The 57,671-nt window shown below is 56.8% G+C and carries 45 protein-coding genes and 1 pseudogene (1 of these 46 running past the window's edge); 23 read left to right on the forward strand and 23 right to left on the reverse strand.

Features of this window, described 5'->3' with window-relative positions; genetic code table 11:
- The 4 genes and pseudogenes from DKW72_RS13175 to DKW72_RS13190 all read left to right on the forward strand — a co-directional run.
- Positions 1–1,275 (forward strand): RHS repeat domain-containing protein (locus DKW72_RS13175; RefSeq protein ID WP_198411353.1); only part of this gene is annotated, 1,275 nt, incomplete at its 5' end.
- A gap of 57 nt (positions 1,276–1,332) precedes the next feature.
- Positions 1,333–1,701 (forward strand): hypothetical protein, encoded by a 369-nt coding sequence (locus DKW72_RS13180; protein ID WP_198411354.1) that lies wholly within the window; start codon positions 1,333–1,335, stop codon positions 1,699–1,701.
- A 761-nt stretch (positions 1,702–2,462) separates the two neighbouring features.
- A pseudogene (locus DKW72_RS16795) lies at positions 2,463–3,569 on the forward strand (RHS repeat-associated core domain-containing protein); the annotation flags it as partial.
- A 53-nt stretch (positions 3,570–3,622) separates the two neighbouring features.
- On the forward strand, positions 3,623–4,030 hold the full coding sequence (locus DKW72_RS13190) for a hypothetical protein (RefSeq protein ID WP_111642851.1): 408 nt from the start codon (positions 3,623–3,625) through the stop codon (positions 4,028–4,030).
- Positions 4,031–4,216: 186 nt separating this feature from the next.
- On the opposite strand, the gene DKW72_RS13195 is transcribed toward DKW72_RS13190, so the two are convergent.
- Positions 4,217–4,945 carry a 16S rRNA (uracil(1498)-N(3))-methyltransferase gene (locus tag DKW72_RS13195; protein ID WP_111642852.1) on the reverse strand — a complete coding sequence of 243 codons (729 nt, stop codon included), beginning with the start codon at positions 4,943–4,945 and terminating at the stop codon, positions 4,217–4,219.
- Positions 4,946–5,063: 118 nt separating this feature from the next.
- Here DKW72_RS13195 and DKW72_RS13200 point away from each other — a divergent pair, with 118 nt between their 5' ends.
- A complete protein-coding gene (locus tag DKW72_RS13200; protein ID WP_157960494.1) occupies positions 5,064–6,077 on the forward strand; it encodes a metal-dependent hydrolase in 1,014 nt (337 codons plus the stop codon).
- Here DKW72_RS13200 and DKW72_RS13205 read toward each other — a convergent pair.
- A complete protein-coding gene (locus tag DKW72_RS13205; RefSeq protein ID WP_111642854.1) occupies positions 6,067–6,945 on the reverse strand; it encodes a LysR substrate-binding domain-containing protein in 879 nt (292 codons plus the stop codon). The genes DKW72_RS13200 and DKW72_RS13205 overlap by 11 nt on opposite strands.
- Positions 6,946–7,063: 118 nt before the next feature.
- On the opposite strand from DKW72_RS13205, the gene DKW72_RS13210 reads away from it, so the two are divergent.
- The 3 genes from DKW72_RS13210 (at position 7,064) to pelA (ending at position 10,941) form a co-directional block, all read left to right on the forward strand.
- Positions 7,064–8,182, forward strand: coding sequence for an S-(hydroxymethyl)glutathione dehydrogenase/class III alcohol dehydrogenase (locus DKW72_RS13210; RefSeq protein WP_111642990.1), 1,119 nt, complete (start codon positions 7,064–7,066; stop codon positions 8,180–8,182).
- 11 nt (positions 8,183–8,193) lie between these two features.
- Positions 8,194–9,033, forward strand: coding sequence for an S-formylglutathione hydrolase (fghA, locus tag DKW72_RS13215; RefSeq protein WP_111642855.1), 840 nt, complete (start codon positions 8,194–8,196; stop codon positions 9,031–9,033).
- 135 nt (positions 9,034–9,168) lie between these two features.
- Positions 9,169–10,941, forward strand: coding sequence for a pectate lyase (gene pelA, locus DKW72_RS13220; RefSeq protein ID WP_198411355.1), 1,773 nt, complete (start codon positions 9,169–9,171; stop codon positions 10,939–10,941).
- On the opposite strand, the gene DKW72_RS13225 is transcribed toward pelA, so the two are convergent.
- Complete coding sequence (locus DKW72_RS13225; protein ID WP_332835794.1) at positions 10,938–11,840, reverse strand: DUF1853 family protein; 903 nt, start codon at positions 11,838–11,840, stop codon at positions 10,938–10,940. The two genes, pelA and DKW72_RS13225, sit on opposite strands and share 4 nt — an antisense overlap.
- 96 nt (positions 11,841–11,936) lie before the next feature.
- Here DKW72_RS13225 and DKW72_RS13230 point away from each other — a divergent pair, with 96 nt between their 5' ends.
- The gene (locus DKW72_RS13230) at positions 11,937–12,821 is read left to right on the forward strand and encodes a helix-turn-helix domain-containing protein (RefSeq protein ID WP_111642857.1); all 885 of its coding nucleotides are present in this window, start codon (positions 11,937–11,939) and stop codon (positions 12,819–12,821) included.
- Between the two features lie 100 nt (positions 12,822–12,921).
- Positions 12,922–14,460: a tetratricopeptide repeat protein gene (locus tag DKW72_RS13235; protein ID WP_111642858.1), complete on the forward strand. Its 1,539-nt coding sequence runs from the start codon at positions 12,922–12,924 to the stop codon at positions 14,458–14,460.
- Here the strand turns inward: DKW72_RS13235 and DKW72_RS13240 are convergent.
- Positions 14,457–16,226, reverse strand: coding sequence for a rhamnogalacturonan acetylesterase (locus DKW72_RS13240; RefSeq protein WP_111642859.1), 1,770 nt, complete (start codon positions 16,224–16,226; stop codon positions 14,457–14,459). The two genes, DKW72_RS13235 and DKW72_RS13240, sit on opposite strands and share 4 nt — an antisense overlap.
- Before the next feature lie 104 nt (positions 16,227–16,330).
- The gene (locus DKW72_RS13245) at positions 16,331–17,290 is read right to left on the reverse strand and encodes a cation transporter (protein ID WP_111642860.1); all 960 of its coding nucleotides are present in this window, start codon (positions 17,288–17,290) and stop codon (positions 16,331–16,333) included.
- Positions 17,291–17,397: 107 nt separating this feature from the next.
- Between DKW72_RS13245 and DKW72_RS13250 the strand changes: the two genes are divergently transcribed.
- Entirely contained in the window at positions 17,398–18,279 is an 882-nt protein-coding gene (locus DKW72_RS13250; protein ID WP_111642861.1) for a LysR family transcriptional regulator, read from the forward strand.
- 106 nt (positions 18,280–18,385) lie between these two features.
- Positions 18,386–19,972, forward strand: coding sequence for a fused MFS/spermidine synthase (locus DKW72_RS13255; RefSeq protein WP_198411356.1), 1,587 nt, complete (start codon positions 18,386–18,388; stop codon positions 19,970–19,972).
- 9 nt (positions 19,973–19,981) lie between these two features.
- Here the strand turns inward: DKW72_RS13255 and gloA are convergent, their stop codons facing one another.
- Positions 19,982–20,509 (reverse strand): lactoylglutathione lyase, encoded by a 528-nt coding sequence (gene gloA, locus DKW72_RS13260; protein WP_111642862.1) that lies wholly within the window; start codon positions 20,507–20,509, stop codon positions 19,982–19,984.
- A gap of 211 nt (positions 20,510–20,720) precedes the next feature.
- Between gloA and DKW72_RS13265 the strand changes: the two genes are divergently transcribed.
- From DKW72_RS13265 to DKW72_RS13275, 3 genes are all read left to right on the forward strand, one after another.
- Positions 20,721–21,584 (forward strand): hypothetical protein, encoded by an 864-nt coding sequence (locus DKW72_RS13265; protein ID WP_111642863.1) that lies wholly within the window; start codon positions 20,721–20,723, stop codon positions 21,582–21,584.
- Positions 21,585–21,876: 292 nt separating this feature from the next.
- Positions 21,877–23,625, forward strand: coding sequence for a beta-alanine-activating enzyme beta-propeller domain-containing protein (locus DKW72_RS13270; RefSeq protein WP_111642864.1), 1,749 nt, complete (start codon positions 21,877–21,879; stop codon positions 23,623–23,625).
- A gap of 83 nt (positions 23,626–23,708) precedes the next feature.
- A complete protein-coding gene (locus tag DKW72_RS13275) occupies positions 23,709–23,945 on the forward strand; it encodes a DUF5062 family protein (RefSeq protein WP_111642865.1) in 237 nt (78 codons plus the stop codon).
- Positions 23,946–23,975: 30 nt separating this feature from the next.
- Here DKW72_RS13275 and DKW72_RS13280 read toward each other — a convergent pair whose 3' ends face one another.
- The 5 genes from DKW72_RS13280 to DKW72_RS13300 form a co-directional block, all read right to left on the reverse strand.
- Complete coding sequence (locus tag DKW72_RS13280; RefSeq protein ID WP_111642866.1) at positions 23,976–24,896, reverse strand: sensor domain-containing diguanylate cyclase; 921 nt, start codon at positions 24,894–24,896, stop codon at positions 23,976–23,978.
- Positions 24,897–24,904: 8 nt separating this feature from the next.
- Positions 24,905–25,711, reverse strand: coding sequence for an alpha/beta fold hydrolase (locus DKW72_RS13285; protein WP_111642867.1), 807 nt, complete (start codon positions 25,709–25,711; stop codon positions 24,905–24,907).
- 54 nt (positions 25,712–25,765) lie between these two features.
- Positions 25,766–28,072 carry a putative bifunctional diguanylate cyclase/phosphodiesterase gene (locus tag DKW72_RS13290; protein ID WP_198411357.1) on the reverse strand — a complete coding sequence of 769 codons (2,307 nt, stop codon included), beginning with the start codon at positions 28,070–28,072 and terminating at the stop codon, positions 25,766–25,768.
- Between the two features lie 330 nt (positions 28,073–28,402).
- Entirely contained in the window at positions 28,403–29,194 is a 792-nt protein-coding gene (locus DKW72_RS13295; RefSeq protein ID WP_111642869.1) for a 3-keto-disaccharide hydrolase, read from the reverse strand.
- Between the two features lie 139 nt (positions 29,195–29,333).
- The gene (locus tag DKW72_RS13300; protein WP_111642870.1) at positions 29,334–32,228 is read right to left on the reverse strand and encodes a TonB-dependent receptor; all 2,895 of its coding nucleotides are present in this window, start codon (positions 32,226–32,228) and stop codon (positions 29,334–29,336) included.
- A 260-nt stretch (positions 32,229–32,488) separates the two neighbouring features.
- Here DKW72_RS13300 and DKW72_RS13305 point away from each other — a divergent pair, with 260 nt between their 5' ends.
- A complete protein-coding gene (locus DKW72_RS13305) occupies positions 32,489–35,050 on the forward strand; it encodes a glycosyl hydrolase 115 family protein (RefSeq protein ID WP_198411358.1) in 2,562 nt (853 codons plus the stop codon).
- Positions 35,051–35,149: 99 nt separating this feature from the next.
- Positions 35,150–36,577, forward strand: coding sequence for a PTS transporter subunit IIC (locus DKW72_RS13310; protein WP_198411359.1), 1,428 nt, complete (start codon positions 35,150–35,152; stop codon positions 36,575–36,577).
- On the opposite strand, the gene DKW72_RS13315 is transcribed toward DKW72_RS13310, so the two are convergent.
- Together DKW72_RS13315 and DKW72_RS13320 are read right to left on the reverse strand one after the other, a co-directional pair.
- Positions 36,570–37,121, reverse strand: coding sequence for a DUF1415 domain-containing protein (locus DKW72_RS13315; protein ID WP_111642872.1), 552 nt, complete (start codon positions 37,119–37,121; stop codon positions 36,570–36,572). The two genes, DKW72_RS13310 and DKW72_RS13315, sit on opposite strands and share 8 nt — an antisense overlap.
- A 76-nt stretch (positions 37,122–37,197) precedes the next feature.
- Positions 37,198–40,110: an Ig-like domain-containing protein gene (locus DKW72_RS13320; RefSeq protein ID WP_111642873.1), complete on the reverse strand. Its 2,913-nt coding sequence runs from the start codon at positions 40,108–40,110 to the stop codon at positions 37,198–37,200.
- Between the two features lie 341 nt (positions 40,111–40,451).
- Here DKW72_RS13320 and DKW72_RS13325 point away from each other — a divergent pair, with 341 nt between their 5' ends.
- Positions 40,452–42,500 (forward strand): bifunctional metallophosphatase/5'-nucleotidase, encoded by a 2,049-nt coding sequence (locus tag DKW72_RS13325; protein WP_111642874.1) that lies wholly within the window; start codon positions 40,452–40,454, stop codon positions 42,498–42,500.
- 46 nt (positions 42,501–42,546) lie between these two features.
- Here the strand turns inward: DKW72_RS13325 and DKW72_RS13330 are convergent, their stop codons facing one another.
- The 6 genes from DKW72_RS13330 to DKW72_RS16420 all read right to left on the reverse strand — a co-directional run bounded on the left by DKW72_RS13330 (position 42,547) and on the right by DKW72_RS16420 (position 48,068).
- Positions 42,547–43,017 (reverse strand): MOSC domain-containing protein, encoded by a 471-nt coding sequence (locus tag DKW72_RS13330; RefSeq protein ID WP_111642875.1) that lies wholly within the window; start codon positions 43,015–43,017, stop codon positions 42,547–42,549.
- A 53-nt stretch (positions 43,018–43,070) separates the two neighbouring features.
- Entirely contained in the window at positions 43,071–43,430 is a 360-nt protein-coding gene (locus DKW72_RS13335) for a VOC family protein (protein WP_111642876.1), read from the reverse strand.
- 52 nt (positions 43,431–43,482) lie between these two features.
- Positions 43,483–44,316: a CvfB family protein gene (locus DKW72_RS13340; RefSeq protein ID WP_111642877.1), complete on the reverse strand. Its 834-nt coding sequence runs from the start codon at positions 44,314–44,316 to the stop codon at positions 43,483–43,485.
- A gap of 66 nt (positions 44,317–44,382) precedes the next feature.
- Positions 44,383–45,096, reverse strand: coding sequence for a YebC/PmpR family DNA-binding transcriptional regulator (locus DKW72_RS13345; protein ID WP_111642878.1), 714 nt, complete (start codon positions 45,094–45,096; stop codon positions 44,383–44,385).
- A 214-nt stretch (positions 45,097–45,310) separates the two neighbouring features.
- On the reverse strand, positions 45,311–47,308 hold the full coding sequence (locus tag DKW72_RS13350) for a hypothetical protein (RefSeq protein WP_111642879.1): 1,998 nt from the start codon (positions 47,306–47,308) through the stop codon (positions 45,311–45,313).
- A gap of 544 nt (positions 47,309–47,852) precedes the next feature.
- The gene (locus DKW72_RS16420) at positions 47,853–48,068 is read right to left on the reverse strand and encodes a hypothetical protein (protein ID WP_157960495.1); all 216 of its coding nucleotides are present in this window, start codon (positions 48,066–48,068) and stop codon (positions 47,853–47,855) included.
- A gap of 256 nt (positions 48,069–48,324) precedes the next feature.
- Between DKW72_RS16420 and DKW72_RS13360 the strand changes: the two genes are divergently transcribed.
- Entirely contained in the window at positions 48,325–49,200 is an 876-nt protein-coding gene (locus DKW72_RS13360; RefSeq protein ID WP_157960496.1) for a coiled-coil domain-containing protein, read from the forward strand.
- 73 nt (positions 49,201–49,273) lie between these two features.
- On the opposite strand, the gene DKW72_RS16425 is transcribed toward DKW72_RS13360, so the two are convergent.
- Positions 49,274–50,920 (reverse strand): hypothetical protein, encoded by a 1,647-nt coding sequence (locus DKW72_RS16425; protein ID WP_157960497.1) that lies wholly within the window; start codon positions 50,918–50,920, stop codon positions 49,274–49,276.
- Positions 50,921–51,275: 355 nt separating this feature from the next.
- Here DKW72_RS16425 and DKW72_RS13375 point away from each other — a divergent pair, with 355 nt between their 5' ends.
- Entirely contained in the window at positions 51,276–51,647 is a 372-nt protein-coding gene (locus tag DKW72_RS13375) for a helix-turn-helix domain-containing protein (RefSeq protein WP_111642884.1), read from the forward strand.
- 267 nt (positions 51,648–51,914) lie between these two features.
- Here DKW72_RS13375 and DKW72_RS13380 read toward each other — a convergent pair whose 3' ends face one another.
- Together DKW72_RS13380 and yrfG are read right to left on the reverse strand one after the other, a co-directional pair.
- Complete coding sequence (locus DKW72_RS13380; RefSeq protein WP_111642994.1) at positions 51,915–52,304, reverse strand: RNA-binding S4 domain-containing protein; 390 nt, start codon at positions 52,302–52,304, stop codon at positions 51,915–51,917.
- An 11-nt stretch (positions 52,305–52,315) separates the two neighbouring features.
- Positions 52,316–52,993, reverse strand: coding sequence for a GMP/IMP nucleotidase (yrfG, locus tag DKW72_RS13385; RefSeq protein WP_111642885.1), 678 nt, complete (start codon positions 52,991–52,993; stop codon positions 52,316–52,318).
- 31 nt (positions 52,994–53,024) lie between these two features.
- On the opposite strand from yrfG, the gene nudE reads away from it, so the two are divergent.
- Both nudE and DKW72_RS13395 read left to right on the forward strand, forming a co-directional pair.
- Positions 53,025–53,600 carry an ADP compounds hydrolase NudE gene (gene nudE, locus DKW72_RS13390; protein WP_111642886.1) on the forward strand — a complete coding sequence of 192 codons (576 nt, stop codon included), beginning with the start codon at positions 53,025–53,027 and terminating at the stop codon, positions 53,598–53,600.
- A 178-nt stretch (positions 53,601–53,778) separates the two neighbouring features.
- Positions 53,779–53,991, forward strand: a complete 213-nt coding sequence (locus tag DKW72_RS13395) for a hypothetical protein (RefSeq protein ID WP_111642887.1) — start codon at positions 53,779–53,781, stop codon at positions 53,989–53,991.
- On the opposite strand, the gene DKW72_RS13400 is transcribed toward DKW72_RS13395, so the two are convergent.
- The gene (locus DKW72_RS13400; RefSeq protein ID WP_198411360.1) at positions 53,966–56,695 is read right to left on the reverse strand and encodes a nitrate reductase; all 2,730 of its coding nucleotides are present in this window, start codon (positions 56,693–56,695) and stop codon (positions 53,966–53,968) included. The genes DKW72_RS13395 and DKW72_RS13400 overlap by 26 nt on opposite strands.
- 411 nt (positions 56,696–57,106) lie before the next feature.
- On the opposite strand from DKW72_RS13400, the gene cobA reads away from it, so the two are divergent.
- Positions 57,107–57,671, forward strand: partial view of a uroporphyrinogen-III C-methyltransferase gene (gene cobA, locus DKW72_RS13405; RefSeq protein WP_111642888.1) — the 5' portion only. The gene runs 284 nt beyond the window's last position; only the first 565 of its 849 coding nucleotides appear in the window; it begins with the start codon at positions 57,107–57,109; its stop codon lies beyond the right edge, outside the window.

Raw genomic sequence — 57,671 nt, forward strand, 5'->3', positions numbered from 1 at the left:
GACCGCCAGCGCTACAAGCGGATAGACCAGGGTACGGGTGGCACCACGACCACCCTGTACATCGGCAGTGTTGAAAAAATCCACTACCCGGACAATACTGTCCACTGGCGCCGACAGATCGGCGGCGTGGCCATTATCAAGGAAGAGCGCACCACGGGCGGTGGTTTGATCAACAGCGAAACCCACTACGTCATTCGCGACCACTTGGGCAGTACCTCGTTATTGACTGACCATACCGGTGCCGTGACCCAGGAGTTCTACTACGACCCCTGGGGCCAGCCGAGAAAGCCGGTCTTTGGCAGCGGCTCTTACTGGCCACAACCGGATCAACCCTTTCGGGTAGTGCTCAAGCCGGATACCACACGGGGCTACACGGATCATGAGCATTTGGATGAAGTAGGCCTGATTCATATGAACGGTCGGGTTTATGACCCCAAACTCGCCCGTTTCGTCCAGGCTGATCCGATTGTGCAGGACCCGAGCACCACCCGGAGCCTGAATCGGTACAGTTATGTGTGGAATAATCCGTTGAATGCGACGGATCCGAGTGGGTTTGTTTGCGATAGTGTGCATTCAGTCGAAGAGTGTGATCCTGGGGCTGAGAAAAGTACGAGGGAGCTCAGAGCGGAACGAAGAGAGGAGGAGAGGCGTGAGGCCAATGAGTCAAGATCTCGAGTACGTGTTGGAGGACCCGCAGGAGCATCGATGAACAGTACAGATAATGGTGCAGGGATTTCAGAAGAGATTGTTGTAAGAGTAAGGGTAGAAAGTAGAGAAGGTGCCCAAAGGGTCGTTAGGTATGAAAATACCGTTAGGTTCATGAGAGCCAGTGAGAGAGAGGTTAATTTGTATGATCACTTTAATCAGATTGACGGCTACTACGACTGGGTCTCTGATACAACTCCTTTGGAGTTTGCTGCTTGGCAGTCCTATGCGACCCAGGTAAGCATAGATATCAGTGATCCGAGCTCGTTGCAGTCGGCATTACATGATTTTTCCGGAGTTGTCGATGACTTTTCGCGGGACTATATGAATTTTGTCAGGAAAGAGTTTTTGGCTGATTATTATTCAGGGGGAGTTCAAGGGGCAGTTCATCAGTCCGTTATGCAGGCTGGGGCTCGCCTAGGCGGCGGTCGAGGTTTAGCTATTTTCACCGGATCAGCGGCGGCTAACGCCAAAAATAATTATCAAACTATCCAGGCTTCGCAGAGGCTTTTCCATGCTAATATTGAATCGCAAAAGATTCGTCTATTTGAACCTCAGGTTTTTAAGTAGATGATAAGGAAGATGATTTTCGTATTTGTTATTTCTTTTTTGGTGTATGGATACCATGTGCTGATAACTGGCAGTTATGTAGATGATGTATTAGCCGTTCATGATGCAAGCGCTGAGGCAAGGCGTCATTATGATACTGTGATGGCGGATTCCCTGAGTAGTGTCTCTTACGAAAGCTATTACGAATATTATGTGAACCTGGAAAACTATGTTAGTTATGTCTTTTCTATCGATATTGATATAGACACATTTAGTTGGGCGTGCGCGGTTCAGCAAGAAGCTGTAAATGTCTATTCATCGTTCCAAGGTAGAAGCGATCAATATACAAGCGAAAATGGCCAATTAATAAATGAAATGCATTATGGAGTTCTGATGAAATTGGAAAATAGTATAGGTGATTGCAAGAGGTGGAGGTCTGCATTGTGAAGTAATTCGCTCTTAAGTTAATTGATATGCTACATATTATTCAGAGCAGAGATTAGTGCTATGAGAACGGATACAATGAAAAGGAATATTGGAAAGAATATGTCGCCATTTTTACTCGTGTGATAATTATTTGGTTTTAGTTCATTAATGAAAATAAGTAATGAGTAGGTTAGACCTGGGAATAGGAATACGTGGTTGATGTACCGGCCGGTGCAGTTTGTTCATATCCAATAATTGATATTGGTAACTGTTAAAAGAGTGTGGAATATTAGAAACGATATTCCAAGAACTCTTATTGATGGATTTTTATCTGTATTCTCTAACGTCCCAGTCCAATATTGGAAGGCAAAGACAGAGAATCCGATTAGCGGAAAAATCCAGAGGTTTAAGAGTGGGTCGTTTATCACTATCGATGTCCGTACTGTGGAATTTTCAAAAATTGTATAAATCTAAGCTCCAAGAGCGCCCATTGCCTATTGAGTCGAAAATGTAGGGCAGGAGTCGAGGGTGACCATGGCGAAATAGTTGTCATCGCGTGCTTCGCAGATTTTTCAAGGGTTGTTAGTAGCCTGTGGGGATGTCGGGACTCCTCTGGAGCGAAGAACCTAAAGGGTTTCGATTAGTGTCGCGCCTGCCCGAATCTCCCGAGTAAGATTAATCTCACTCCCAGTCTGAATCAAGATCGAAGCACAAATCATCGACAAACTCAGAGCCTGGCTTGAGAAAAGCCTGCCTCAGGTGCCGCCGAATACGACCCCTGGGGCCAGCCGAGAAAGCCGGTCTTTGGCAGCGGCTCTTACTGGCCACAACCGGATCAACCCTTTCGGGTAGCGCTCAAGCCGGATACCACGCGGGGCTACACGGATCATGAGCATTTGGATGAAGTAGGCCTGATTCATATGAACGGTCGGGTTTATGACCCCAAACTCGCCCGTTTCATCCAGGCCGACCCGATTGTGCAGGACCGGAGCACCACCCGGAGCCTGAACCGTTACAGTTATGTGTGGAATAACCCACTCAATGCGACGGATCCGAGTGGGTATACCGCGGAGAGTGCGGACGGTAGCAGCAGATCTCCTCGCCGGAACTTTCACGAAACGCGTCCAGCGGACGTTTCCGCGGCAATGATGAGCCCGAGGATGGAGCTCTCAATTGACGGGGCCTCGATAAATTCGTTGAGTGATATGCCAGCGATGGCTCAAACGGCGCATGCGCAGTTCCAGCAAAGCTTCGGTGGGCAGATGGAGATCTATAATGACTTAGTGGACAATTACAATACGTTGATTGGGCGAAGCTACGGTGAGCATATTGGAGATGAGGACACACGGGTAGTCGGCATTCCTCCTGCTCGGCGGTTGAATGGCAACTCTAGGTCTTCTTCGAGTAATAGGCAGGCGGACCGGGTAAACGCCAGAAACCACTTTTCCTGGTGGGAAAGAACGTGGAGCTATGCTGAGTTTAGTGATTACGGTATCGGATATTCTGATTTAAATGAAGCGCTAAATGTAGCAACCCAGACAGTTTTAGAAACTAGAGCGTGTTTCGATAAAAATAGTACTGGATACGGAAATGCTGCTAGTCAGGTGGGGCGACCCATTGGAGTTTACGTATATCATCGAAGCGGGTACTACTGGGTCGGGCGGAGTGTAAATTCCACGGTCGCTGCTGGTGGTTGTGGTTCTTGTCTGGCGTTTAGCGGTTCGAATGTCAGGACAATGCCTCGTAATGTTCATACATTAGTGGCGGTGACTTCAGGCCCAAAAAGGATTCCTGAGGACTCTTACTGGTCGAATATAGGAAGTGTCCTTCCTGGCGGTGCAATAGTATACAGGCCAGCAGATCCTCCGGTTAGGTACCGTTACCCGTAGTGAGAATACTGTTTTGGGTTTTACCGTCAAAGGTTTAGAATTTGGAGGGGTGTATGAGGCTATCAAATAAATTCGTTTTAATTTTCCTTATGATGTTATTTTTTCCCGGCTGTGATTTTTCCAGAACTACTGATAATTTTGTGGAGAGTTTCGAAGATCTTATTGAAAATCAAGAAAGCTTTGAAGGGAAAGTAATAAAAGTAGAGGGTTTTCTAAGGAGAGATTATAAAGTTGAAGACATGTCATTGGTCGGCTATACATTATATTCGGATGCCTCCTCAGTCGACGTGAATAGTCGCATTGGCATCGTATTTAAAGAGGGTATAGATGAAACTGTATTGCGGGATTACGTGGGATCGAAGGTCGTTGTATCTGGATACGTGGTAAGCCGTAAACCTATACCTCCACTCCTGACAAATTCTGAAATAATTGGTTTTTTAGAGTCGGGCGAAGATTCTTAATTTTTTGGATTAAGCTCTGAGGCTCAGCATGATCCCTACCAAAAAAGACTAGAACCTCGACTTGACCGTGTAAATTCTCGATCCAGGATAAACCCCTCGAGTGGGGTGCGCGGGTAATCTGGAGCAGCGCTAGGAGCTTTTTTTGGCTCGGCCTTCACCATGCGCAACCTGGAAGAGAATTTCTGGCTAGCCCCAATCCCCCCACAGATACTGCGCCAGGCTGATGGCAGCCACGGGCGCGGTTTCTGTGCGCAGTACCCGCGGGCCGAGGGTCAGGGCCGAAAACTGCGCGGCGCGCGCCGCGTCTATCTCCCCATCACTCAATCCGCCTTCGGGGCCGATCAATAGGGTGACTGCGCCTGGCCGGGCGTCGGCGGGCAGGCTGCGACTGTCCCGGTGGTGCAGGACAAAACGCAAGTCGCCCTGGGCGTCGGGCAGCCAGTCACCGATTTTGCGCGGCTGTGCCAGTGCCGGCAGCCGGCTGCGCTGACACTGCTCGCAGGCGCTGATGATGACCTGTTGCCAATGGGCCTGTTTTTTGTCGGCGCGCTCGGCGCTCAATTTGACCTCGGTGCGTTCGGTCATCAACGGCTGAATATGGGTGACACCGAGTTCTGTTGCCTTCTGAATCACCCAATCCATGCGCTCCCCGCGCGATACCCCGATCGCCAGCTCCAGGGTCAGGGGCGACTCCCGGTTGTCAGGGACAAAGCTGTCCAGGCGCACCTCCGCGGTTTTCTTGCCAATCTCGGTCAGTACCCCCTGATACTCACCACCGGCCCCGTTGAACACCACCAGCTCACGCCCGGGCTGCATGCGCAGCACCCGGCTCAGGTAGTGTGCGCTGGCGGGCTCCAGGGCCAGATGCTGGCCAACCTGCAAAGGGTGAGGGGTATGGATTCGCGGTATGCGCATTGGGGCTTCCTTGGGCGGACGTGAAAACGCGATTGTAGTAAAGTGTGCCTCCGGGCGACAGCCCGGACACATCGAATCCTTGTCAGTCTGCCACTGTACCGAGCACGGAACCGCGATCATGGATCTAGTCACTCACGGCTTGTTGGGCGCCGTTACCGCCCAGAGTGCCAGCCGCCCCGATGAACAGCGCGCGGCAATGGGCGTGGGTTTTTTTGCCGCCCTGTTGGCGGACCTGGATGTGTTTATCCGCAGCAGCACCGACCCGCTGCTGGTGCTGGAGTATCACCGCCAGTTCAGTCACTCGTTGATTTTTATTCCCGTGGGCGCGCTCATTGCCTCACTCATTGCCTGGCCCTTTGTACGTCGACAGCTGGCACCTTTGCGCCTTTATCTGTTCGCCTTCCTCGCGTATGCCAGCGCCGGGCTGCTCGATGCCTGCACCAGCTATGGCGTACACCTCTTTTGGCCGCTTGTTGATAACCCGGTTGCGCTGAGTCTGATTGCCGTGGTCGATCCGGTGTTCAGCCTGATTCTGCTAAGTGCATTGATGCTCGCCTTTTTCAGGCGCGACAAGCGCTGGGGCATTGGCGGGTTGGTGCTCGCGCTGGGCTATCTCAGTCTGGCGGGCGTGCAACACTATCGGGCCTTGCAGATCACTGAGCAACTGGCTCAGGAGCGGGGCGTGAGTGCTGAGCGCCTATTGGTCAAACCTACCATGGCGAATCTGGTGCTGTGGCGTGCCATGACCGATACCGGCGAGGAAGTGTATTTAGACGCCGTACGTGTCGGACTCGGGAGTTACCGCGTGTACGAGGGTAGTGTGACGGTGTTGATTGATCCGGACCACTGGGGAAATCTGCCCGAGGACTCCCGCGCCTACCGCGACCTCCAGCGCTTCCATCGTTACGCGCACCAGTGGCTCGCGGCAGCGCCGGACCAGCCTCATTACATCGGCGATATCCGCTATGCCATGTTGCCCACCAGCGATATGCCGCTGTGGGGCATCGTCCTCAACCCGGATGATCCCGACGGCCCTATCGATTTTATGACGCGCCGGGATATGTCCCCCGAGATGCGTGAGCGCTGGCTCGACATGCTTCGAGGGCGGGATGTCCCCGCGGCTAGGCCATGACGGGTAACCGCTCCGCCAGAAATTCGATCAACAGTCGTACTTTGGACGACAGGTGGCGGTTGGTGGGGTAGAGCGCCCAGATCCCTTCACTCATGGGGGGATATTGAGTCAGCAGTGGCACCAGCTCGCCCTGTTCAATCGGGCGGCCGACATAGTAATCCGGCAGTTGCACCAGGCCGATGCCCTTGAGTGCGGCATCCACCAGTGCCGGACCGGAGTTACAACGCAGGCTGCCTTTGACCCGGATGGTGCGGGTCTTACCCTTCTCCATAAAGCGCCAGTAATCCAGTGTACCCAGCAGGCAGTTGTGCTGATCCAGCTCCGAGAGCGTGTGCGGCTGGCCGTGACGGGCCAGGTAAGCGGGCGCGGCGCACACGTACTGTGCCCGGCTGGAGAGTTTGCGGGCTACCAGGCGTGAATCTTCGAGTACGCCCAGCCGAATCGCCAAGTCCAGCCCCTCGTCAATCAAATCGAGTTTCTGATTGTTCAGTTTGAGCTCAATGTTCAGCGCCGGATGCTGTTGCGCGAATTCGTTCACCAGCGGTGCGATATAGCGCTCGCCGTAGGACAGGGGCGCAGTCAGGCGCAACTGGCCCACGGGCTGGGTGTGCAGCCGGCTCACGGCGCGCTCGGCTTCCTCCAGGTTCTCCAGCACCTGCCGGCAGTGGCGATGGTAGATCCGGCCCTCCTCTGTGAGTGAAACCCGGCGCGTGGTGCGCTGCAACAGCTTGGCGTCCAGGCGCGCTTCCAGGGTGCTTACCCGGCGGCTGACATTGGCGACCGAGGTGCCCAGGCGCCGCGCCGCCTCGGTAAAACTCCCGGCGTCGGCGACCGCCGCGAATTCGTTGATGCCTTCCCAGTTTGCCATCGGCTGCGCCCTATTGTTACAAAATCGTAAAGATGTATTGTCTAGTAGTGTAATTATTATCGGTATGGAAATAAATATAATGTCGGGCGACGTTGAATGTGCCTATCTGGAGAACATTATGATCAAGTCCAAAGCCGCTGTGGCCTGGGGTCCCGGCCAACCGCTGACTATCGAAGAGGTGGATGTAATGCCGCCCAAGGCCGGTGAAGTGCTGGTGCGTATTGTCGCCACCGGCGTGTGCCACACCGATGCCTTTACCCTGTCCGGAGAGGACCCGGAGGGCAATTGGCCCGCGATTCTGGGGCACGAGGGCGGCGGCATTGTCGAAGCTGTGGGCGAGGGCGTCACCAGCGTCGCCGTGGGAGACCATGTGATTCCGCTCTATACACCGGAATGCGGCGAGTGCAAGTTCTGCACCTCGGGTAAAACCAACCTGTGCCAGAAGATCCGCGCCACGCAAGGCAAGGGCCTGATGCCCGATGGCACCACCCGGTTTTACAAAGACGGTCAGCCCATCTATCACTATATGGGCTGTTCCACCTTTTCCGAATACACGGTACTGCCGGAAATCTCCCTGGCCAAAGTCAATCCCGACGCCGACCTCAAGGAAGTGTGTCTGCTGGGGTGTGGCGTCACCACCGGCATGGGTGCGGTCATGAACACCGCGAAAGTCGAAGAGGGTGCAACCGTGGCGATTTTCGGCCTGGGAGGCATCGGCCTGTCGGCGATCATCGGTGCCACTATGGCCAAGGCGGGGCGAATCATTGCCATCGATATCAACGAGCGCAAATTCGGGTTGGCCCGGGAGCTGGGCGCCACTGACTGCATCAATCCCAAGGATTACGACAAACCGATTCAGGAGGTGATTGTCGAGCTGACCGATGGCGGCGTGGACTACTCCTTTGAGTGCATCGGCAACGTCAATGTCATGCGCTCGGCACTTGAGTGCTGTCACAAGGGCTGGGGCGAGTCGGTGATTATCGGCGTTGCCGGCGCGGGGCAGGAAATCAGCACCCGGCCGTTTCAATTGGTTACCGGCCGGGTCTGGCGCGGCAGCGCCTTCGGTGGCGTCAAAGGGCGGTCGGAGTTGCCGGGCATCGTCGAGCAATACCTGCGGGGCGACTTCAAGCTGGATGACTTTATCACCCACACCATGGGCCTGGAGGACATCAACGAGGCCTTTGAGTTGATGCACAAAGGTGAAAGCATTCGCAGCGTGATTCATTTTACCCCCTGAGGAGGTGCACCATGTCCGCTGAAAACATCAGCAGCAACAAGAGCTTTGGCGGCTGGCACAAGCAGTACAGCCATCACTCGGAGGTGCTCAACTGCACCATGCGTTTTGCCGTCTATCTGCCGCCGCAAGCGGCGACGGGCGCCAAGGTGCCGGTTCTCTATTGGCTGTCGGGCCTGACCTGTACCGACGAAAACTTCATGCAGAAAGCCGGCGCCCAGCGCATTGCCGCCGAGCTGGGCATCGCACTGGTAGCCCCGGATACCAGTCCGCGCGGCGAGGGCGTGCCCGACGATCCGGAGGGGGCCTACGACCTGGGCCTGGGTGCGGGGTTTTATGTCAACGCTACCCAGGCGCCCTGGAATCGCCACTACCGCATGTACGACTATGTGGTGGAGGAGTTGCCTGCGCTGGTGGAGAGCCTGTTTCCGGTGTCCGGCAAACGCGCCATCAGCGGCCACTCCATGGGCGGCCACGGCGCGCTGGTCGCCGCGCTGCGCAATCCCGACCGTTACACGTCGGTGTCTGCGTTCAGCCCCATCAGCAACCCGAGCAACTGCCCTTGGGGGCAGAAGGCCCTGGCTGCTTACCTGGGCGACGATCGCACGGCCTGGCGGGATTATGACGCCAGCGAGTTGCTGGCTCGGGCCAAGCAGGCGCCGCCGATGCGTGTCGATCAGGGTGACGCCGACAATTTTTTACCGGAGCAGCTCAAGCCGGAGGCACTCAGTGCGGCCGCGGAAAAAGCCGGTCTCCCGCTGGAGTTGCATATGCAGCCGGGGTATGACCACAGCTATTACTTTATTGCCAGTTTTATCGAGGCGCACCTGCGCTTTCATGCACAGTATCTGTAGATTTTTTGCCGTGATGGCGCAATCAATAGGGTAAAAGTAGGTAAATTGCCTAGAATCTGAGCATATTGTGAAATAGGGTTGAGAAGGACGGATAAGAGACCTAATAACTCAATCAACCCTATTTCAAGGTGCAACATGTTAATCAAAAGAATAAGTCTGGCGCTGGTAGCGGCCAGCCTCGTAGCCTGTGGGAGCAGTTCAGATAGCGACCCGGCCGATGACGACTCCCAGGATTCCTCACAATCATCCAGTAGCAGCTCACCACCGACTGGCTTCACGGGCCTGCCGTTGATCGAAGACTTCGACCATGTGGTCGATGCTGAAGGGTTTTTCAGCGAAGGCTACAAAGCCCTGGTCAGCAGCAATGACCCCCTCTACTACTCGTTGAGTGGCACCCCGGTTTTCGCCGATGGGCAAATTACTTTGCCGGGCGCACGTTTCAGCATCGGCAACACGCAGCCGGACGTTCAAACCACGGCTACCGATACCGAGGTGCACGGCGAATTCGACCTGACGCGCCCTTACCGCGTGTCTTTTTGCATTCTCGATGCCGAAGTGACGGGCGACAATCACAGCTTGATGGTGTATGTGGATAACAACACCACCAGTGCTGGGGAGTCGATCCACGGCGGTGGCAGTCGATTGATCAGCATACCGGTCGATACCCTCGAAATCGGCCGTCGTGTCTTCGCGGTGAGCGACACCCTGGGCACCGAAAATTCGTTTATCCAAATACGTACCGAGAGCGGCGCTACGGTCACCTTTGATGACCTGTGGATCGGCTATCAGGACGAGTCTGACAGTGAGCCGGGTCTGGGCAGCTGCGGCGACCACGACGATGATGGTCTGTTGTTACCGCAAACCAATAACCCCGCCGCAGGCCAACTGAATCGCTATCGGAGCTGGTTGAGCTCGAGTGGTTCTGACGAAGATCGTCTGGAAGCCGATAAAACCCGTGCCGACAATATGATCACCTGGCAGATGGATCACGGTGGTTTTGATAAGCACAACGTCAGCGTCTACGACGAACCCTGGGACGGTACCAGCTCCCGTTCGGGCTGGACCGGCGCCGGGGGTACCGAGTTGGGTACCATCGATAACGATGCGACCATCACCCATTTGATGTTCCTCGCCGATGTGTATCAGCGCACCGGTGACGAAAAATACCGCGAGGCCGCGCAAGCTGCCCTTGGGTTTATGGTGCGCATGCAGTACGAATCCGGTGGCTGGCCGCAGGTCTACCCCGAGCGTCCTGGCAGCTATTCGAACGAGGTGACTTTCAACGACAACGCCATGACGCAGGTGCTGATTTTGTTCGATCACATTGAACGTCAGGTGGCGCCGCTGGATGGTGACTTGTTTACGGAACCTCAGATCGAAGTGGTCAGCGAAGCCATTGAGAAGGGCATCGACTATATTCTCAACGCGCAGATCGAACAGGACGGCGTAAAAACGGTGTGGGGTCAGCAGCATGATCCGGTGACCTATGAGCCGACCATGGGGCGTGACTATGAGTGGCCGTCGAAAACTGCGAACGAGTCAGTCCTTGTTGTTGGTTTTCTGATGAGTCGCCCGCAAACCCCGGAAATCGAAGCGGCGGTGAAGGCCGCATTGGCCTGGTATCGCGACCCCGAGGTTCAGGTGGCGGATACCGCCTATGTCAATCGCCCCTCCGGCAGCGACGATGACAGCTACAATCCGATTCGGGAGCAGCCGGGCAGCACCATGTGGTATCGCTTCTATGATGTTGACCAGAATGTCGGCTTCTTCAGCGGCCGGCAGCCTCCCGGCGGTGAAGGCAAGCAGTACGACATTATGGATATCGAGCCGGAGCGCCGTTATGGCTATCAGTGGGGCGGCAGCTACGGCAACCGTATCCTGCCTTATGCCGACAGTGTAGGTTACTAACCTCCGGGCCAGTGATCTGGCACCACAAACACCCGCCGCTGTTCATACCAGCGGCGGGTGTTTGCGTTTAGGGCCAGCTGCGCCAGGAGTTTGGGCGGCGCGCCGTCGCGCACGGCAGCCACGGCATTGTTCGCCGTGGTGTGTAAAGGTCTATGCGCCTGTACCCAAGGCCCGAGCCAGTGGGGCTTGTGTAGTTGTACCCAGTCGCCCTTGAGCTCGAGGTCTCGGGCGTATACCCAGTGGCCGCGCTCGTGTCCGGGATCCGCTTGGGTCGGGGATGGCACTGACGTGTGCTCGGGATAGAACAGGTAGCCGGGCATAAAGGTCCGCACGGCAAGCGGTTCATTCAGCCCGAGCTTGTGAAGCACGGCACGGGTTTCAGGGCGTTCGCCCATGGTGCATTGATGGTCCAGCAAGCGCGCGGTTTTAAGGTCCAGTCGGTCCCGGCTGTTGGGGCCATACCAGCGCACAGCCTGCGTGTTGTCGGTGAACCCGAGGTAATACTTCACGGCGATTTCGTGGTGCTCAAGGCCGCCGGAATGGGGGTTGCGGAAGATGAAGTCCAGTTCACCCAGGGTTTGGTTGTTGCCAGGGATTTGCAGATTTTTGGCCAGCAACTCCCAGCCCAGTAACTCGGTCATCAGGCAGGCGTACAACTGCTCGAAGTAAACCCCCAGGCGCTTGGGAAAAGGCTCGTGTAGGGCCGAGGGCGCGAACGCAGGGGTTTTGTCCCACGCGCGCAGAATCTCATAGGCATCGCTGCGCAGCGCACCCGCAACATCAAAGGCGGTTTCACCGCACCACAATTGCGGTGCCGTGCACATCCACGCCAGGTGGCGAACCGGTGCGCACTGGAACAGCGTCGCCCGGGTTGGAGAATTGTGTGCAGAGCTGGACAGGTGGACCCCTCCGTTTTCGACTAGACTCTAGTAATACGTCAGCAATCTTGTCGCGTCAAATCCGTCCGATCACAACAAGCGCGTCACGGGGGAGTGATGGCTACAGCGGTGTCCAGTATTTGTCAGTTGGTGCCGGGCATGTCCAGCGCCGACAGCCACCAGGGGCAGCTCAGTGTACCCGGCCTGGCCCTGCAGATGCTCGAAACGACCGGTGCGCCCGGCGAGGTGCCGGTGCCACCTTTGCCTCAGTTGGTGTTGAGTCAGGCCCTTGGCCACGCCTTTCGCTATCAATGTGACCTGGGTGCGGGTCGCTTCTCGGGTCAGGGGCTGCCGATGGATTTTGTGGTGGTATGCCCCAATAGGTCCACCTGGTGCCGAATTGACGACCCACACTCCCTGCGTTTTCTCGGGATCCCCTTACCCTTGGCTCGGCGCTTCCTGGCACGCGACACGGGCGATCCGCTGGACTTTGGGGTCTTGCATACCCGTCACAACCGGGATCCTTATATCGCCCACACCCTGGAGGCCTTGTGGCAGGAGCTGGCCCTTGGCGATCAGGCGTCGGCACTGTTTGCGGAAACGGCGGTGGCGAGCCTGGTTATCCGCCTGCAGCGGCTGTCGGGCCAGGTCGAACACCCGATGCTTACGCGCGGGGGGCTTGCCGCCTGGCAGTCTGATCGGGTCATCAGCTATATGCGTGAGCACCTTGATCGGCCCGTCTCCCTCTCCGAGTTGGCCGCCCTGGTTGATCTTTCCCCGTGGCACTTTGCCCGGGCCTTTCGCGAGAGTCACGGGCAGCCGCCGCATCGCTTCTTTGTTCAGTTGCGCCTGGAGAAAGCGCGCGAGCTCTTGGCGCACAGCCGGCTGCCGGTCACGGATATTGCCTTGCGCACAGGCTACTCGTCCCAACATCTGGCGCGCCACTTTCGTCATTGCTGGGGCTGTACGCCCAGCGATTATCGGCGCCAGCGTCAGCACTGAGCCAGGCGCAAATTCGGTTCATTTTCCACAAGATTGGGCACGCAGCCCCTGGCCGCTGTCTCTACACTGAGCGGTGTCGCACGACTCAGGGAGGCACACCATGCGTATCCGATACCCGTTTTTGCTGCTTTTACTGCTCTTTCCTTTGGCGTTTGGGGCTGCTGGCAGCCCTGACCAACACGGCCATGACCACCCGGTACCATCGGGCGAGGCGTTGGGTGCGGTCAACTTTCAACCGGCTTGTGCTGCCGAGGCGGCAGCGGAGTTTGACCGGGCTCTGGCCCTGAAACACCACATGATGTACCAGCAGGCGCGCTCGCGCTTTCGCGCACTCACCGAGCAGGCCCCCGGCTGCGCCATGGCCCACTGGGGTGTGGCTGCCACCTATTTTCAACCTTTGTGGCCCTCGCGTCCGGATGCGGAGGTTTTGGCCGAAGGGCGCGCCGCCATCGCCCAGGCCCGACGGGCGGGCACCGACGTAGCGCGGGAAACGGCTCTGATTGACGCGGTGGACGCCTTTTTTCAGACGGACGCGTCAAGTTACCGGGAGCGTATCGTCGCCTGGGCCGAGGGTATGGCCGAAGCCTATGCTCAACACCCGAAGGATCTGGACATTGCGGCACTCTATGGGCTCTCCCGCCTGGCGTTGGCGATGGGGGCCGATGGCGAGACCCGGCATGCACTGCACGATGAGGGCGAAGCGGTGTTGAGGGCGGTATGGGAATCCGAGCGCACCCACCCGGGGGCTATTCACTACAGCATCCACGCCACCGATGTGGACGGCCGGGCCGAGAATGCCATCGATATGGTGGCGGTGTATGGCGATATTGCACCTCGTGTTCCCCACGCCCTGCACATGCCTTCGCACATTTATGTGCGCCTCGGGGCATGGGATGAGGTCATCGAATGGAACCGGCGTTCCGCGGATGCCGCCAAGGGGCACGCTGTCAATGGCGCTGTCTCTTTCCACTACATTCACGCGCTCGACTATCTGGTGTACGGCTACCTGCAGCAAAACGCGGTCGAGCAGGCGCAGGCGGCGTGGGCGGAAGCCAAGGCGGTCGAGCGTCATCAGCCGGTCTTTGTCTCGGCATTTCACGTGGCCGCCATGCCCGCGCGCATTGCGGTGGAGCAGCGGGACTGGGCGGCGGCGCGAACACTGCCGGTGCGTGAGCCGGATTACCTGCCCTGGGAGGACAGCCACTGGCCCGAGGGTCTGAGCTGGTATGCCCGAGGCCTGGGCGCGGTGCACGAGGGCGACCTGACGGAGGCGCGACGGGCTGAGCAGCGATTGGAGTCGCTGCGCGATGCCGCTGTGAGGGCGGGAGAAGAGCAGTTTTCGACCTACCTGGAGGTGGATCGGCAGATCCTGTCCGGCTGGATAGCGCATGCCGACGGCGACCCGGATGGGGCCATTGCCCTGATGCACGCTGCTGCTGAGCTGGAAGCTACCGTAGAGAAGAGCCCGGTAAGTCCGGGTGCGCTCTATCCACCTTACGAGGCTCTGGGTGACCTGTTGTTAGCGTTAGAGCGCCCGGACGAAGCCCTGAGCGCTTATCAATCCGGTGAAGCCATCTGGCCCGGCCGGCGAAATACGCAGCGCGGCATGGCCGAGGCTCGGGCGCTGGCCGTTAATTAGTCTTCGGCGAGCCCGGAGATCTGCACATCGTACACGGCCAGGAACTTGCCGTCGTTGTCGGCCGCATTCCAGGTGTAGATACGCAGGTAGAGACTGGCGTTCGCGGACAGTTGCTCAATCACCTGAAACTCCACCTTGGTCATGGTGTTGGCGGTGAAGAACAATGGATCCTCGTTGAGCTTGATCGGGTTGGAGAAATCGCTGGTTAACGAATACTCCATATCAGCACGCACGGTCGAGCCGCCGCTGCTGGTCAGGTAGGCGGAGATGGTATCGATAGCGAAGCTACCGTTGGCTGCGCTGGCCTCGAACAGCAGGTACTCGTCGGCCGGGCGTCCGGTGTGGTTGTTCGCCACATAGCGGGCGATGGTTTTGTCGGTGGTAAGGTCGCTGCCTTCCTCCTGAATGGAGAAAACTCTGTTGCTGTGCTTGACCAGGTTGACGGCAACGGCGTCGGTCGCATTGACCGGACCGTCGGTTTCCGGTGCCAGGCTATCGGGGTCGGTAAACCAGCTGACATGGGATGCCAGGCCGGTACCCGCGCCAACGCCTTCACCCATCAGGGCGACGCTGGCGACCTGTTCACCCAAGAGGCTGAGGATCAGCGTCTCGGAGTAGACCTTTTCTTCCTCTGGGTTAAACGACACATTCACCGTGTGCATGAAGTCGCCGTTCTGGTAGTCGATGCTCAGCTCGGATTGCCAGTCTTGCTGGTCGTGGGAAACCTGAAACCCCTCCGGTGCCGTGACGATGACACTGCCGGAGGCCGGATCCAGATCGAACGCGGAAACAGTCAGGGTGCGATTGGTGGACGTGCCGGTATAGCGCTTGACCCAATCGATCTCGGTGGGGCTGGTAATGACCGAACTGACCTCTACGGTATAGTCTGCCAGGACATTCAGGGCACTCAGGCCGCCGACCGCACGCTTGGCAATCAGGGTCGCAAAAAGCTCGGTGGGGTGAGTGCTGTCGGCTGCGATATACAGGTATTCGGTGGCCGCGGTGTTCCCATAACTCTCGACGATGATCCGGGTTTCCTCGGTCACGTCGACCAGGGGGACGTCATAGGTTTCTGCCACGGCTTTCATCGCAGCGGTGTAGCTGCCACGGGGAAAGGTTTCGCCTGAGTTGATACTGGTCAGGTTATGCTGCCCGGTTTCGTTGATGCTGGTGCCACTGAAGTACTTGCGCACCATCGGCGTCATCAGGATGGGGGTTGCACCCTGTTCGCGGGCCTCCATGACGTATTTTTTCAGGAACTGGTAATAGGAGTGCTCGGTGTCAGCGCAACCTTCACCGTCGGTGCTGCCATCGCTGCAGAACGCATAGGTGCCGAATTCGTCGTAGTCACCGCCGCGCTTCTGGTCATTGTGCCCAAACTGGATAATGACATAGTCGCCTTCCGCGAGGGCGGCTTTGGTGGCGGGCCAACGTCCGGTCTCATAGTAGAAACTGCGCGAGCTGCGCCCGCCCCGAGCCCAGTTCACCACGGTGACGTCATCGTTGTAGAACATGTGAACCATTTCGCCCCAGCCCGCCTGGGGGCGGCGATCCGGGTACTCGGTCATCGTGGAGTCACCAATCATGTGAATGGTGACGGGGTCGAGTGCGGCTGCGCTGCTGGAACTGGCATCGGAGCTGGAGCTGACGTCTGAACTGGAGCTACCGCTGGTGTCTTGGTCTGTTGTTTCGGTATTGGAGCTGCCACACGCGGTGAGCAGTACGCCCAACAGGATGGACGCTGCCAAATGTGCAAAGGTTTTCATGGTCTCTCGATCTCTCTGGGGTGAAAAATTACTATTTATAATATTTATGTTAAACCCTGGTAACCAGGGCAACCTGTCAATGATACGATTACTGATTGACTGGGTCAATTCACCGACTTGAGCAGATATTCACTGACTATAGGTTCAGCCGCGTTGGGCAGCGGCCGATGCGGCGCTGTTGCGTTCGATACCGGTCCGTCAGTCACCGGGTTAAAGAACAGTACCGGGCGCCAGGGGCAGTCCGCCAGTGCCCGGTACAGGCGTCGGCGCAGGCCATTGTAATCAGCGTGGCGTTCCGCGCTGATGTCCACGTCCAGTATCAGGTAGGGGCCGAGTTTGATCACGCGTGTGTATTCCCGCCCCAGGCCGGCGACCTGCAGTGCGTTGCGGGCAATGTGCTCTACCTTCGGGTCCGGGGCGGCCATCACCAGCTCGCGCACGGCGCCGCGTACCATGCGTACCGGCACCGATAAAAAATAGCCGGACACCGCGAGCACCAGGAGCGGATCCACATACACGGCCCATTCGGCCCAGGCGCTGCGTTCCATCAGCCAGGCCCCGGCAAAGCCCAGTGCCACGACCCCGCTCAGCAAGGTGTCCATCTGCCATTGACTGCGCTCCGCACTCATCAGGTCAGACTCGCCGATTGGGTCACGCAGCCGCAGGTAGGCCCACACCGCCGCACACGCCACCAGGCTCAGCAGTGCAAAGCCCAGCGCCAGGTCGGCACTGACCAGTCGTCCGCCGGAGAGCAGGGATTGCAGTGCTGCCAACGCCGAGACGATGCACACCAGCGCAATGGCGAGTCCTTTGATGGCGATAACGAGGGGCTGAATGGCCGCCTGGCCGAACGGAAAGCGCCGGCTGGCCGGTTGATACACCGCTTGGGCGGCGTAAACGGAGAGGAGTGACAGGCACAGGCTGATCAGCGAGTAGGCACCGTCAAACAGAATCATCAGCGAGCCGATCCACAAACCCCAGATCAGGCCAAAAAAGGCAAACAAGCCCGCTATCAGCGCTGACAGTTTCAGCGCCGTTTTTTCCCTCGAATAAGCCGAGGACATAACCACCTCCAATAAGTATTGAAGCCACTATAACGGAGGTATAGGCTAAGTGGTGAGTCACTCATCGACGGAAAATGCGTCGCTGAAAACCTTTCTGAGGTCCTGCTATGCGCCTGCCACAAGTCGAAGCCTTTCTCGCGATCGTTGAAGAGGGCGGTATCGCCGCCGCATCGCGCCGTCTGCGCATGAGCCGCACGACGCTCAGTACCGCCCTGGCGGCACTCGAAGATGAGTTGGGGGTGGTGCTGTTTGAGCGCAGCGGCAATCAACTGACGTTGACCCCCATCGGTACTGCGCTGGTGACCGACAGTCGCCGCCTGGTGCAGATCGGTCACCAGATTCACGCCCGCTGCCAACAGCACCTGAAGGGTGCCGAGTCCGCATTGCGGATTGCTCGGGACGACAGCTTGCCCGAGGCCCAGTGGCGCAGTCTGCTCAAACGCCTGAAGGCGGAATTCCCTCAAACCAGCCTGTCGATCTACCTGGCGCCACCGCGCGAGCTGGAAGAACTGGTGAGCGAGCAGATTGTCGATGTGGCCTACGGGTTGATGCCGGAAATTCTGAGCGAGGGCTATCACACGCTGCGGGACCTGGCCGATGTGCGCATGATGACCGTGGCCGCCCCCGATCACCCGCTGGCGCAGTTGGAGCGGGTGACCCAGGACGATCTGGTTCTCCATCAGGAAATCACCCTCGCCTATATCAAGGACGGCTCGCTTGTGGCGGAGTCACCGGAGACCGCCAACTACCTGGCCTTTACGCAATATGAGTTGATTCGCGATGCCGTGATTGAGGGCATTGGCTGGGCCGATCTGCCATTTCCGATGATTGCCGAGGCGCTGCGCGCCAACAAACTGAAGGTGATCCGTCATCACAACGCCCAATGGTGGAAGGTGTTTACGGCCCTGGAGTCCGAACAGGCCCAGGGTGGCGCGGTGGTGACCTGGCTGGCGCGGGAGCTGAAGGCCTTTCTGGCGCCGCTGACTTAGGCGCCAAAGTGTGACGCTGTGATCCGTGTCTAGGACTTGTTAGGTTAACGCCACTAGGCTCGGGGGGGTTGTCGCCGTCATACCTCACCCCAATAAGGATAAGCCCATGACCCGCGTGCAAGCCCCTTCCGGCGCCAGTGCTGCCCAGCACCCGCCGCTGACCCGCGCCGATCGCTGTCTGTTTTACGTGACCGCTTCCATCACGGGTGCCACGGTTATGATGATTGAGCTTTTGGGCACCCGCATCATCGGGCCATACTACGGTGTCAGCATGATTGTCTGGTCGTCGCTGCTGTCCACCGCACTGCTGGCGTTGGCCATCGGATATCTGGTGGGTGGCCGTCTGGCGGATACCGCGCCCTGGCTGCGCCTCTCCCATATCCTGCTGGCCACCGGGGTGTTGATCGGCATCATCCCTCTCATCAGCCAGCCGGTGCAGCTCACCACCAATGCCCTTGGGCTGCGTTGGGGGGCCCTCAGCAGTGCCTTTGTTCTGTTTACCCCCTGCTTGATCATGCTGGGAATGGTGGGGCCTTACGTTATCAAAATGGCCACCAGTGGGCTCGAACGGCTGGGGCGGACCGCCGGTACCGTCTATGCCATCAGTACCCTTGGCAGCGTCGCCGGCACCCTCCTGCTCGGCTTCTATCTGCTGCCGTTGTTCGGTACCCAGCGTATCGTCGTCACCCTCAGCGTGCTCATGTTCGTGATGGCGTTTATCCTGGCGCTGTACGAGAACCGGCGCCTGCGCGCTGGCAACTCCCTCCCCCTGTGGGGGGCGACCACCGCTGGCCTGGCGGCTTTCGTGCTGGTGGGGGTGGCCGGTTACATGGGCCAGCGAGAAACCCCAGGCTCCGTGGTGGTGTTTGAGGCGGAAAGCCCCTATGCCTGGGTGCGGGTGGTGGACCAGCCCGAGCGGGGCATCCGTTGGTTGATGTCCGGCGGCTCCACTATTGGTGCGGAGCACCTGGCCTCAGGCCAGGGGGTCTTGGGGTATCAGGCGGTGGTGGGGCAGCTGCCACTGTTCAACAGGCTAGGGCGCGACGCGTTGCTGGTGGGGCTGGGCAGCGGCCATCTGGTCAACACCTATGCCCAGAGCGGCATTGCCACCGATGCCATGGAAATTGACCCGGTAGTCGCGCAACTGGCGAGTGAGTACTTCAGCTTTGTGCCCACGGGCGATGTGATTGTCGGGGACGCCCGCTACCAGATTCAACAGATGAGCAAGCAGTATGACTTTATTGTTCACGATTGCTTTACCGGGGGCGCCGAGCCTATTCACCTGCTGAGCCTGGAGATGTTTCAAAAGCTCAAAGCGCGTCTCAAGCCCGGCGGCATTCTCGCGCTCAACTTCGTCGGGCTGACGGCCGAGGGGGAGCAGGAGCCGGTGGAGGCGGTCGCGAAGACTCTGGATCAAGTGTTCCCCCATCGGCGTACCTTTGTCTCGGCGCCCGATGCAGAATTCAATGACTATGTCTTTTTTGTCTCGAATGAGCCCCTGGTGTTGACCCGGAGCCCCGACCAGCGTGCGCAGGTGACCTGGCTGGAACGGTTGGAAGTCGACGTTCGGGGTGAAAGCGATTTTATCATCACCGATGATTACAACCCGCTCGAGACCCTGCATATTGCCAAGGCGGAATACTACCGTGACATGTTGGTCGAGCGGGTTGGTGAGTCGCTGCTCTTTTATTGAGTTCGCTGTTCAATCAGCCATGCGGGTGGCCTGGACAATCTCTATCCAGTAGCCATCCGGGTCCTTGATAAAGGCGATATGCTTCATCTTGCCGTCTTCCGGTCGCTTGACATACTGAACGTCGTTGGCATCAAACCAGGCCACGGCTTTTTCCAGGTTGGGCACCGCAAAACAGATGTGACCAAAGCCCTGGGGTTCCTTGTTGCCATCGTGGTAGGCGAAGTCGGCGTCGTCTTCGGTACCCCAGTTGTGGGTCAGCTCCAGGATCCCGCGTTGGCTGAACGTCCAGCGGGCGCGTTCGGCCTGGTCTTCGGGTATGGTTTCGTCGTTATCCGGCTTGGCCAGAAAGTACAATGAAAATTTCATCTCTTCAAAGTCCAGTCGCCGCAGCACACGCATGCCCAGTACGTGGGAATAAAACGCCAGCGAGCGCTCGGGGTCTTTCACCCGCAGCATGGTGTGATTGAAGCGAAAACCTTGGGTCTCTGCCGGCGCCTCTTGCGCGACACCTGGGTAGTTCTCAGTGTTGAAGCTCATGCTTACCTCCGGTTGTAAAATTCTGGGTGTCAAAATTTGGATCAGTCTGGTCTTCGGTAAAGGTCGAGTATAGGTATTCGTCAGTAGTTCGCCGCCTGCTTTTGGTCGGGTTTACTTGCGAAACCCTGTGTGACAATATGCGCCAACATCATCGCTGGCCGTTAAGGCTGCCAAGCTGTCCGTTATCCTCAATGACTTATCCTATAACATTATGACGAAAATCATCGAGCCCACCAGCAGTCTTTACGAAGTTATCGACCAGAATGTTCACCGCTATTCCACCACCAGTGTTTCGGGGGGCGGCAGCGATATGCATGGCAACATTCAAAACATTCAGTCGTCTGTGACTCGTCACAGTGAACAGGAGCTTTGGGTCAAGAACGTCGATAGCGGCAAGGAGCGAAAGCTGGAGTTTAACAGTTTCAACGTCGACGCTCGCCCCGGGCACAAGCTCCTGCTTATCTGGGATGCCGCGCGCGACAATCTAGAGCGTGTCATTAATCTGGATACGGAGATCAAGTATCACGCGGGCGGCGCTTACAATGACTGGGATACGAATCACCATTTCCTGCGCAGCAAAGTGGGGCGTGTACTCAATGCGGTATTTATCAGCGCCTGTCTTCTGATTCCTTTTCTGGGATGGTTTATCGGTGTTCTACTGGGGCTGGGATCAATACTGTCCGGCAGCCTCTATGGTCACCGTTCGCTGTACCGGGCGGGCATAAACCGCCTGCATGCTGCGTTCGGTATTCTGATTATTGCAGCCCATATGATGGTTACATTTCCAGACCTCTGGTATTCGATCGTCGTGGGTAGTGGACTGTGGTGGATCGACTATGGGCTGAACGGGTTTATGATCCTGGGCCACCAGATTCACATGCAGGTAGCGGAGTTCATGGGCTACACCTCCTCCTGGATTCGCTGGGGCTCACTCACGGCGGGTTTGTACACTTATCTGGTGGTTGTGACCTGGTGGGTCAATCGCGTCAACGGCAAACGGATTCTCTCGGGCAGCGCGGCTATCGATGCACATTCCAAAGACGTGAAGAGTACCCATCCGGCGCTACAACACTAAAAGCCTCCTTTTATGCGCGGCGACCGTTTGAGTTGCCGTGCGCCTCGCCAAACCTTTCTGCGTAGTGCATTTGCAGGATAGCAAGTCGTTGCGTGATCCTTATGACCGATATTTTTCCGCCATTTTTGTGAGGCGCGTCATATTTTCCGGTGTGACAGGAGCGTTGTTAGGGATTTGTAAGGTTGTGTTAGTAGGATGATTCGAGCCTGCTTGAACGGCAGGAACGAACTGCGTCAACCATGCCAGATGCTTGTTGATGTATGCGAGAGATAGAACAAAAGGGAGCCTTGCTATGACAATTTTTATCACGCTACTCAAACAATTCATACGTACCGGCCGCACGATTTTACTACTCCTGGCCGCAATGGTTTTAATCGGCTGCGGCTCTGGCTCTGATGGTACAGCCGGAGCCGACGGGACAGATGGAGCCGATGGTACGGACGGAGCAGACGGTGAGCCAGCGGGCCCGATCATATCGGCGGTTTCCACCATCGGTGCGCCAGTGTATCCCAATGGGCAGGTGCAGCTATTCGCGTCGGCGACGAGTGCGGAAGGTTTACCTCTTAGCTACAGTTGGAGTTTGCCGGACGGTTGGACAGCTGATGATACTGAAAACGACGTGCTAGTGCTGACTGCTCCGGATGAGCAGGCCGTGCAGGGCCGCGTAGAATTGGAAGTCAGCGATGGTGTTCGCACGCGCTCGGCGTATGTTCAACTGGCAACGCAAGGGCCGACCATTGAGGACTGGTCCTTGGCGCTGTCCGGCGATGAGCCGCTCGAAAACGGAGAAACCCTGGAAGTGTCAGTTAACGCTTACAGCTACGACGGTGCGCCTTTGGCGTATAGCCATTCGATCGGCGGCTTACCTGTCGAGCGCACGGGTGCCGACTGGAACTGGACGCCTGTATTGGCCATGGGTGGCCGCTATCAAGTAGAAACGGTAGTTGAGGGCGGAGCCGGGCTTACCAGTCGCGCGGGTTCAGAGGTGGCTATGAAGAGTGCGTCGGTTTGGCCCGGTCTGGGTGGAGACCGCCAGCGCACCGGTCGTAGTCAGAGTCCGGGTGCTCATGGTGCGGTGGGGAATATGATCTGGCGGTTTGAGACTTCAGGCGATGTGCGCTCGTCGCCGGCGATTGACGCAGAGGGGAATATCTATTTTGGCTCCTTCGATAACCATGTGTATGCGCTGAATCCTGATGGCACCGAGCGCTGGTCATTTGAAACAGGGGGGGATGTGTTCTCTTCTCCCACCCTGTCACCCGACGGTACGCTCTACGTAGGGACGAACCACAGTTATGTCTATGCGATTAATCCCGACGGTAGCGAGCGTTGGTCGTTTGACACGGACGGCGTCGTATCATCTTCTCCAATGCTGGCGATTGATGGCACCGTCTATATTGCGTCATGGGACAATCATCTTTACGCATTCGACGCCGATGGCAGCGAGAAGTGGTCGTTCGATACGGGTGCGGGGGACTCCGTGATCAGTTCACCGGCACTAAGCGTCGACGGTACTATTCACATTACGACAAACGAAGGCTATATCTTTGCGATTGATCCGGACGGTGAAGAGCGTTGGTCATTGGACATCGGAGGGGGGCTTTTTTCTTCGCTTGCGTTGGGCGACGACGGAATGATTTATGTCGGCTCAATAGACAACCATATCTATGCCATCAGTGCCTATGGTGAAGAATACTGGTCGTTTGAGACAGGAGGTGACGTGCATTTTTCTCCGGCCGTTGCAAGAGACGGTACCATCTATGTCGGTTCAAGTGATAATCACCTCTATGCGATTAATCCTGACGGCAGCCAGAAGTGGTCGTTTGAAACGGGTGGAGACGTCACTGGTGCGCCCGTCCTGGGTTCCGATGGCACTATCTATTTTGGATCAACCGATAATCATGTTTATGCTCTCGACTCTAACGGAACCGAACTTTGGTCGTTTGAAACTGGGGGCAGCGTGGTAGGGTCTCCCGCTTTGGGTTCGGATGGTACTGTGTATATCGGTTCGATGGACAACTATCTGTATGCCATTCGGTAGTTACCTCCGGCGGCACTTGCATTGTGTGACGGTTCCTGATGAACTGGAGACAGAATGATCCCGGCATCTCAGGAACCACCACAATGAAGAAACTGAAAGACGAAAAAGAAATGGCCAGAAAGGCGTTGACCATGGGCATGGCCTACGCCGAAAAGCGGGGCGCCGCGGTGTTTGAACCCACCGACTCAGCGGCTGAGCGGTATTTGTTTATCTATCGGTTGTTCGTGAAAGACGGCATTATTCAGCCGCTGCCCGAAGATCAGGTCTCACAAAAGTCGATTCAGCACAAGCTGGCCATCTGGGCCTCCAAACAGTCGTAGCGAGCGGAGCGCTCATGTACTCGTGAAACATCAAGGTCGGGCCACCAACGTTCGGTTGCGCCCGGTCGTTTTTGCCTCGTACATCGCGCGATCGGCCAATTCGAACAGCGTTTCATAGGTATTAACGCCATGTTCCAGCTGTTCCGAAGACACGACCCCGATGCTGATGGTGAGCGGCTGTCCGCCCACCTGTATGGTGCCGACCAGTTTGTGCAATCGACGGGCGAACAACAGGGCTTCGGATTCGCTGGTGTCCGGCAGCACAAAGGAAAATTCCTCGCCACCGTAACGGCCAACCACGTCTGACTCCCGCGCGTGATCCCGCAACACACTGGCCAGACGTTTCAGGATCTCGTCACCGGCCAGATGTCCCTCTGTATCATTCACCTGCTTGAACCTGTCAATATCAAGGACGACGACGGAGACCGGGCTTTTGCTGCGCCGTGCCTGAGCGAGTAATTGTTCCGCCCGACGTTTCAGTTGTCGGCGGTTGACCAGACCGGTCAGCTCGTCCGTAACGGACAGCTGATAGAGCTTCTCGCTGTGTGCTTCCAATTGTCGGCGGGCCAGGATAAGCTCCTGATCCAATTGATTGCGGCGTGTGGCGTTGAATAGACTCCAGCAGATATGTCCCGCTTGCGTGTTGCTAAGGGCCGCATTGGCAATCACAGGGATTACCCGGTCTCCGGCGCCGCGGACGTCCAGCATGACTTCGTGACACTCGCCTTCGTGCAGCAGCAAAGGGAGCAAGTAGGTATCGAGCATGATGGTTGAGGCTGGCGTAAACAGATCCGTCAGCGAGCACCCGACCAGTGTCTCTCGGGCTACGCCGAGCAGCTTTTCCGCATAGGCGTTGGCATACAGCAACTCCCGGCCACCCTCTTGGTTTGGACCGGCTGTTACCAGGCAGGCGCAGGGGAAGTGATCCGGTCCCCAGTTCTGTTGCGACATAACAAGTCCTACCGTGACAGGAAGGCAAGCACTTCGGCGCTCACCTTCTCCGGATAAGTCATGTGAAAACAATGACCTTCTGTATTCAGGTTTACCAGCTTGCTCCCGGGCATGTGCTGGTGCATATACTCACCCACTGACGGATTGGCCAGCACATCGGACTGCCCTTGCAACAGAAGGGTTGGGTGGCGAGTCTCGGGCAGAATGTGGCGATAGTCGGAAAAGAAGGTGGCGTTCGCAAAGGTTTTGGCGACCAGCGGGTCGGTTGAGCAGAAACTCCCTGAAAGCTCACCGGTCAGCTCATCCGGGGCGTTCTGGCCCATGGCCATGGGTGCCAAATAGTTCGCCCAGCCGATATAGTTCTTGTCCATCAGGTCGAGCAACTGCTCGAGATCCTCCCGCGAAAAACCGCCCCGGTAATCCGGCGGCATGTTCAGGTAGCAGGGGGACGGGCCGAGCAACACCAGGTCACGGAATCGATTCGGTTGTCTCTGGGCGGCCAGCAGGCCCACCATGCCACTGACTGAGTGGCCTACAAAACTGACATCCTGAAGATCAAAGGCCTCGCAGATATCCAGTACGTCCTGGGCATAGCCTTCCAGCCGGCTGTAGCGATCAACACTGAAGGCGCTCAGCCAGGAGTGGCCGCTTCCGACATAATCAAACAACAGTATCCGATAGGATGCGCTGAGCGCGGGTATCATAAACCGCCACACGTTCTGGTCGCAACCGAAGCCGTGTGCCAGCATAAGCACCCGTTCGCCGTCGCCGATCAACCGCACATTGTTACGATCGGCAATACCCTTCTGATCCATACTGCATTCTCCGTGGCTCCGTGGCCTTGCTGGACGGTACGCACCCTGACGGAGTCAGGACTGCCCTGTGGGTTCGTGAGCTGCTATGCCAAAAGCGCAAAGTAGCTCTTCCATGGGGCAGGGGCGGTGTATGCCATAGCCCTGCACCCATTGAATTCCGAGTTCGGCGATGCCGTCGCGGATTGCATCGGTTTCGACACTCTCCGCCACCGTGCTTTTACCCATAAGCGAGACGATCTCGCCAATGGACTTTACGATGGCGCGATGGATATCGTTGGTGAGGGCGTCACGCACAAACGTCCCATCGATCTTGACGACATCGACCGGCAAGCTCGTCAGATAACCGAATGATGACAGGCCGCTACCGAAGTCGTCCAGTGCGAATGTGCAGCCGCGCTGGTGGAGCATCGTAAAGAAATGCCGGGCATCGGCGAGATTCGAGATGGCGGCTGTTTCAGTAATCTCGAAACACAGTTTGCTGGGGTCAACGGGCGATTGATCCAGTGCCCGACCGAGGAAGGTCAAAAAGTCTTCGCGTCCGATGGACTGCCCGGACAGGTTGATGTGGCACGCACCCAGGTGGGCTAGCGGCTGTGGGTGTCTGGCCAGGGTATCCAGGGTCGCTTGGACCACCCAGCGGTCGATGTCCGCTGCCATGTGGTAGTGCTCCGCAGCGGGAAGGAACTGATTCGGCGGCACCGTATTGCCTTGCGAATCCAGCATCCGCACCAATACCTCACAGCGCGGTTTCTCATGCGCTGACAGCGAACGTATTTCCTGGGCATACAAGACAAAGCGGTCGTTCGCCAAAGCAGTGCGAATCTGTGTCAGGACTTCCATTTCTGTATGACGCGATTGCAGAGCCTGATCGTCCTCTGAATACAGAACCACGCGATTCCTGCCGTAATCCTTGGCCATATAGCAGGCTGTGTCAGCCACTTTCAACAGGCTGGCAGGGTCGAGTGTGGATTCCTTGATAGCGACACAGCCGATGCTCGCGCCAAGCCGCAACAGGGTGTCACCCGACTGGAACACGTATCCTTCGATGACCTCACGCAGCTTTTCTGCCACTTCCACGGCGGCTGTTTCATCGCAATCCCGCAGCACCACACCGAACTCGTCGCCGCCGAGTCGGGCAAGCACGTCGGTCTGACGGAGTTCGCGTCGCAACAGCCGGGTGATTTCCTGCAGGACTTCGTCGCCAGCCAGGTGGCCTGCAGTATCGTTGACTACTTTGAACTGGTCCAGATCAATAAAACAAAAGGCGTGCTGGGCTCCGTTCGCCCGGGCGTGGTGAATGGCAACGGCCAGTTGCTCCTCAAACTCATAACGGTTGATGGTTCCGGTGAGCGCATCGTGACTCGCCTGATAGTGCAGCTTGTGCATCAGGTCGCGGGCTTCGGTGACGTCCTGGACGCCGAGAATCATGTGGTGTCGACCCTTCCAGGCGTCGTCGACACGAGAAAGCGAGAACCGGCACCAAATAGCTGTACCTTCCCGGGTCATGAGTTTGTGTTCCTGTGATCTCGATGCTTCGCGGAGGGTGAGCAGCTGGTGAAAACTGTCACGGTCCTGGTCGGGGTGCAGTAGTTCCGCCAGTGACCCGCCAATCAGATCTTGTCTCGAATATCCCAGAAGTTCGCACAGGGCATGATTGACAGCCACGAGGGTGCCATCTGGCCGCATCTGAGCCATGCCCATCGCGGCCTGCTCAAAGGTATCGCGGAACTGTTGCTCTGAATCGGCGATCCTGACAGTGGCCCATCGAAAGACCAAAGCGATAGCGAGTGCCAGAGCGCCGAATGCGAAGGCGAGCGAGCTTTTGAGCCAGAAGTTGAGAGACCGGGACGCTGTCCCCAGGGAATCGGAGAATGCGCTCTGCATGGGGCGCAGTGTCTGTGCAATCAGGCTGATTTCCTCGCGCAGCTCGCCGAGGGCATCGGTGTCCATGCGACCGGCCTCGATGTGTGCTTCCATTTCCACCAGGATTGCCTGAAGCCGCAGAATATAGGGGTCGGTTTCCCGCCAGTAGGCCACAGAGTCGCGAATATGGGGCGCGTCACGAAAATACCGGAACAGCCACGCCATTCTGACGGAGTCGCCGGGATGATTTCCGGCGTCAATAAAATGCTGAACAGCGGCGTCTTGATCCGGTGGGTGCTGCTCCATTGCGAGCCGTGCCTGGAGGTCGCTCAGAGGCACTTGCAGCGCCTCTCGGGCCTGCATCAACCAGAGGCCTTCGCCGGTGTCGGCGGCGCGATCCAGCCAGTAAACGACCTCCTTCTGGGATTTCGACCATTCGCTTTCGCCCGCGACATAGGCGCGCGCGGCCGACTGGATTTCCAGCGCAAGTGTTACCATCCCGAAACCGGCGAGCGCCAGAAGCAGGATAGCAAAATAGGCTCGACCTGCGGTCGATGGAAGCCGGCGTGGACCCGCCAGCGCAGGGACGTTGGCAGCAGCCCTGTTTTGGGTTAACTGGCGGTTCTTCCCCATTCATATTGTCCGTTATGGGTAAGGGCATTGAGACGGGGAATGTATCGGCACCGAGCCGGGTGCTTCGGCTTGAATCCCCCCTACAACGAATAGCCGCAAGGGGGGATGTTGTCAATGGGGGGGCTCCCCATATCCATAAAACGTTACAATAAAAGCCTTTCTTATAATTAATGGCTTATGTACGCGCCGGGCAGATCACTCCAGGGTCTTGATTTTTATGTTTCTGAACTCAATTCCCTGGCCTTCGCCTTGCAGGGCAATATAGCCTTCGGTCAGAAGCTTGCCGTCGACTTTGATCTCGGGGTCATAGCCGTTCACGACACCGCCCCCGATCTGAGGCTGGGTATACTCCAGGACGACTTCGCCATTTACTTTGTGAATGACCCGTGAACTGCCATAAACGATAAGTTCACCTTTAACCCATTCGTCCCAGGCATGGCCGCCATCGGAAGAATTGATACAGTGTCGGTCATCGATCTTTCCTTCATAGGCGACATCGGTTCCGGGGGAGCACATGTTCCCCGTGGGCCTGGGGTTCCCGTCGCGGTTATCTGACAGGATTTGATACTCTACAGAGATTGGCCAATCCTGATCTTTCAGTATGGTGTGGGGGTCTTGTGAGTGAAACATAACCCCACTGTTGAGGTAGGTGTAGCTCGGGGCGTCCTCGAGCCACTGATCCCTGAAGCGGTATTCAAACTTCAGGTGGTAGGATGAAAAAGGCTCTTTGTAGAAAAGGTGCGCAAACCGGTCTCCAAACTCATCATAGTTGTCGTAGTTGACCTGAATGACGCCGTCGACTACCCGAAACGTATCGCCATAATTATCCCCGACTTCATGGCGGTGCAATTTTACAATCCAGTCATCCAGGTCTTTTCCGTTGAAGAGTGATTTCCACTCTCCATCTTTAGTGCTCCGCTCTGTGTCAGCACATGAGAATAGAAAGACAGAAATGAACAGCAGTACGATGTGGTGGGTGAATCTCATAATAAACTCGCCTTGTCTTCGAGAGGTGGGGGCTTTGCGTTCTTCTGCATGTTGACCGACGGTAGGGTTTGACTGTAATCGCGGCCAAAAAAAAGCTGCCGGCGGGGCCGGCAGCAAAGCAGCATGGAGACAACTGACGTTAAAATGTGGCGCTGATGCCCACGGTGAATGTCCGGCCAATCTCCGTTTCAAAAAGAGGATCCTGGCGTTGACTGTCTATGTACAGGGTGTTTCTTTCGTTGGTCAGGTTCTGAGCTTCCACGATGAGCTTCAGTGAGTCGGTCATATGATAGGACGCCGAGGCATCCACAAAGAACGTGGACTTGTTGCCCAGTACATCACTGTCGTTGCCGCCGGAGGGAACAGAGCGGAGATAGCCCGAGCGGTAACTGCCGGTTGTACGAACACTGAATGCACTGTTCTCATAGTACAGGGTTGTACTCGCGGAATTTTTTGACAAACCAATCAGGTCGTTTGTGGTGGTGAGGGTGGGAACCCCTTCTTCGCTCTGGAGGACATAGTCAATTTTGGAGGTGACGTGCGTGTAATTGGCCAGTACCCCGAAGTCCCGCCACATGTCGGGCAGAAAGGTCAGAGGCAGCTGCAGGTTCAGCTCGACACCGTTGAGACGGCCACCGTCGGTGTTGGTGGAGCGATTGACGGTAAACAGGTCGTCCGGGGACGCTGTGCTTCCCTCCAGTAAGGTCTCGGGCAGGCCCAGTTCAGAGTAGGGCACCAGGCTGGAAATGGACTGGATATAGGTGCTGATGTCCTTCTCAAAGTACGCGACGGATGCCAGCGCGCCTTCATCAAAGTACCATTCCAGTGCGGCGTCGTAAGTGTTGGCGCGAATGGGTTCCAGGAACGGGTTGCCAACCGAGGCGGTGTGGGTAACCGCGTTCATGGAGCCACTGGGCACCAGCAGCCCCAGTTCAGGCCTGGACATCACCTCGGCGACCGAAAACCGCGCCAGCAGCGAGGACGTCAAGTCGACGACGACGTTAGCCGACGGTAACAAGTCGTCATAAGTGCGACTGGCATCCGCGCGTTGGGCGACGGTCGAGTAGGGCGAGTCCTCCGGTGCGGCGGTGGGGACGAAGCCTACACTGTGCTGCCGGGTATCCACATAGCGAACGCCCAGGTCCCCGCGTACCGGAAAGCGCAGGTCGTCAAATGTAAACTCGACCATGGCATAAGCGCTGCTGATTTTTTCATTCACTGCCGGCGATTGGGCGCCGCACTCTGCACCACACAGGGTGAAGTCATCATAGCCTACCGCTTGCTTCCAGCGTTCATGGTCGACACCCAGGTAATCCCCCATGGTGCCATCACCCAGGACATTTCGTACGCCTTGTACGGTGCGCGTAAAGTCACTGATGCTGGTACCTTCGGGAAGCTCAGGCGTACCCCGGAATTCATCGGCGATCGCCAGGGAGTGAGTGCTGTAGTCGCTCTCGCGTTCCTGCAGCCCGAACTTGAAGGTAAACTCATGGGAAAAGTCCCACACCAGGTCCACTTCTGCGGTGGTGTTGACGGTAGTGCGAGTCAGGTTGCGGGTATTGTAGTTGCCCATTTCCGGCCCGCCGTCCTGGCGCGGCTCGTGGTTGAAGTGTGTCGGGTCGTTGACATCGATGCCGTAGCTCATGGCCGGAATGTTACCGCCCCCCCGGAAATCGATGACGTAGTTACTGGTGTTCGGTGAATCCAGGTTGACGGTTAACCGTTCCGGGTTGGCAAATTCCGACTCCGAGCGGCCCAGAAAGGCGTTGACCTCCCAGTCATCGTTGAACCTGTGGGAGATGCTGAGATTGGTTTGCTGAAACGTTGAGGTGAACCGATCGACAAGGCTTTCCGAGCGCAGATTGACACCGTCGAACACCCCGTAAATCAACGAGCCGTTGTCATCGACTTCGAGCTCCCGCACCGACACCATCGGTTGGCCGTGGACGTTGATGTTGCGTGCGAATGACAGGGCGTTGATGTAGTTGTCCCGGCGCACAACGTCGTACCGGGAGTAGAGGTTGTCCAGGGCGACATTGGTGTGTTCAGTGGGCTGCCACTCGAATGTCAGGGTGCCGCCGGTACGTTCGGCGTTCTGCTCCGAGTTCAGGTAACGGGGGATGCGGGGGAAGAATACGCCACCGCCGGGGTTCCCCGACACACCGGTACGCGATTGAATCAGCTCGTAGGCTTCTGTGCTGCCGGTACGGGGGTTGCCGGTGCTGCAGTTCACCGCATTGGTGCCCCTGTCCAGATTGGTTTCCGGGTTTTGCGGCGTATACCCAAGGGGTGAACAGAAACCGCCATTGACGTAGGCGGGCAGAATGTTAACCGCCGAGTAGCCGACTTCGCGGATATTGCGTTCTGAATGGGCCACCGAAGCCAGAACGCCGAAAGTATCGTCAGCGAACTTTTTGGCAATCAGACCGGAAAATCGCGGATCGACCGAATCACCTACTTCGTTGTAGACCCCGCGCAGGGTGCCGGTCAGGGTGAGATCGCCTTCGGTGGACAGGGGTCTGGGTGCTCTCAGGTCGACGGTGGCGCCCAGCGATCCCTCCTCGACATTGGCGCTTGGGGTTTTACGCACCGTCAGTTCCGAGAAAATCTCGGTGGGAAACACGTTGAAGTCAAAGCTGCGCCCGGCGTTGCCGGCGCCGTAGATATCGGAAGAGCCGGTCTGTGAGGTGCCCTCCATACCGTTGATCCTGACGCGGGTGAACTCCGGGCCCAGACCCCGTACGGAAATGTTTTTGCCCTCACCGCCATCACCGCGGGCGAGTGCAACCCCGGGGATGCGCTGCATGGATTCGGCCAGGTTTGAATCGGGGAATTTACCGATGTCTTCGGAGACGATGCTGTCTACGGCGGCGGTACTCTCGCGCTTCTGGTTAAGGGCGGTGTTCAGGGACGCCCTGAAGCCGGTGACTTGAATTTCATCAACCTGGGTCGGCTGAGCGTGAGCGGCGCTGGTGATCGCCAAGGTGGCGATGAGCGCCGACAGCGGTTTATGGTGGAATGCTGAGCGTCTCATAATGTACCCCGTTATTAGAATTCGGTTGCATTAAAGGTTCAGGGGGCGGGTCGGCCCGACGGACAATGTAAGACGGACTAAACTTCATTGTCAATCATTATAAATCATATATCGTCTGTATCATTCATAGGTATGCCTAATTATGACGGGTTTGCAGTGGATTTAGGCGTCAGGCGTTGATTTTTGAAAACAGATGATTGATTATGATTGAAAATTGGCCTTGCCACCAGTCCGGCGTATCATCAAAGGGTATCCATCATATGATCCTACGCATCCTGCTCCTATGCCTTCTGCTTCCGTTGACCGCGCAGGCAGCTGAGATCCAGCCTCTCCCTGAAAATACCAGCGCACAGGCGCGGTCGGCCGCCTTTGCCTTGGTTGCCCGCGATCGTGCCGCACCTCTGGTGGTGGCGGATGATGCGCCCAAGGTTATCCAGATTGCCGTTCGCGATTTCGCTGAGGATGTCGAGCGCGTGACGGGGGTTCGCCCGGCAATTCGCAACCGGGCACCCGAGAACGCCCCGTATGTTCAGGTGGGCATAGACCCCGGTATGGAAGGGCACTGGGAGGCATTCCGGCTTTCCGCCAACCCGCAGGTCGTGTCTGTGGCGGGGGCCGACCCGCGCGGTGTGGTCTACGGCATTTATGAGCTGTCGCGCCGCATCGGCGTCTCGCCCTGGTATTGGTGGGCCGACGTGCCTGTGGTGCGGCGGGAGCAACTCTATCTGACCACCGCCCGGGAACCGGTCGATGCACCGGCTGTGCGCTACCGCGGGATCTTTATCAATGATGAATGCTGGGGCTTGGGCGCCTGGGCCGATAAAACCTTCGACCCGGAGGTCGGAACCCTGGGGCCGAAAGTGTATGAGCGGGTTTTCGAACTGCTGCTGCGACTGCGCGCCAACGCCATCTGGCCCGGTATGCACCCCTGCACAACACCTTTCCATCAGGTGGAAGGCAACAGCGACCTGGTGGACGATTACGCCATCGTGGTCGGCTCAAGTCACGCCGAACCCATGCTGCGCAACAACGTGGGGGAATGGACCGATCCCGGCGATCAATACAACTACCTGACGCATCGCGCCAAGGTTGTGAACTACTGGGAGGCGCGAGTAAAGGAGCGTCGCTCCGGGGAAAGCCTGTGGACCCTGGGTATGCGCGGGATCCATGACAGCGGTATTGTGGGTCCCCAGTCACAAGAGGAGCGCATCGGTGTTCTGGAAGACATCTTCGAAACCCAGCGCCAGCTGTTGGCGAAACACATCGGGGAGGGCGACCCCACCAAAGCGGCGCAAATCTTTGTGCCCTATAAAGAAGTGCTGGAGGACTACAACGCCGGCCTGGAGGTGCCAGAGGATGCGATTATCGTCTGGCCGGACGACAACTTCGGCTATATGCGTCGTTACGCCACGCCGGAGGAGCGCGAGCGGCCCGGTGGCTTGGGCGTCTACTATCACGTTTCTTATCTGGGCTCGCCTTTGTCCTGGCTCTGGTTCGACTCCCAGCCCGTCTCCCTCATCTGGTCGGAAATGACCCGGGCCTACGAGCAGGGCGCGGGTTCCTTCTGGATCAATAATGTGGGTGACATCAAGGCCAACGAACAGACCACGGAATTCTTTCTCGACCTTGCCTGGAACGCAGACCGGACGACCCCGGAAGCACCCATGGCGTTTCTGCATACGATGGCCGCGCGCGATTTTGGCTCCGAGCACGCCGACGCCATTGCCGCGATCTGGAAGCGTCATCAGCACCTGGCTTTCGCGCGCAAGCCGGAACACTTGCAGTGGCACTTGTCGATGCAGCCCTACCGGCCCACCGAACTGAATGAAGCGGAAATTCACCGCCGCCTGGAGAACTACCGGGATTTGGTTGCCGATATGGCTCTGGTCGCGGAAAAGATACCGGAAGCTGCGCAGGATGCCTTCTACCAGCTGGTTGAATACCCCGTCCGGGCGGCGGCGGCCGCAAACGAACGCTACTTTCTGGTGGAGTTGGCGCGCTTAGAATACGCACGTGGTGAAGATGAAGCCAAAGCCACTTATGCCCGGTCCGAGCAGGCGGAGCAACGTATCCAGGCGTTGACGCGGCATTACAACGACACTGTCGCGGGTGGTAAATGGCGGCACATTATGACCGCCCGCGGATTAGACCCCGATATGTGGCTGCGCTTTCAGCCGGAACCCATCCCGCCTCTGGGGGAGCACAATGAGCGGGTGCTCGAAAAGCTCAAATCAGAGTCAGCAACCAGGTCCGGCAGGGGCGAAGTGCCGGCCGATGCCCGGCCGGGTGATTTCTATGAAGTCGGTGGGGTGGTTTCTATCAATGCCGGGCACTTTACCGGTCGCGAGGAGCACGCCGACGGCGGCTGGCGTTCAATCGAAGGCCTGGGCCGCACCGGTTCGGCGGTGACTGTACTGCCGTCCACGTTGGATATCGACCCGGATGCCGCGCCACGACTGAGCTATCGTTTCCATGTGGCGAACGGCGGCAAGGCTCGGATCCATGTCCGCCTGCTGCCGACCCATCCGATCGTGCCTGGCAAGGGTTTACGTTTGGCCGTGGCATTGGATGATGGCGAGCCGCTTCCGGTTGCCGTGACAGAGGGCTTTGATACCACCAGTGATGCGTGGCGGGAGCGGGTACTCGCCAACGCGACCGAGGTCACCCTGGCGCTGCCCGAAGCGTTATCACCTGGCTGGCATACACTGCACCTGGTGGCAGTGGATGCCGGCGTCGTGGTGGACAAGATGGTGATTGACCTTGGAGGGCTTCAGCCGTCCTATGATGGCCCACTGGAGACCCGGGTAGAGGCACGGCCGTAAAAGCGGGAGGGGCACGGCAAAAACATTATATAGTCAAATTGACTAATATTTGCCAAGTCGCTAAAGTGCCCGCTTCTTCTGCTTATCAGGATTCCCTCCGTGGATGCCATCGAACAGTTGCTCAATGCCTTTTTCAGCTTTAAAGCCTATGTGATGTTGCCGGCGATCATCTTTGTGATCGCCTTGGCGGTGCGGCTGCCGTTCAAGAAGGCGGTGTTGAGCACGGTTGAGCTGGCGGTGGGCTTTGCCGGGGTGTTTATCGCCTTCGATTTCTTTGTCGCCAATATCAAACCGGCGGTGGAGCAACTGATGTTGGTTCGGGGGCTCGAATACAATGTCCTCGATGTGGGCTGGCCGCCGCTCGCGGCCATTACCTGGTCATCGCCTTTGGCGGCTTTGTCGATACCGCTGATTCTGTCTTTGAATATTTTCATGTTGGCCGTGGGCTGGACCCGCACGGTCTACATTGATCTGTGGAACTATTGGCATTTTGCGCTGATTGGCGCGTTGGTGATGGCGACCAGTGGCAGCCTGTTGTTGGGGTTGTCCGCCACTATGCTGTTGGCCGTTTATTGCTTCAAAATGACCGAGTGGACCGCGCCGGACGTGGAGCGTGAGCTTGGTCTTAAAGGCGTGTCGGCGTCGCCGGTATCGGTCAACGGCATTGTGCCTTATACCGTGTGCATGAATTGGCTGTTCGACCGCATTCCGGGTTTCAATCGCTTATCTTACAATCCAGAAAAAGCTGCGCTGACTCACGACACCCCTGGTGCGAGCGTCGACGATGAGGGCGCTGACGAATCCGAACCATCCTCTGGCCAATCAATGACCTGGCTTTCTTTTTTCAGTGAGCCCATGGTCATCGGTATACTGATTGGCCTGATGCTGGCATTGGCGGCCGGGTATGACTTGAAGGCGACGCTGGAGTTGGCGGTACACATTGCCGCGGTGATGTTCCTGTTGCCCAAGAGTGCCGGTTTGATCGGCGAGGCCATGATGCCCATTACCCATGCCTTGCGCGCGCAGGTTGAACGCCGCTTTCCCAGCCGAAAAAACCTTGTGGTGGCGCTCGATACCGGCTTTCTGATGAGTCACAAGTCGGTCATCGTCACAGGGTTGATTCTTATGGTGATCGCCGTCGGCATTGCGCTGATTTTGCCAGGTAACCGGGTACTGCCCTTGGGTGATCTGCCCAACCTGATTTCGGTCATGTCGATCTCGGTTCTGATGTTTCGCGGCAACGTATTGCGGGCCGTGCTCGCAGGTATACCAGTAGTGATCACCTTTCTGCTGATCGCCACTCACCTGGCCCCTTTGTATACAGACCTGGCCAATCAGACCAGCGGCTTTGATGCCGCCGGCCTGGGCACCATTACCGCCTTTACCGATGGCGGTCATCAGGTGCGTTACCTGCTGTTTCAACTGTACCAGGGTAACCTCTGGGCAATCGGTGGGGTAGTGGCGTTACTGCTTATGATGTTTGCCACCTGGAAGCGTTGGAAACGCTTATCGAGCGCGTCTACTTGACGAAGCAGGTCGCCAACAACGCTTTCAATTTATCGACGCCCATCTCGTTCATCAAAGCGATATTGCGCTCGGGAATCAAACCGGTGTCCGGGTAGTGGTTGATTGCCTGCTCAAGGCTTGCCTCACGCAATAAGTGCAGCACAGGGTAGGGTGCACGGTTGGTATAATTTTCGGGATCTTCGGGCGCCGTGCCACCGAATTGATAATCCGGATGAAAGGATGCCACCTGAAAGATGCCGTCATAGCCCAGATGTTCCAACAAGATGTCGACTTCATCCAGAAAATTATTGTAGTCATAAAAGTCGGTCAGCACCTGAGGGTGAATCAGCAGGGTCGTTTCGATGCTCGTATCGCTGTCCAGGCGCTGCAACTCACGTTGCAGATCTTCCAGCAATGTCGCGCGGTCGAGTGCTTCGGATACCGAAAAACGCACGCGGCCGTTTACCAGCTCCCGCTTGGCGAAGGGGCAGAGGTTCAGGTCAATGACAACTCGCTCTACCCAGTGGCGAGTACTTTCAATAATCACGTCGTTCTTGTCAGGCATGTTGTTCCACGTTAAATGACTATGTCGTATAAACGCGGCCCGCCACAGGTTCCGAGGCGAGCCGTTGGCTGCGGCGTTAAAAATCAGGATCACAATTCAACGCGGGACCGGCGGTTGCGATTCGGTAAATGCCGTTAAACTGAATATTCAGCTGAGCGGGTACGGGTTCCTCGGGTGGCGTCTGAAGGACGTTGACTCCCCCGTGGATGTGGCCTGCCAGGAAAACTGAACCCGTGGGGCCATTATCAACCGGGCTTCGCTCGGTAATGTCCACCGTCAAGGCGGGCAACTGCCCGTCCGGCCCAAACAGAACGAAAGCATGCCCTCCCACAAAGCCGCTTGAGCGTGTCGTGGTCGTGGTTGGCCCGCTCGATCCAAGGAGGAGTGGGGGATCAAGGTCCAGCATCATCATTGTCGTACTCGCTGCCGAACCCTCGTGACCAAAGAATCGAAGATCGGTATGGGCAGTACTGTCCCGTCCCAGGGACAAGTAGCTAAAGCCGGCACGCGAGACGCTCGCATGGCCGCTTAGCGAGGCGTCAAAGTAGCAACTGCAGTCTCCCACAGTGGCGCGCCCCACGCCGGGACCACCGGCACCCGCTCTGGCCACGATTATCGCATTGTCATTGGCGGCTGTGTAGGCGCCGTTGCCACTGATGCTCCCGGAATCGACCGACCATTCTACCTCGTCTACCGCCTCTCCGGTATCCCGGGACAGGGCACGAAACTGAACTGTTTCGCCTGGCAATATACAGACGCTGGCGGGCTCCACCATCACATCGATAGCATCCGAACTGATGAACATCACTCCCGTGCGCGGGGGTGGATCATTCTCCGGTGCCCTGAGGTTGTGAGTGGGCAGAGAGTTGGATATGGACTCAGTCCGCACTTCGACGACAACGCCCTCGGGAAATTCATCCGGCACATCGTATTCAAAGTTGTGGGTGCCTCTTGGATTCTCATCCACGTAGAAGATGTCGCCCACGGCGGGCTCGGGCTCCAGAATCAGGTCAATAAATGGTTCGTCCTGCGCATGCAGTGCGGAATTATTCACCGTGACGGAGAACGGAATGGTGGTGCCGAGCTCGTCGTCCGAGATGCGAATTCGTTCGGGTGAAAACGTGATCTCAATATGATTGAGATCGACCGTCGATGTGTGGATCGCTCGCGCTGAGGCCAGGGTTTCGTGATTGGTGGAAAAACGAAGCTGGGAAGACTGAATTTCAAATGCGCGGGGAACGCTCAACTGAAACTCGAAGCGATCGTTCGACGTCACCGTCTGGAAAAGAAACGGCTCGCCACCCGAGCCAAACGTATCCGTTTCGACTTCCAGCCATTTCTGCGCCTCCTCCCCCATGAGGTCAATCCCGTTCCAGACAAATACAACTTTTTGCCCCTGAGGGAACTGGTCGATGATGCTTTTGGTGACGTCAGACAGAACGAAGTTGGCCACGTTGCCGGCGGCACCATTCGAATCGGGGTAGATGTCGTTAAAAAACGCCCCAATAGAGCGAGAAGACAGCTCCGCCGTTAAAGAGGATAAGACCTCTCGGGTCACATCCACGCCAATGCTCTCGGCCCGGCCGGTAGCGCTCGCCAGACGAACCTGGGGAATGCTCGCATCTTCATTCAGAATCTGTCCGCCTGCCGGGTTCAGGGTAGTGGTCATATCCGTAATGCAGCAGGGCAGAAACCATTGGGCCACTTCATTCAGGCGGGAGAACCCGGTAATTGCGTTGCCAACGAGTCCCAGTGTTTTGGCACGAGCGGTGTTGGTGACTGCTGCCCCGCTACCGGCGGTACTGACACCGGCGGCAACGGTGGCAACCAGGCCAAGCCCCTTTACATAGCTGCCAACAGTGTCGTCGAACAGCTCGGCGCTTTGCTGGCGATGGCGAAAATCTCTGTGTAAAGCCAACAAGGGCGCCAGTGCTTCCGCGTTGGGGAGCGTTGGAACACCCGTTGCCTCGCGCGCCGACAAATCTTGGGTTGTTACAGTGCCTGACGGGTGAGCCCGCTGAAACTGACGGCTATCCTGCCACTCAATACTGTTGGTCATGACGATGTCGAGCTCGGCGGCATGGTTCAGGGGCGAGTCACCACTGGCCAGGATCTCCGTCTGTTCTCTGATGGCCGCAGGCAGATCGTCTGTTGCCAGAATGCGCTCGAGCAAGGCCAGAACCTCCGGCTCAAGCCCTTCTTCAAGTTGGCGCGCGATGGAGCTCTCATTTTCCATATCCATGACGCCGTGCCAGGTCAGCATGATCGGCAGCAAATACTCCGGCATCTGGTTCAGGCCACTATTGCGCCATTGCTCCCATTCATCGGGGTAGGTTCGTCCGAGCGTCTCGGTGGCGACCCGCAGCAGATTGTCAATTTCATCGACAAGTTCGTGGAATGCATTCTGTCTCGGTGCCGGTAAGGGATTCAGGTTCAACTGTATCGCCGCACTTCGGCTCAGGCCGTCGGTGATCACGACCACCAGTGATGAGCCCTCGTCTTCGTCAATCAGGGGCGTGGGCAGGTAGATGCCTGTGTCGCTTTCCTCATCCGAGAAATCCTTCTTGAGACTGAAGGCTGGCAGAAAGCCGTGGTCGGCGTAGTCTGCGGGTGCCAATGCGGAGATCACATAATACTCGGCATGGATGCTATCCGGGTCCACGTCGTCGGGGAGCCCCAGAAGTTCGACCCGATACAGGGAGCGAACCGTGTCGGACGCCACGGTGACCTCCGACAGATCGGCGCCCTCGGGATGAGTCTCCGGGGGCGACCCCACCACAGGGGCGTCAGAATCGTTATCGCTACTGGAACTGCTGCTTTGGCTGGAGGCGGCGCCCCCATTGCCGTTCCCGTTCGTAGCGCCACCGCCATTTGAGTCGCCACTGCCACCGCCACAGCCGGCGAGGACAGCGAGAATGGCACAAGTGGCCAATGCCTTCAGGGTGCGGGTATGATGCCCGCTGAGAACGCTTGCGCTAAATGGTTTCATTTGATGCCCACCTTGGTGTGAGTACGTGACCGTAGCTCTTCGCGCGCGGTAGGGCGTGCGACTGCAAGGGCTCGTCAACGTGCGTGACGAGATTGACTTCTGCGACTGAAGCAGAATGTTGACAGGCCATTTCAAGGTGGTGCGGATGAAGAGAGGTGAAGAAGGAGCCAAGGGGAAACAGCCGTTTATAGAAGATAGCACAATTTTAGCGACAGAGGCGTCCGACGTCAGATCAGCGATGCTCACTTCCTAAAGCCAAACTGTCAGGAAGTATTCATCACCAGGTCACACAACGATCCCAAGATATCCCTCTCTGGATTCCCGCAAAAAGAGGACAACCCATGCACACTGTACTGTACCGCAGCGCCTTGATTTTGTGCGCCCTGGCCCTCTCGGCCTGTGGCAGCTCAAGTTCTGACGACCCGACACCCGAAGAACCCGGCTCAACCTTTACCCTGCAACTGCTGCATTTTGCCGATGTCGACGGCGGCGGCACAGCGGCCATGTTCAATGTGGACCATTTTTCGGCGCTGGTGGAACACTTCCGCAGTGATATGCCTGACAATACTCTACTGGTCAGCGCTGGCGACAACTATATTCCCGGTCCGATCTTTCAGGCCAGCGCTGATGAGCGCATGAATGCTGTCGTTGGCGTTGCCGGAGAAGGGCGCGGCGAGACTCAGATTCAAAACCGGATGGGCCTACAGGTCTCAGTCGTGGGTAATCACGATCTGGATACCGGCCCGGCCGGCTTTGCCGGCATTATCAAACCCGACGGCGACTACCCTGGCGCGCTCTATCCCTATTTGGCCGCCAATATCGATTTCAGCACTGACAGTGCTACCGCTGACATCTTGGTCGATGGCGGACAAGAGGCCGGTAGCATTCCCGGCAAGGTCGCGCCCTCGACGGTCATCACCGTTAACGGCGAGCGCATTGGTCTGGTGGGGGCGGTAACCCCGACGTTGCCGTCAATCACTTCGGTGGGCAACCTTACGATCTTGCCACAGGACTTTGCCATCAACAGCGAAAGCAGTCTGGATGATCTGGCGGCCGTGATTCAGGCGGAAGTCGATCTATTGCTTGAGGACGACATCAACAAAATCATTCTCCTCTCGCATATGCAGGTGCTCAGCGTAGAGCGGGGCCTGGCGACGCGCCTGGAAGGCGTGGACATTATTGTGGGTGGTGGCTCCAACACCATTCTGGCAAACAATGGCGACGTTCTGCGCGAGGGCGACAGCGCGAGCGATGACTATCCGCTGATCTTCACCAGCCCAACGAATGAACCCGTGCTGTTGGTAAACACCGACGCCGATTACAAGTATCTGGGCCGATTGCTGATTGAGTTCGATGCCGACGGTGTGATCATCACCGACAGCATCGACAACAGTGAAAGCGGGGCCTGGGCCAGCATCGAGAGCGTGGTCGACCCTCTTGAGACTGCCCCCATTGCCGGGGTGACCGAAGTCGCCGGTGTGATCCGTGAAATCTTGGGCGAGCTGGACGGCAATGCCTATGGTGTCACCGAGGTATTCCTGGACGGTCGTAGAGAGTTTGTTCGCAGCCGTGAAACCAACCTTGGCAACCTGTCGGCTGACGCCAACCTCTGGTATGCCGCGCAAATGACCCCTGACAACCCACCCTTGGTGTCGGTTAAAAACGGTGGCGGTATTCGCGCCCCCATCGGCCGCATTGTCAGCCCGGCCGGTTCTACCTCCGCCGAAGACATTCTGCTGCTACCGCCGGCCGCCAATGATTTCGGCAAACCTGAAGGTGGCATTTCCCAGCTGGATATTCAAACGGCCTTCGCCTTCAATAACGGCTTGGCTCTGGTGAGCATGACGGCGGCTGAACTGCACGACCTGACCGAAGAGATGATCAAGGGTAATTTCACCCACACTGCAGGTCTGCGCTTGAACTTCGATCCTACAGCTACCGCCCGCTCTGATGGTGATACCAACCTCGGGCTGCTCACCGATGGTCAGAGGGTCATCGATCTGGACGTGCTGGTCGACCCGAGCGCTACAGATGAGTCCGCACGCTGGGATCGCATTGTGGAGGACGGTGAGGTTATCGGCGACCCCAACCGCCGCTTCCGCGTTGTGGCCCTGGATTTTCTCGCCAACTGTGCCGCGCCAGAAGATTCACCCTTCGCGACTGCCAACTGCGGCAGCGCCTGGCCCTTCAAAGGCTTGGCCAATGCTGAACATAAATCCTTGTTGGAAGAGGATGTGGCCGCTAACGATCCTGGCCTTGCAAGCTTCTCCAGCACCGGTGGTGAGCAGGATGCCCTGGCCGAATACCTGCTGGAGTTTCACGCCGATAGCGAGAGCGCTTACAACGTGCCCTACGACGTCAATGAGCGTCTGATACCGGCGACTCAATAAAAGATAAAGAAAACGGCTTTATTGTGTGACCCCGGCTTGCCGGGGTTTACCTTTGATCCAAGCTGACAGTATCGCCCACTTTGAGCGTGCCGCTTGTGAGCACTGCCGCGCGCAAGCCGGCGCGATTCATCATATCCGGAAGTACAGCCTTATGCACCGTTTTCGCCAGGTGCGTGCAAGGCTCGCAAGTCTCTATACCTTCAAACACTACTCCTGCGATGGAAAACTGCTTGCCGACAAGCGCGTTCAAATCGATATCAATGGTAATCACGTTTCTGCGAAGATCGCCATAGTCAAGATCACTCCCTTGGATGCGATTGAACCGATCAACCTCTTCCGCCGCGATAAAGGTGATCTCACTCTTTCGATCTCCCGCGAGCTTCTCCGAGAAGGTGCCTTCCCCCGCAAAGTAGCGGTCGCCCACAATCCCTTTTCCTGCGATGACCTCAGCCAGATCACGCAACTCGGGCTTGTCACCTTTACAGGCTGTATATATTCCAATCACTCGTCCGGGCATGATGTCTCCTTATTATGTCGTGAAAATCAGTCGGTGCGGCCAGTAATTCCTACCTATGCATCAACATCAGACCAGACCGCAAACTCATTTCCGGTGGGATCTGAGAAGTGAAACCTGCGGCCGCCCGGGAAGGAGAAAATGTCCTGGATCACGGTTCCCCCGGCCGATTTGACACTTTCTACCGTGGCTTCCAGTTTCGCGCTGTAAAGGACAACCAGCACGCTTCCATTATCGGTGGAGGCCACTTTGTCAGATTTGAAAAAGCCACCATCGATACCGGCATTCTCTATGGCGACATAGTCGGGGCCGTAGTCGACAAAAGACCACTCAAATGCCGCACTGAAAAATGCTTTCGTCGCTTCAATATCCCGCGAGGGCATCTCGATGTAATTGATCTTTCCGGTTTCTTTCATGGCGTTCCCCTGTGTTCCTGGCTTTCCGTAGCGGTGGTGGTCCTGCCAGATGTCACGATAGCGTGATTCGGTCCTTCTCGATAGTAATCTTGCGCTGCTTGTAAAGCCGTCCCAGCGCACTCTTGTAATTGCCTTTGCTGACATTGAATTCCCGGTAGATATCCTCAGGCTTACTCTTGTCGGTGAGTTTACTGACACCGCTATTGGCTTCAAGGTAGGCGAGGATTTTCTCTTCCAGGGTGTCCTGTGCTTTCCGGTTACCGGCGGGGAGTTGCAGGCTCAGATCAATCTTTCCGTCCTGGCGAATGGCTTTGATGTAGCCGGTAGTCTGGTCGCCGTAGCGAAGGGCTTTGAACGCAAAGTCGCGGAATATCAGGCCGAGGTGGGTATGGTTGATCACCGCCTTGTAGCCCATCTCGGTGCGGCCCCATATCAGCAGGTCAACTTTCTGATTCTGGGTAAACCCGGTACCATTTTCGTCCAGGTGCAGGCTCAGTTTGCTGGAGGCGCTGATGCGCTCGGTGTTGTCGACGAAAACGGTCACCACGTAAGACCGGCCCTCTTCCATGGGCTTGTGCTGTTCGTTGTAAGGCACCAACAGATCCTTAGGCAGGCCCCAGTCGAGAAAGGCACCGACCTTGTTGACTTCTTTTACTTTGAGCAGTGCGCACTCACCAACCTGCGCCTTGGGTTTCAGGGTGGTGGCGATAATGTCATCGTCGGAGTCGAAGTAAATGAAGACGTCGAGCTGATCCCCTATAGCGGTGCCCTCGGGCACGTAGCGGCGCGGCAGTAAAATATTGCCGTAGTCGCCGCCGTCCAGAAACACGCCGAAATCGACCTGCTTGATGACCTTCAGGTTGTTGGTTCTACCAATGTGAATCATGACTTCGCGGTTTCTCTCGTGGGCGGCGGCGCGGAAAACGTTATGGGTGCGATAGAGCCAAGCCGATCACTGGACATTGTGATAGACGTTTTGCACATCGTCCAGGTCTTCCAGCAGGGCCACCAACTTTTCAAAGGTGGCAGCATCATCGTCGCTCAACTCGGTCATGGTTTGCGCGACAAACTGAATTTCATCTACATCAAAATCCAGGCCGTCAAAGGCTTCGGTAAGTGCATCCCGTGCCTTGGCATACTCGGTGTGAGGGGTAAACACGGTGACCGTGCCGTCTTCACATTCAATATCGGTCACATCCACATCGGCCATGATCAAGGCTTCAAGCACAGCTTCTTCGTCATCGCCGGAAAAGCGAAAAATGGCGCTGTGATCAAACATATGGCTCACCGTGCCCGATGTGCCCAATTTGCTCTTGGTCTTATTAAAGCAGGTGCGCACATCGCCAATGGTGCGGTTGGGGTTGTCCGTCAAACAATCCACAATCAGCATACTGCTGCCGGGACCAAAACCTTCGTAGCGGGCGGCGGAAAAGTCTTCTCCGGCGCCACCTGTGACCTTATCCAGCGCCTTTTCAATCACATGATTCGGCACCTGGTCTTTCTTGGCCCGGTCAATCAGGCTGCGCAGGGACAAGTTGCCCGCAGGATCGACGCCGCCGGATTTGGCGCATACGTAGATCTCGCGGCCATATTTACTGTAGACCTTGGTCTTAACCGCGGCTGTCTTGGCCATGGAGTCTTTGCGGTTCTGGAAAGCTCTGCCCATCAGTGCCTCTCACTTATCGAAAAGCACTGATTCTACCGCTATTACGGCCCGTTGGGAATGCCACAGGCCGCACCGGTATGACCCTCATTAGGGCATTATTATCGCTGATCGACAGAGAGCTGGAGCGACGCGGCCGAAAGGTTGCTGTGACCCGTCAAACCTATAGGTCTGACGGGTTGCACTCACCAGCCTGTAGAGGAATCAGTTGTCATCCCTAATCATCATCAATACAACCGGTGACTTCTTCGGAAAAGTCGCTTGCATCATGAGTTTCAGTGACATCATCAATAGTGATAGTGACGCTCTGTCCGGAAAAAGACACCGCCGCTGGGGCTCCGTCAGTGGTCATCTGTAAGCTGCCACTCGAGGGCAGATTATCGTCGCCACTGTAGCTCAGCGCATCGTTGACCACGACGTCAAAGCTGCCGTTTGCGGCGCAGGTCCAATCGACAAAGCCTTCCTCCTCGTCGTCACGCTCAGCGGAAACCGCCAGGGCGAGGTTGCCGGTGAGCAATCGGCGTGCATCGTCGAGGGTAATTGCGTAGCCGTTCGCGCCGTCTGCGCCGGACATGGTGATACTCGTGTCCTTGCGTAGGCGCTCGCCAGTCCAGGCTTTCATATCCAAGCCAAACGAACCGCTCTCCTCCCCGTTGTTATGCACAACATCAACATAGAGCTCGCCTCTATCCCGAAAACGCTGGCTCTCGTCACCGCTAATTTCTTCGCCGGCAAAGCTGAAGCGGTTACTGCTATCCAAACCCTGCTGGAAGCCCCAGATTGCCGGTAGCCCTTGATCAAGGACCGGGAGGCCGTGATCAAAATCGTGTTGTTCATCGTTGTCAAGAACAAGCGCTATCGAGCCGTTAAACTGTTCCTGAAAATCGCCGTGGTAAACCAGGGTGCAATCGTTAAAGTCCATCGATGCCCGGTGATAAGACGTATCCTCGATACCCAAAAGATCATCGCTAATCTCTTCTTCGATATGAATGGAGTAGACGCCGCCTGCCGGGCAGCCGCCCTCGCTCGGGTTCTGTTCGTTCGGAACCAGGTCGCCGACGACAACTGTCAGATCTTCTACAGTATACTGAATGCTCACTTCCAGAGCTTGCAGTGCCGAGTTAATCAGGTGCAGGCGTTTCATGACGCTGTCATGAGCGAGCTCGCTGGGGGGAGGGCTGCTGCTTCCGCGGCTCTGAATACTTATAACTTCAGTGAACGTAGTACCTTCAACGGCCTTTATGTATGTTAACTCGTTTGTTTGGCGATCGAACTCGAATGTTGATGTGAACTCTCTTAAATCCTCGTCAACGCCTTCAAGGGTTTTGTTCAAGTCGTCCCACGTGCAAACTGGATATGAGGCGCAGTTAAAGGGAATGTCAAACTCACTTTCGAGCTCGGTCATAGTGAGAGTAAAAGTTTCGCTCGACCCCGTTGTGCATTCCGGAGTTTGCCAGCTGTCTGCGCCTGTTAAGGTCATTGATTCGTCTGTAAAAGTGTAATTCCATCCCAGCGGGGCATCGGGACAGCTTGAAAAAACGATATGGCCGTTGGCAACTTTTTCGGTCAAGTCTATGGAGAAGTTGCTGTTGAGCGTTCTTTCAAAATGCTGTATTGCCGCTTCAGTGCTAATCAATGATTCGACCGGGGAATCTTGACCCGCGTTCACGATCAAGTTCATAACCGCCGAGGAATCCGCAAAGTCTTCTGTACTCAAGCTGAAATCTACCTGAGTGGCGCTCGTTCTCGCCACGTCAGTGATCTCAATGCCATTCTCGGGGTCTCCGTCCCGATCGAGGGTTTGCAGCAAGCGAATAATGTTTACAACAACGGGGTCATTTATATCTTGCGTATTTGCAAGATCCAGCGGTGTTATCACGCTGGCCGCCGGTGCTTCGGGAAATTCGAGGTCGCCGATGAAAAATATCACGGATTCACCGGGCAGGTATTCGTACTCTCCGAGTGAGTTGGTGTCGCCGCTCTGGGTTTCTGTTCTATAGCCGACATTGATTACCGGGCTATCAATAAATATGCCAATTTCGGGCTCGGGATCGCCAGGAGAGCTGCTGCTGGATGAGCTGTCGCTGCTATCACCGCTGCCAGAGCCATCGCCACCGCTGTCGTCGTCACTGCTACTGCCGCCACAGGCCGTGAAAAGTGTGCCGGCAAGCATCAGTAACATAAGTAGCCAGGGCTTGGAGATCACATTATTCATGGTGTTTCCTCGTATCTGGGAAGGTCTGGGGACGCTGAGATTTATGGTTGCCTATACCCTAGGATTCGCAAATGAAGGAGGCCTGCCTGAGGGTAGGGAAGAGCTCTCTGGCTGGCCATACCTCAAATGCGGTAAAAACGCTCTGATTGAGGAATGAGTGCACGTGCTATAATTCTCTGGATATGAAGCGGTGTATGCTGCTGAGGTTTTTTACTCTTTCGGACGAGTTTGCAACCTTGTTATGCTCTTGAGCGCAGGAGTCCAGCAACTTCTTAGAATAGTATGTAAGGTGGCGCTGACCGCTTGTGTGCGCAAGATGGTGACGATTCTTAATGCCATGGTTCGTGATGATCGCCTATGGAAAGAGGCTAAAGTTTTTAGCTTGCAGGGATTAACCTGGAATCTTTACCGCCTTGTCAGTCATGTTCCCGGCCAGCCAACTCCTGACCAATGGGGCACCGGTGAAGAGACTCAACCAGCGCTCTGCCACCTCCTCAGCAGTCCAATTCAGGGCCTTATCAATATCGATCCTCAGCACCAGATGCTAGTGTTTGGGTATCACCGCATAGGCGCAGATATCAATGGCGAAGGCGTCACCCAGCTCCGCCAGACGATCCACCACCCAGCCCTTACTGTACTCGTAGGGTCGACCACTGAACTGATCCTCTCCGCACAGGAAGGCACGCCGTACACAGCAGCTGATGCAGTGGTAGTTCGGCGTCGACTCAAGAGAAACCTGCTGGCTGAGAGGTAATGGCATGGCGAGCGGTTCTTGTCGATCAAACCTGATGGCAGCACACCTGTTTTTGGAGAGCCGGGGAATCAACGACGTCGAAAAATCGTATCAGTTATTTACCAATGCGTGGTTGTCTCCAACCTCACGCTATGCTAACGTCGAGATTGGTTGGCTAAAATTTTTGGTTAAGCTGTGACGTTGTAGACGATCCGTTAATAACCGCCAACGCTGGCAAACCCCGAACGGCTCAACTCCGCGCCCCGATCAGGTATGCCTCTCTGTGGCTAATTACGCTGGCTATACATTATTACTTTTTATAGGGAGCAAGGGAGATAAGCTAGTGAATTTCAATAAAGTTCTTGTAGCGGCAACCGTTCTTCTTCTCACCCCAAGCCTGCTATTTGCACAGAGTCTCGAGGATTATGAAACTGAAATAGAGGCAGCGAATTCTCGAATAGAGGCAGCGAACTCTCAGTTGCGAGACTTGCAACGTCAGTTGCGAAATATTGACGGAAGGATGGAGAGTTTACAATCAGATTTGTCTCGCTTGCGAGATGCGGCCCGCGGTAGAGATTTTGAAGAGTCGGCAAATTATTGGCACTCACGCCATCAGCGATGCCAACGTGTAAGCTTTGCACGGCGTGAAGAATGCCGGCAGGACATACAGCGCGACCAAGCACGAGAAAGTCGTGATCAAGAACGCGCGGAGAGAAATTCAAATAGAGTAGCTGAGCAACTCGATGAGCTATATCAGCAACGACAACGCTATCGGGATAGAGTCGCCGAATCTGAAATGCAACTTGTTAGTTTGCAAAACTTTCGTGATAACGCGCTCCAAGCTCGTGATAACGCCAAGATCGAAGCACAACAACGCGCTCCTGCTATCGAAAGTAGAATCCAGGAGATTGGAAGCGAACTTGACCGTATGAACCCCATTGCAGGCGATGAAGCTAGCCGGGCGCGCATGGAATTACTGGTGGAGCGCGCTGAGTTACGTGTCACCCGAATGGGGTGGGACAGGACAGGTGAGCAGAAACGAACTGATAGTCAAAAAGCTGCGCAAGATTACGGGGATGCGGCTGAATTGGCTGGCGACCTTGGGGATCTAGATGCAATGTTCCGCTTTTTAGAAATTCAGGTTGAGCTGAAACAGTGAGGGGTTACTTGTGCTTCGCCCGTGTGGGCGGTGCACTTAAGTTCTTAAATTAACAGATACTTTACCCCTCTCATCAATGTTTTGGAAAGTGTTCTCTTGTAGGCGGCTTCACGTCGACGGGGCGATAATCGTCAAGCTCCCGGATCAAGGCGCGCGCCTCTTCGGCGCCCTCGAAGACGTGCACCTTGAATCGCGATACAGTTCTCCAATCGTCTCGCTCGATCACGTGTCCTCCAAACTCTTCCCTGGCCCAAGATTCAAGGAGTGGGAGCTCCAGGCCTTGAGTCGTTTCACTAAACGCCACGTCATCGGGCACCCAAACCCGGAGCATTTCGGATCGGACCCAACCACGGCGGAGTTCGGTGTTCCGCCGATCGTCTAACTCCGCACGCCGCCGCTGTTCCTCGGCCCGCCGCTCATTCGATCGCTGCTGCGCACGCCGCCGCTGCTCTTCAGTTGAACTACTAGTACCAAAGACAATCCCTGCGCTTCTAAGTGGCGTTTCTACCCTGCTTGATCCCGTTGCCACGATCCAGATCATTCTTCCCGACCCCAGGCCCATCACTACATCTTGCAGGTTAGTAATTTGAGACCTGATCGGGTCATTGGCTTGTAACCCTGCAACATCTGCAAGTTCAGATAGCTGTTGGATACGCGTCTTAAGAGCTTCTCGCCAATCGGGAGCTTGGTCACTAGGTGTGTTGGAGATGACCGCCTGTACCATATTCCCCACTTGCCTGACATCTGATGACAATCGATTGCGGTCAGCTCCAGCACCTAATGAATCCAGGTGATCTATAAGTTCAGGGCTGACGTCGCTTCCAAGCCTTTGAAGCGCACTTTTTACGGTTTGGACCTGCTCTCTGTAGGCCCTCGAATCCCGTGGCTGATCGGAGCGTTCCAGTGCGGAAACCATTGCAAGCGCCTGACTGTCGCGTGGACGCGAATAATAATGTTCCAATGCTTCCGGTGTGACTCTGCGGATTTCTCTTATGACCGGCCAGAGATCCATCTTTACGTCCCACAGACCACGTGGTCTAAGGACATTTTCTTTACCCCGGTGCTCGATATAAACTTCTCTTGCCTCTTCGCCACTTAACCAGGCCTGTTCGGGAATATCGCTTGTATAATAGTCATTCGTCCAAGGTGCTAAAAACATTTTGTCCCATGTTGGGCTACCCGGAACGTCCCAGCCCCATTCTCCGTGAGCACCGGTAATACCTGGGTTCTGGCGAGATATAATATACCTGCCAATATTTGCTGAAAATCGAAATGATGTGACTCTAATTTTTTCATACACTTCACTCGGAACAGTAACAGTATACAGGTGACTATCCTGGCCATTTCGATGGGCTTCTATGCTTCTTGAATCTGTTGGGCTAAGAATCTCTAATACTCTTCTATCATCTCTATACACATAAATTCCATTCGGCAATTTATACTTAGCTACGAAACTCCATACAGGCTCGCCAAGTAGAGTCCATGTATTATATGAAATCTCGAACTCGGGGCTATCCGAAATTTCAAAACCGATATAATTGCCGCTACCTTCAGCATAATTCGCACGAAGCTGTACATTGCCGCTATGACCAATTGCTTTCCCGAAAGACATATCGCCTTGAATAGTCCCGCTATCTTGAGCGTGAAGATCTTGTAATCCACTAAACAGAAGAAGTATGGATAGCAATAGAACTTTTATACCGGTTTGTGATAGGTCCATCGTTGGTCTCACTGATACTTCAATTGGAGTTTCGAGATAGCGCGACATCCCATAAAATTCGCAAAGATCAGACGCATATTAGTCCGCTATGTATGCAGTCTAAAGACATTCGTTTTGCCTGATTTACTGTTTGTGTCAAGGTTTTCGAGCTGTTGGTTGGTTGCAAGCCGGGTGCGTTGAATCGTATTGTGATCTCGTTCAACTTCTCTGCGGCAATCCAGTTATTTTTTGCATACGATCTTCAGGGCAGATTGAGCCGTGGCGACGCCGTCGGGCTCTCCCACTCTGTCAGCCTAGTTGTCCAGCTGGCGGTTTCGCCTAAACCCAATCCAGAGTGGGCAGTATGAGAGTAAACATGCCACGTTATCCCGAAGAGCGCAAGGTGGCGGTTCTGAGCAAGCTGCCTCCGCCGACCAACCGGACCGTCGTCTCGGTTTCGTCCGAAGAAGGCATTTCCGAGGGGACCCTGTACAATTGGCTCGAACTCTGCAGAAATCGAGGTATGCTCGTGCCGGGTCACCGCAGAACCGGAGATGACTGGTCTCCCGACGCCAAATTGGCTGTAGTGATTGAAACAGCCCCGGTGTCCGAGATCGAGCTGCCCACCTACTGCCGAGAGAAAGGCCTGCATGTGGAGCGGGTCCAGAAGCAGCACAAACACAGCCAGGAAAGGATCAAGCAGCTCTTAGCCTTGCACGGGAGCGACCAGGACAACGAGAATAGCTGACCTTCCTGGAACACCGTACAAGGCTGTTGCAGTACTTTGACGAAGCGGGGCGTCGCGCTACAAAGCCGCCCGGCTCATGGGTTTGAATTTGCGCACGCTTCAGCGCTGGCGTGCACAGCGGAGCTCGTCGATAGAAGAGAACTCTATCTCCTCTACGTCCAGAGGCAAGTAAATAAAATCTCTTTTCATCTTCCGACACAAACTTACTCTTCAAATATAGCAATATTATTAGAAGGACATTTTCCGTTGTTGGATGTAATACGGAAATCACTCCATCCCCTGCCGCTTAAACCGATGAATCAGACGCCGGTCTTTTTTGTTCGGCTTATGGTCGCTGATAATCTGCGCGCCCAATCCACCGGCCTTACGCTCGGCGGCGCGCTTTTCGCGCTCGGCGATGCTGGCTTCGGTTTCCTGGTACAGCAGGGCGGCTTCCGGGGCGCCTCGGCGTCGGTCGGAGAGGGCGGTGACTTCCACGATTCGGTCGTCAAAGCCTTGGCGAATTTTCAGGGTCAGGCCGACGGTGATTTCGCGGCTGGCTTTGACTTTCTGGCCGTCGCAGTGGACTTTGCCGCCTTCCAGCGCCTGTTTCGCCAGGCTGCGGGTTTTGTAAAAGCGGGCGGCCCACAACCATTTGTCGATGCGGACTTTGTTCAGTGTGTCGTCGCTCATGAGATCGGGGTGGTGACTCCTTTGGGGGCGGGCATCACTTCGTCAAAGTGGTGGATCGCGGGGTAGCCCTCCAGGCGGCGTTCGACCTGGCTGTCCGGTTGGTGGATGCCCAGCAGGTGGCGGATGCCGTAGGTTTTGGCAGATTCGAGCACGGTGGCGGTGTCGTCCACAAACAGGGTGCGCTCGCGCTGGAAGGGGCGGGCGCTCTGCAGGGCGTGCCAGAAGGCCTGATCTTCTTTGGGGTGCTGAAAGTCGTGGGACGAGAAAATTTCGTCCAGGTATTGGTCGATACCGGTGATCTCCAGTTTCAGACTCAGCACCTTGCGGTGGGCGTTGGTCACCAGCAGCAGTTGTTTGTCGTGCTCACGCAGGCGCGCGAGCCAGTTCTCGACGTGGGGGCGAATGGCGATTTTGTGCTGCACTTCTTCCTTCAGGCTGCGGATGTCCAGGGCGAGTTTGTCGCTCCAGTAGTCCAGGCAGTACCACTGCAGCGTACCCCTATGCTCATCGATCACGGCATGCAGTTTGGCCGTGGCCTCGTCCGGTTCGAGCTTGTGAATTTCCGCATAGCGCCGGGGGAGGTAGTGCAGCCAAAAATAGTTGTCATAATGGAGGTCCAGCAAGGTACCATCCATATCGAGCATGACGGTGTCGATGTTGTGCCAATCAATCATAGTCGAGTTACCTGTGAGTTCTGGAAACAGTATGCCCAACAAACCGACGATATTAAAGCGCCTGACCGTCGCCCGCAGCCGCCTGTTCCGGGCCGATGAGGTGCATTTACGCTTCAGTAACGGCGAGGAGCGCATCTACGAGAAGCTGTGTGGCAGCGGCGGCCCCGGTGCGGTGATCGTGGTGCCGGTCACGGCCGAGGGCCAGGTGTTGATGATCCGCGAATACGCCGTGGGTATCGAGGATTACCATCTGGCGCTGCCCAAGGGCGCCATCGACCGGGGTGAAACGGTGCTGGAGGCCGCCAACCGCGAGCTCAAGGAGGAGGTGGGCCAAGGCGCACGCAGTCTGCACTTGCTCAAGCGGGTCAGCCTGTCGCCGGGCTATATGGAGCACGGCATCAATATTGTGGTGGCCCGGGACCTCTATCCGGAGCGTCTGCCCGGCGATGAGCCGGAGCCCATTGAGGTGGTGCCCTGCGCCTTTGATGCCTTGTACGAGCTGGTGATGCGCCCGGACGTGTGCGAGGGGCGGACCATCAGCGCGCTGTTTCTGGCCCGGGAGTGGCTGGCGCGCGAGGGCGACCCGCCGGCGGCGGGGTCTACATAATCATCCGGCCTCAAAAGCGCACAAGTTAGAGCAAATCCGTCTAGCCTGGGCGAGGGTTTATGGTCATTTTTACGCTATCCTAGAGCCCAAGGTGCAGAAAACGGCAGTCGCACTGAAAAATGGCCCCCGGATGAGGGCACTAATAACAAGCGCAGGACGAGACTAAAGGAGATTTACCGTGAGTAAGCACCAACGTGCCCATCACCTTCAGGCAAACATGAACCCCACAGGCCGACTGCGCGAGCAGCTCACCGCCCAGATGACCCGCTACGAGCGCGAGCTCGAACACCTCAAGCAAGCCGAAGACATCGATTTCAGCCTGATGCAGACTTACCGCGAATTGATTCACGCGCGCAAGGATATGCTCAGGCAGCTGCCCCCGACTTTTTAACCGCTTCGCCGCTTCCTTCCGCCTCCCGGGCCAGCAGTTGTGCCAGTTCGGGCAGGCAGGAGCCACAACCGGTGCCCGCCGTTGTGGCCGCACACACCGCTTCCACTGTTTTCAATCCCTGCGCGCGAATGGCGTTGCACAAGGTTTTCTCGCCCACCTGTTTACACGCGCACACGGTTTTACCGGCCGCCAGTGCCGCACTCGGTTCGCCTTTAAACAGTGAGCGGGTGATGTCGCTACCAAAGGGCAGGCCAAACAATTGGCCGAGCCAGGTCATATCCTTTTCACCAAAGGTGCTGGCGACGGCGTAAGCACTCACTATCGTGGAGTCCCTCAGTACGGCGCTGCGGTAATCTCCCTGGGCGTTGTTGCCAAAGGCCAGGCGTTGGCTGTCGTCTTCGGTGGCGCACAGTGCGTCCAGTTGCGCGGCCAGCTCGGCGGCGCTGGTGCTGCTGGCGATGACATAAAGATAGCCGGCGTCGATCTTGCGGGCGGACCAGTAGTCGGTGGCCAGGCTCGGCAACTTGTCGCGCGTGATCAGGATGGCCTCGGATTCGCTGCGCCAGGGACTGATGGCCACAGGGGTGTATTTGTTTTCCGGTTGGCCGGACACCGGATCGGTGTTGGGGGCCACCAGGGCACACACCCGCGCCTGACTGGCCTGAACCTGGTTCCAGTGCATGGGCATAAACACCTGCCCGGGGCGGCATTGGTCGCTGGTGGTGATGCGTACCCGCGCCTCGCCGTGGCGGCTGCGCACGTCCGCCAGCTCGCTGTCGACCAGGCCCAGCCGTTGGGCGTCGTCCGGGTGCAGGTTGATAAAGGGTTCCGGCTGGTGGCCGGACAGGCGCGCCGACAGGCCGGTGCGGGTCATGCTGTGCCACTGGTCGCGGATGCGCCCGGTGTTCAGGATCAGCGGGTAATCGCTGCTGGTTTTGCTCGCCGCGGGGCGGAAGTGCACCGGCACCAGACGGCCACGGCCAGAGGGCGTGTAGAAAAGTCCGTCGGCAAAAAAGCGCTTTTCCTGCATGTCCGGCGCACGGTCCGCCGGCAGGGGCCACTGGCGCGGCGGCAGGGCGTCGTACTCGTCGCGTTCAAGGTGGGCGTAGGCGCTGATGTCGAGGTCGCGGCTGCCGCCGTTGTCGGCGCCCGTCAGTGCCGCGTACTCGCGGAACACCGCCGCCTCGTCGGCATAGTCGAAGGCTTCGGCGAAGCCCATGCGTCGGCCCACTTCAGCGATCATCCACCAATCCGGTTTGGCGTCACCGGCGGCGGGCACCAGGGCCCGCTGGCGGGAGATGCGCCGCTCGGAGTTGGTGACGGTGCCGGACTTTTCAGCCCAGCCGGTTGCAGGCAGCAGGACATCGGCGCAGCGGGTGGTGTCGGTATCGGCGATACAATCGGACACCACGACTAAAGGACACGCGTTCAGTGCCCGCTGAATGCGGTCGGCGTCGGGCAGGCTCATCACCGGGTTGGTGGCCATAATCCAGATGGCTTTGATCTCACCGCTGTCCACCGCGTCGAACAGGTCCACCGCTTTCAGGCCCGGTTCGCGGGCGAGGGCGGGTGCCTGCCAAAAGTCGCTCAGGGTTTTGTGGTGCTGGGGGTTGCCAAACTCCATATGGCCCGCGAGCGTGTTGGCCAGTCCGCCCACTTCGCGCCCGCCCATGGCGTTGGGCTGGCCGGTGACCGAGAAGGGCCCGGCGCCGGGCTTGCCGATGCGACCGGTGGCCAGGTGACAGTTGAGGATGGCGTTGACCTTGTCAGAGCCCGCACTGGACTGATTGACGCCCTGGGAATAGACGGTGACGGTGCGCTCTGTGGCCACAAACCATTGATAAAAGGTGGCCAGTGCCTCCGGGCTGATGCCCAGCGTTTTTACCAGCGAGACCAGATCCGGCGCGTCGCTTTGGGCGGCGGCCAGGGACTTGTCAAAACCTTCGGTGTGCTGATCGATAAAGTCCCGATCGAGGGCGTTGCCTTTGGCGAGCGCAGAGAGCAGGCCATTAAACAGCAGCACGTCGGTGCCCGGGTTGATGGGTAGATGCAGGTCGGCGATGGCGCAGGTGTCGGTGCGCCGGGGGTCGATCACCACCACTTTCATATGGGGGCGTTCGGCCTTGGCCGCTTTCAGGCGCTGAAACAACACCGGGTGACACCAGGCCAGGTTGGAGCCGGTGAGCACCACCAGATCCGCACTCTCAAAATCGCTGTAGCTGCCGGGCACGGTGTCGCTGCCAAAGGCGCGTTTGTGTCCGGCGACACTGGAGGACATACACAGGCGCGAGTTTGTGTCGATGTTGCCGCTGCCAATAAAGCCTTTCATCAATTTGTTGGCGACGTAATAGTCTTCGGTCAACAGTTGTCCGGACACATAAAAAGCGACGGCGTTGGGGCCGTGCTCGTCGATCACCTGCCGGAAGCCCTGGGCGACATGATCGAGGGCGCTGTCCCAGTCCGTGGTCTGGCCGTTCACGCTGGGCGATAACAGGCGGCCATCAGGAATCAGGGTTTCGCCCAGCGCCAGGCCCTTGGAGCACAGTCGGCCGAAGTTGGCGGGGTGCTCGGGATCGCCGCGCACCTCGACACTCGGGCCGGTCGCCCCTTCAGTTACCTTCGCTTCGATACCGCAACCCACGCCGCAATAGGCGCAGGTGGTTTTGGTCCAGGCGTCGCTTGTAATCAATGTTTGCTCAGTCATACCCAGCTCGTTGTTGGTTACCTGTGGTTTACAGGGTATTTGCAATAACCGAACCAATATGGGCGGCGGGCATCCGGGCGGTCTTTTTTAATGATAGAGACGGCAAAAGCACGGTATTGATGCACAAATGTTTCCCTGTGGTGCGCGTGCACCATCACTTGCATTTTTGTGGTGCAAAAGCGCAGGGCGGGCAATGTTCGTTTTTGCTCGCTAAAAGTGCACGCTTGCACGCTAATAGTGCTTTGGGTGTGCTCGAAAAAATTCCCGCGGCGTTTCGAGTAACCGGCTATTTGATTCGTAACTTACTGATAAATAAAAGATAAAAATCATTTTTAAAAATTGTTTCCGCATCTGGCACTGTCCTTGCTCCATCCCCGGTAAGTGATTTTTTGCAACCACAGGATCGATGCCATGCACCAGCAACCGACGGCCATTCACTGCTCGCTGACCAAAGCGCGCCCCCAACGCCAGGCGCTCGCGCCGGGCAAAGTATGGCTCGTGGGTGCGGGCCCCGGTGATGCCGACTTGCTGACTGTGAAAGCGCTGCGCGCGATCGAGCAGGCGGACATTATTTTTTACGACCAGTTGGTCAGCGCCGAGATTCGCGCGCTGTTTCCAAAAGGCACGCCGGCCTTGTATGTGGGTAAAAGTAAAAATCATCACAGCATTCCCCAGGATGATCTGAACCAGTTGCTGGTGGATCAGGCCCGGGCCGGTTTGACCGTGTGCCGCATTAAAGGCGGCGACCCCTTTGTGTTTGGTCGCGGCGGTGAAGAGTTGTTGACTCTGCGCGAAGCGCAGATCGATGCCGAAGTGATTCCGGGCATTACCGCCGCTTCGGGCTGCGCCACGTATGCGGGTATTCCCCTGACCCATCGCGGCGTCAGTCAGGGTTGCACGCTGGTAACCGGGCACGCGGAAAAATCTCTGGATCTGAATTGGCAGGCCCTCGCCGGCCTCAATCACACCCTGGTGT

This window comes from Marinimicrobium alkaliphilum, from assembly GCF_003259155.1.
Taxonomy (GTDB): domain Bacteria; phylum Pseudomonadota; class Gammaproteobacteria; order Pseudomonadales; family Cellvibrionaceae; genus Marinimicrobium_A; species Marinimicrobium_A alkaliphilum.

Excerpts from the sequence above, each read along its gene's own strand:
- DKW72_RS13190 (WP_111642851.1), top strand. The coding sequence starts at position 3,623 with ATGAGGCTATCAAATAAATTCGTTTTAATTTTCCTTATGATGTTATTT.
- DKW72_RS13195 (WP_111642852.1), bottom strand. The coding sequence starts at position 4,945 with ATGCGCATACCGCGAATCCATACCCCTCACCCTTTGCAGGTTGGCCAG.
- DKW72_RS13200 (WP_157960494.1), top strand. The coding sequence starts at position 5,064 with ATGGATCTAGTCACTCACGGCTTGTTGGGCGCCGTTACCGCCCAGAGT.
- DKW72_RS13205 (WP_111642854.1), bottom strand. The coding sequence starts at position 6,945 with ATGGCAAACTGGGAAGGCATCAACGAATTCGCGGCGGTCGCCGACGCC.
- DKW72_RS13210 (WP_111642990.1), top strand. The coding sequence starts at position 7,064 with ATGATCAAGTCCAAAGCCGCTGTGGCCTGGGGTCCCGGCCAACCGCTG.
- fghA (WP_111642855.1), top strand. The coding sequence starts at position 8,194 with ATGTCCGCTGAAAACATCAGCAGCAACAAGAGCTTTGGCGGCTGGCAC.
- pelA (WP_198411355.1), top strand. The coding sequence starts at position 9,169 with ATGTTAATCAAAAGAATAAGTCTGGCGCTGGTAGCGGCCAGCCTCGTA.
- DKW72_RS13230 (WP_111642857.1), top strand. The coding sequence starts at position 11,937 with ATGGCTACAGCGGTGTCCAGTATTTGTCAGTTGGTGCCGGGCATGTCC.
- DKW72_RS13235 (WP_111642858.1), top strand. The coding sequence starts at position 12,922 with ATGCGTATCCGATACCCGTTTTTGCTGCTTTTACTGCTCTTTCCTTTG.
- DKW72_RS13240 (WP_111642859.1), bottom strand. The coding sequence starts at position 16,226 with ATGAAAACCTTTGCACATTTGGCAGCGTCCATCCTGTTGGGCGTACTG.
- DKW72_RS13245 (WP_111642860.1), bottom strand. The coding sequence starts at position 17,290 with ATGTCCTCGGCTTATTCGAGGGAAAAAACGGCGCTGAAACTGTCAGCG.
- DKW72_RS13250 (WP_111642861.1), top strand. The coding sequence starts at position 17,398 with ATGCGCCTGCCACAAGTCGAAGCCTTTCTCGCGATCGTTGAAGAGGGC.
- DKW72_RS13255 (WP_198411356.1), top strand. The coding sequence starts at position 18,386 with ATGACCCGCGTGCAAGCCCCTTCCGGCGCCAGTGCTGCCCAGCACCCG.
- gloA (WP_111642862.1), bottom strand. The coding sequence starts at position 20,509 with ATGAGCTTCAACACTGAGAACTACCCAGGTGTCGCGCAAGAGGCGCCG.
- DKW72_RS13265 (WP_111642863.1), top strand. The coding sequence starts at position 20,721 with ATGACGAAAATCATCGAGCCCACCAGCAGTCTTTACGAAGTTATCGAC.
- DKW72_RS13270 (WP_111642864.1), top strand. The coding sequence starts at position 21,877 with ATGACAATTTTTATCACGCTACTCAAACAATTCATACGTACCGGCCGC.
- DKW72_RS13275 (WP_111642865.1), top strand. The coding sequence starts at position 23,709 with ATGAAGAAACTGAAAGACGAAAAAGAAATGGCCAGAAAGGCGTTGACC.
- DKW72_RS13280 (WP_111642866.1), bottom strand. The coding sequence starts at position 24,896 with ATGTCGCAACAGAACTGGGGACCGGATCACTTCCCCTGCGCCTGCCTG.
- DKW72_RS13285 (WP_111642867.1), bottom strand. The coding sequence starts at position 25,711 with ATGGATCAGAAGGGTATTGCCGATCGTAACAATGTGCGGTTGATCGGC.
- DKW72_RS13290 (WP_198411357.1), bottom strand. The coding sequence starts at position 28,072 with ATGGTAACACTTGCGCTGGAAATCCAGTCGGCCGCGCGCGCCTATGTC.
- DKW72_RS13295 (WP_111642869.1), bottom strand. The coding sequence starts at position 29,194 with ATGAGATTCACCCACCACATCGTACTGCTGTTCATTTCTGTCTTTCTA.
- DKW72_RS13300 (WP_111642870.1), bottom strand. The coding sequence starts at position 32,228 with ATGAGACGCTCAGCATTCCACCATAAACCGCTGTCGGCGCTCATCGCC.
- DKW72_RS13305 (WP_198411358.1), top strand. The coding sequence starts at position 32,489 with ATGATCCTACGCATCCTGCTCCTATGCCTTCTGCTTCCGTTGACCGCG.
- DKW72_RS13315 (WP_111642872.1), bottom strand. The coding sequence starts at position 37,121 with ATGCCTGACAAGAACGACGTGATTATTGAAAGTACTCGCCACTGGGTA.
- DKW72_RS13320 (WP_111642873.1), bottom strand. The coding sequence starts at position 40,110 with ATGAAACCATTTAGCGCAAGCGTTCTCAGCGGGCATCATACCCGCACC.
- DKW72_RS13325 (WP_111642874.1), top strand. The coding sequence starts at position 40,452 with ATGCACACTGTACTGTACCGCAGCGCCTTGATTTTGTGCGCCCTGGCC.
- DKW72_RS13330 (WP_111642875.1), bottom strand. The coding sequence starts at position 43,017 with ATGCCCGGACGAGTGATTGGAATATATACAGCCTGTAAAGGTGACAAG.
- DKW72_RS13335 (WP_111642876.1), bottom strand. The coding sequence starts at position 43,430 with ATGAAAGAAACCGGAAAGATCAATTACATCGAGATGCCCTCGCGGGAT.
- DKW72_RS13340 (WP_111642877.1), bottom strand. The coding sequence starts at position 44,316 with ATGATTCACATTGGTAGAACCAACAACCTGAAGGTCATCAAGCAGGTC.
- DKW72_RS13345 (WP_111642878.1), bottom strand. The coding sequence starts at position 45,096 with ATGGGCAGAGCTTTCCAGAACCGCAAAGACTCCATGGCCAAGACAGCC.
- DKW72_RS13350 (WP_111642879.1), bottom strand. The coding sequence starts at position 47,308 with ATGAATAATGTGATCTCCAAGCCCTGGCTACTTATGTTACTGATGCTT.
- DKW72_RS16420 (WP_157960495.1), bottom strand. The coding sequence starts at position 48,068 with ATGCCATTACCTCTCAGCCAGCAGGTTTCTCTTGAGTCGACGCCGAAC.
- DKW72_RS16425 (WP_157960497.1), bottom strand. The coding sequence starts at position 50,920 with ATGGACCTATCACAAACCGGTATAAAAGTTCTATTGCTATCCATACTT.
- DKW72_RS13375 (WP_111642884.1), top strand. The coding sequence starts at position 51,276 with ATGCCACGTTATCCCGAAGAGCGCAAGGTGGCGGTTCTGAGCAAGCTG.
- yrfG (WP_111642885.1), bottom strand. The coding sequence starts at position 52,993 with ATGATTGATTGGCACAACATCGACACCGTCATGCTCGATATGGATGGT.
- nudE (WP_111642886.1), top strand. The coding sequence starts at position 53,025 with ATGCCCAACAAACCGACGATATTAAAGCGCCTGACCGTCGCCCGCAGC.
- DKW72_RS13400 (WP_198411360.1), bottom strand. The coding sequence starts at position 56,695 with ATGACTGAGCAAACATTGATTACAAGCGACGCCTGGACCAAAACCACC.